The organism is Streptomyces asiaticus, assembly GCF_018138715.1.
Lineage (GTDB): Bacteria > Actinomycetota > Actinomycetes > Streptomycetales > Streptomycetaceae > Streptomyces > Streptomyces asiaticus.
In genome coordinates, this window is sequence record NZ_JAGSHX010000006.1 from 6,285,252 (window position 1) to 6,342,125 (window position 56,874).

The window sequence follows — 56,874 nt, forward strand, 5'->3', positions numbered from 1 at the left end:
GCGCGCCACGCTAGGCCAGTAGGCTTCGGCCCATGCGTGATCTTGTGAATGGCTTCGGTTATCTGATGAAGGGGCAACGCTGGGCGGCCCGGCACGGGAGATGGTGGGGGTTCGGGATGATTCCCGCCCTGATCACCCTCGTCGGCTACGCGGCGGCCCTCGTCGCCCTCTTCTTCTGGACCGATGACGTCATCGCATGGGCCACGCCCTTCGCCGACGACTGGTCCTCACCCTGGCTAGCCGTCTTCCGCGGCGCGCTCTCGATTCTCTTCGCCGCCACCTGCCTCTTCCTCGCCATCATCACGTTCACGGCGGTCACGCTGCTGGTCGGCCAGCCCTTCTACGAGTCGCTCTCCGAAGCGGTCGACCGGTCCGAGGGCGGCGCGGTGCCCGAGTCCGGGCTGTCCACCTGGGCGGAGCTGTGGATCGGGCTGCGCGAGGCCATCGCGCTGCTCATCCGCGTCACCCTCTGGAGCGTGCTCTTCTTCGCGCTCGGCTTCATCCCGGGGGTCGGCCAGACGGTGATCCCCGTCCTGGCCTTCTGCGTGACCGCCTTCTTCCTCACCGAGGAGCTGACGTCGATCGCCCTGCTGCGCCGCGGCATCCTCCTGAAGGAGCGCCGCCGCCTGCTCCGCTCCCGCCGCCTGCTCTCCCTCGGCTTCGGCGTCCCGCTGTCCGTCCTCTTCCTGATCCCGCTGGTGGCCGTCTTCCTGATGCCGGGCGCGGTCGCGGGCGCGACACTGCTCGTACGCGACCTGACGGGCGAGGACGAGGACGCGACCCCGCGCGGCGAAACGGCGGCGGGCCCGGCGGGCGCCTTCAACGGCTCGTAGCGACGGACCCCCGAGTGACGGCCTGTTTGGTTCGCCGGGGCCTTGCCCGGCGGACCAAACGGGCCGCGGGCCGGCTACCGGGCCGCGGGCATGTTGCCGTCGCGCCAGTCGTTCACACGCTTCCGGATGCTGGGGACCATGGGGAGCGCGTCAACCTCTGCGGGGTCGAACCAGCGGACGTCGGTGGACTCCTCGGAGACCGCCAGTTGCCCAGTCACGGGACGTGCCACGAAGCAGACGGAGAACTCTTGGCGCACCTCGCCATCGTCGTAGGCAAAGACGTGACGAGGGTTGGTGTAGGTGCCGACGATGCCGACGATCTCAACATCGACCCCGGTCTCTTCGCGCGTCTCCCGAATCGCGCAGTCCGGCAACGACTCACCGATGTGCATGGCACCACCGGGAAGCGCCCACATGTCGTTGTCCCGCCGGCGCTGAAGCAGGATGCGCCCGGCATCGTCAACGACGACGGTGGAAGCAGCAGGAACCAGGCTGTTCGCGGCCGGGGCACTCGGGTCGTCCTCGTAGTCCCGCCTACCCATCATCTTCCCCTTCCCATACCGGTCTGCCTCGTCTCCACAGTTCCTCAACGTGGGAAGCGAAGCGATCAAACATGCCGTCGTCCTGGCAACGGCGCAGGTGCAGCGTGGGGGCATCGTGTCCCACGCGATGAGTCAGCAAAGGCGTAACGATCATGTCGTCATCGAAGCGGAAGACGGATAGATACGCGTGCCCCTCGCTGTACCTCACATCGATGCCCGGCTGGCTTCTGATCTTCTCCAGTTCGGCCGGCGTCACGCGGATGCGCGTGGACAGCGTGAGCGCGACGTCTTCATCCTGCTCCCGCGACCGCGTGAGATCACTGTCAGGGTCACCGAGCAGGAAGCGCACTCGGCATCCTTGGACGGCCTTGCGCCGCAGCGCGGTACCGAACCGGGCTTGTTCGAGCCATAGGAAGTAGTTGGTGTAGCCCGCAAAGGTCAGCTCTCGCTCAGCCTTGGTGATCAGCGAGCGCCATAGAGAGGCCGGCGAAACGTGGCGTTCGCTGGGGTCGTACGCGATGACCCTCGGCTCCACGGCTCGCGTGCATCTTTTCGAGGCCCGACGGCTGACCGTCGGGCCTCAGGAACTCACCCCTGCCGAACGGGACTTCAAGCTTTCGTGGTGGTCGATGGGCGACGCGATCGACGCCGTCGCGCAGGGCCGCTTTCTGCTTCCGGCCGGGCCCTTGGCTCTGCTGCTCGCTGAGCGCGAGGCCCGGGACGTCAACGGGTCGTAGTGGCGACCACGGTGAGGATCGAGCGGACCTGGGCGGTGATGGCCTCGCGGTTGTGGACGAAGTCCGGGTCGGTGACCTGGCCCGTGCCGGGGTCGGTGTTGCCCGGGCCGAACTGGAGGACCGGGGTGTGGAGATGGCCGCCCGGGGCCTTCAGACCGACCGCGTCGCGCAGCAGGGTGGCGCGGTAGGCGATCTCGTTGGAGAGGTAGTCGCCGCCACTGCCCGCGCGGGCCGTCGAGCCGGGGGTCGGGCCGTCCGGGCGGACCACGGGGGTGGTGCCGCCCGCCGGGATCTCGGTGACCTCGGTGTGGTCGTAGACGGGGACCGGGCCGGTGTTCGCCGCGACGATCCGCTCGTAGGGGAGGGTCGTGGTCGTCCACTGCGGCTGCGGGCGCGGGGTCGGCACATCGGCCGGGATCGGTACGGTCTCGGTCCGGGAGATGTTCGCGTTGTCGGGGTAGCCGCCCCGCCAGGCGCCGTTGGTGCGCTCGACGTCGAACCGGCCCACCCGGCCCTGGCTCACCGTCATGAACGCGTCCACCCGGCGCGGGCCCGTCCGGAAGGCGGGCAGCAGCGTCCGCTCGACCGTGCCGTTCGCGAAGTCCGCCCAGCGGACCGGGAAGACGGCCGTCTCGACGCGGGCCGGGCCGCTGTCCGTACGGATCGTCGTCCCGTCCAGCGCGAGCGCCGCCGCGCCGGAGGGGTTGGAGCGGCGGACATCGGCGTCCAGCTGGAACGGGTCGAAGCCGGTGACCACGATGCGCTTGATGTGCTGACCGGCCTTGTCGGCGGGCAGGTTCAGCGAGTCCTGCCCGCGTGAGGTGCGCTCCAGCGTGTCGAGGAGCGCGGCGCGGCGGGCGTCGCTGAGCGGGAAGCCCGGCCGCCACTGGCCGAGCGCGCGGGTCATCCCGAGCCGCCCCCAGTACAGCGGCCGGTCGTCGTCCCGGCTGAGGTCCCCGCCCGCGGGCCCCCGGCCCTGTACGCGGTCCACGGCGCGCTTCCACAGCTGCCCGCCTTCGCGTGCGATCACCCGCTCGGCCTCGGCGGCCGAGTGCGTCCCCGACAGGGCGCGGGCGAAGTCCGGTGCCACGTCGTCGAACCCGCTGCGGCGCAGGATCTCCTGGGGCGCGGCCTTGTCGAGCCGCTGCTCCTCGATGGTGGGGGCGGCGGTGGTGGTGTCGGCCGCGGCCGTCGCCGGCACGGCGAGGGCCAGGGGAGCGGTGGCGAGCAGGGCGGCGCCGAGCAGGGCGAGCCGGGGGCGTATCGATCTCATGCGGGGGTCCTCTCGGGTGAGGGGTGATGGTTGACGTGGCCGGGGGGCTGGGAGCCGGGGGGCCGGGGAAACGACAACCCCTCCCGTCCCGTGCTCTTGAGCACGGGACGGGAGGGGAACCGATGAGCTATGGGGCCGCGCGCGGCGGAGCCGCTCAGCGTGTGGAGAACGAGTGCACCGTCGTCGACCGGTACGTCTGCCCCGGCCGCAGCACCGTCGAGGGGAACGACGGCTGGTTCGGCGAGTCCGGGAAGTGCTGGGTCTCCAGGGCGAAGGCGTCGCCCTGCCGGTACACCCGTCCCGATGTGCCCGCGAAGGTGCCGGTGAGGAAGTTGCCGGTGTAGAACTGCACACCGGGCTCGGTCGTGGCGATCCGCATCACCCGGCCGGACTCCGGCTCGGTCACCGTCAGGAAGTGCTCCGGACGGCTGGTGATGCCCTTGTCCAGCACGAAGTTGTGGTCGATCCCCTGCCCGTAGAGCACCTGCTGGTGCGCCTCCCGGATGTCCCGGCCGATCTCCTTGGCGCGGCGGAAGTCGAACGGGGTCCCGGCCACCTTGGCGAGCTCGCCGGTGGGGATGAGGGTCTTGTCGACCGGGGTGTAGCGGCTGGCGGCGATCTCCAGACGGTGGTCGTAGATGGAGCCGCTGCCCTCCCCGGCCAAGTTGTAGTACGTGTGGTTGGTGAGGTTCACGACCGTCGCCTTGTCGGTCGTGGCCTCGTAGTCGATGCGGAAGTCGCCCGCCGCCGTGAGCGTGTAGTCCACGCGCACGGTGAGCGTGCCGGGGTAGCCCATCTCGCCGTCGGGGCTCACCCGGCGGAGGGTGAGCCCCACGTCCGCGCCCTTGCGGAACGGCTCCACGGACCAGACGTGCTTGTCGAAGCCCTTGTCGCCGCCGTGCAGGCTGTTCGGCCCGTCGTTGATCGGCAGCTGGTACTTCTTGCCGTCCAGCGTGAAGGTGCCGCGTGCGATGCGGTTGCCGTAGCGGCCGATGAGGGCGCCGAAGTACGGGCTGTCCGCCACATAGGAGTCCAGGTCGTCGAAGCCGAGCGACACATTGGCGCGGCGGCCGTGGCGGTCGGGGATCTCCAGGGCCTGCACGATGCCGCCGTAGCTGAGCACGCGCAGCCGGGTGCGGCTGTTCTCGATCGTCCAGCGGTCGACCTCGGTGCCGTCCGCCAGCGTGCCGAAGTGCTCCTTCACCGCGCCTCCCTTGCCCGCGGAGTCCCCTCCGCCAGCTGCGTGGGCGGTGCCGGTCGTGACGGCCGAGGCCGCCAGTCCGGCCGCCGCCGCCGTGATCACCGTGCGTCTGCTCGTGGTCATATGCGGCTCCATAAGGCTAGATCCATGAGGGACAGCTGATGGGTTACGACCCGACCTTGCGCTTGTTCCAGACATCGAAGCCGACCGCGGCCAGCAGCACCAGACCCTTGATCACCTGCTGGTAGTCGGTACCGATGCCGACCAGCGACATACCGTTGTTGAGCACGCCGAGCACCAGACCACCGATGATCGCGCCGAGCACCGTGCCCACACCGCCGCTGGCCGAGGCGCCGCCGATGAACGCGGCGGCGATGGCCTCGAGCTCGAAGTTGAGGCCCGCACTGGGGGTGGCGGAGCCCAGCCGGGCGGCGAAGACCAGACCGGCGAGGGCGGCGAGCACACCCATGTTGACGAAGACCAGGAAGGTGACGCGCTTGTCCCGGACACCCGACAGCTTGGCCGCCGGCTGGTTGCCGCCGAGGGCGTACACATGCCGCCCCACCACGGTGTTGCGCATCACAAAGCTGAACACGACGAAGAGCACGGCCAGGATCAGCAGCCCGTACGGCGCCCCGTGCCAGCTGGACAGCGTCATGGTGAACGCCATCACCGCGGCCACGATCGCGGCGCACTTGACGAAGAACAGCCCCAGCGGCACCACGTCCAGCTCATAGGCCGTCCGCTGCTGCCGGGCGCGCCACTCCTGCCAGACGGCGGCGGCGCAGACCACGAGGCCGATCACCATCGTGGGGTTGTGGTACTCGGTGTACGGGCCCATCTCCGGGATGAAGCCGGTGCTCATCTTCTCGAAGCCGTCGGGGAACGGCGACAGGGACTGACCGTCCAGCAGGATCTGGGTGCCGCCGCGGAAGGCCAGCATTCCGGCCAGGGTGACGATGAAGGACGGGATGCCTATGTAGGCGATCCAGAAGCCCTGCCAGGCCCCGGCCACCGCGCCGAGCAGCAGACAGAGGACGACCGCGAGGGGCCACGGCATATCGTGTTTGATCATCATGACACCGGCGGCCGCGCCGATGAAGGCGACCAGCGAGCCGACCGACAGATCGATATGCCCCGCGATGATCACGATCATCATGCCGATCGCGAGGATGAGGATGTAGCCGTTCTGCTGCACCAGGTTGGTGACGTTCAGCGGCCGCAGCAGGATGTCGTCCGACCAGATCTGGAAGATGACGATGATCAGGGCGAGCGCGACCAGCATTCCGTACTGCCGCATATTGGACCGCAGGCCCTGCAACAGCAGCGTCCCGACGCTGGGCGAGCCCTCGGCCGGCGGTGGGGCCGGGCTCTCGGTCTTCTGGGTGGCCGTGCTCATCCTTCGTCTCCTCTGTCCCTCGTCATGTGGCGCATCAGAACTTCCTGCGTCGCCTCGGCCCGGGGAACCTCCCCGGTCAGCCGCCCGGCCGCCATCGTGTAGATCCGGTCGCACATCCCCAGCAGCTCGCCCAGCTCGGAGGAGATGAAGATGACGGCCTTGCCCTGGGCCGCCAGATCGTTGATGACCGTGTAGATCTCGTACTTGGCCCCGACGTCGATGCCACGGGTGGGCTCGTCGAGGATGAGCACTTCGGGACCCGCGAAGATCCACTTGCTGAGGACGACCTTCTGCTGGTTGCCGCCGCTGAGCCGGCCGACCCGCTCGAAGACCGTGGGCGCCTTGATGTTCATCGTGGTGCGGAACCGCTCGGCGACCCGTGACTCCTCGTGCTCGTTGACCACGCCGCGGCGCGCCACCTTGGTCAGCGAGGAGAGCGAGACATTGCGGCTGATGGTGTCGTCGAGGTTGAGCCCGTAGTGCTTGCGGTCCTCGGTGACATACGCGATGCCGTGGTCGATCGCCTCCGGCACGGTGCGGGTACGGACCTCCTGGCCGTCCCGGAACACCCGGCCGCCCGCATAGCGCCCGTACGCCCGCCCGAAGACGCTCATGGCGAGCTCGGTGCGGCCGGCGCCCATCAGCCCGGCGATGCCGACGATCTCCCCGCGCCGTACGTTGAGCGACACCCCGTCCACGACCTTGCGCTGCTGGTCGATGGGGTGGTGGACGGTCCAGTCCTCGACGGCCAGGGCCACCTCGGAGGAGTCCTCGCCCTCGTACGGGGTGCGGTCGGGGAAGCGGTGGTCGAGGTCGCGGCCGACCATGCCGCGGATGATGCGGTCCTCGGAGATCTCGGGGCTGGCCTCGGGGGTCTCCCGGACGGTCAGGGTTTCGATGCTCTGGCCGTCGCGCAGGATGGTGACGGAGTCGGCGACCCGGCGGATCTCATTGAGCTTGTGGGAGATCAGAATGCAGGAAATGCCCTGCGCCTTGAATTCCAGCAGCAGATCCAGGAGCTTTCCGCTGTCCTCGTCGTTCAGCGCCGCGGTCGGCTCGTCCAGGATGAGCAGCTTCACCTCCTTGGAGAGCGCCTTGGCGATTTCCACCAGCTGCTGTTTGCCCACGCCGATATCGGTGACGCGGGTCTGCGGCGAATCCGTCAGACCGACCCGCTTGAGCAGCGCGGTGGCGTGTCTGAGGGTTTCGTTCCAGCTGATCAGGCCGCGCCGGGAGTGCTCATTGCCGAGGAAGATGTTCTCGGCGATGGACAGATAGGGGATCAGCGCCAGTTCCTGATGGATGATGACGATGCCGCGCTGCTCGCTCGCGCGGATGTCCTTGAAGGCGCACGCCTCGCCGTCGAAGAGGATCTCGCCCTCGTAGCTGCCGTGCGGATGGACCCCGCTGACCACCTTCATCAGGGTGGACTTTCCCGCGCCGTTCTCCCCGCAGAGGGCGTGGATCTCGCCCTGGCGGATCTGGAGATTGACATCGGAGAGCGCCTTGACACCGGGGAACGTCTTGGTGATGGAACGCAATTCGAGAATGGTGCTCATAGCCCGGTACCGCCCTACTTCAGCTGCGACGCGGTGTAGTAACCCTGGTCGACCAGCACCTGGGTGTTGGACTTGTCGACGCTGACCGGGTTGAGCAGGAAGGTCGGCACGACCTTCTCACCGTTGTCGTACGACTTGGTGTCGTTGACCGGGGGCTTGCCGCCGGTCAGCTCCGCCTTGGCCATCTGCACGGTGGCCTTCGCCAGCTTGCGGGTGTCCTTGTAGATCGTCTGCCGCTGCTGGCCCCGGAGGATGGACTTCACGGAGGCCAGCTCGGCGTCCTGCCCGGTCACCACGGGGTACGGCTTGGACTTCGTGCCGTAGCCGACGCCCTTGAGCGCGGAGAGGATGCCGATGGACATGCCGTCGTACGGGGAGAGCACGGCGTCGACGTCGCGGCTGCTGTACGCCTTGTTGAGCAGGTCCTCCATGCGGTCCTGGGCGGCGCTGCCACTCCACTTCTCGGTGTAGAGCTGGTTGAGCTTGGTCTGCTTGGAGCGGACGACCAGCTCACCCTTGTCCATGTACGGCTTGAGCACCTTCATCGCGCCGTTGAAGAAGTACCGGGTGTTGTTGTCGTCCGACGACCCGGCGAACAGCTCGATGGAGAACGGGCCCTTACGGCCCTTGGACAGCCCCAGCTTGTCGACGATGTACTGGCCCTGGAGCCTGCCGACCTTGTCGTTGTCGAAGGTGGCGTAGTAGTCGACGTTCTTCGTGCCCAGGATCAGCCGGTCGTAGGAGATCACCGGAATGTTGGCCTCATGGGCCTGCTTCACCACATCGGAGATCGCACCGCCGTTGATCGGCGCGATCACCAGCAGCCGATGGCCCTTGGTGATCATGTTCTCGATCTGGGACACCTGGGTACGGACGTCGTCCTCGCCGTACTGGAGGTCCGTCTTGTAGCCCGCGGCCTGGAACTGCTTGGCCATGTTCCGGCCGTCGGCGATCCACCGCTCGGAGGACTTCGTCGGCATCGCGATGCCGATCGTGCCTCCCTTTTCCTTGCTCTTGTACCGGCTGCCGCCGACCGCCTCCTGGCCACAGGCCGTGGCGGTCAGCGAGAGCGCGAGGAGGCCGGCGCCTATCGCCGCGGCTCGTGCTCCTCTTACCGTGCGCATGGTGTTGGGGTCCTTCCCTGGGGCGTCGTTGCTTCAGGAACTGGGGAGGTCCGCGTCGGCGGTGAAACGCCGCAGCGGACCCGGCAGCCGGGAGCCGAGCGGGGACATCCCGCCGTCCGCGCCCAGCCGGGTGAGCAGGTCGAGCACGAGCCGCCCACGGCGCACCCGCTCACGGGCGCTGCCCAGCGCCACGTCGCGCAGCTGGGCGCCGTACGGGTAGATCCCCGGGGATTTGCTGAGCCCGAACTTCAGATAGATGGGGGCGCCGCGCCGGATCAGCTCCGCCGCGTCATAGAGCCGCACATAGCCGCCGAGGTCGTCCGGGGCCTCGACGTAGAAGTCCATCGGGGCGCGGGAGACCCGGCGGATCTCGGTGAGGTGCTCCAGCGTCAGGTCCGAGGGGATGTTGATGGAGTCGGCCCCGAGCTGCTCGTACACCGCGAACGAGGCCGGGTTGACCGGGCCGACCAGCGCGGACAGCTTGAAGGTGGTGTCCGCGGGCAGCTCGCCGCGCGCCCGCAACCGGTTGAGCAGCCACAGCACGCCCTCGTCGGCCACCAGCAGGCACTTCACGCCCAGCGAGACCGCGCGCAGCGCGTCCTCCACACAACCGGCCACCGCGTCATGGCCACGGGCGCGCAGCCCCCCGCCGCCGGAGTCGGAGCGGGTGGCGGCGCCGATGTCCCAGGTGCCGCGGGGGCCGGTGAACAGGCACAGCTCGGCGTTCCGCTCGGCGCAGGACTCCACCATCTCGGTGATCTCGGCATCGGTGAGCATCCAGACGCCGCTGCCCTGGCTGATCCGGTGGATCGGCACATCCAGCCGCCCGGCCTCCTTGAACACGGTGGCCAGCGCCTCCGGGCCCTCGACGGAGGGGATCTCGGTGCGCCAGGTGCCGCCGTCGGGGAAGGTGTGCGCGGAGGTGTCGGCGGGGTCGGGGGCGGGCGCGGCGTGGCCGAGCGACGCGAGGGCCGCGTCGGCGGGGCGGCGGGGGCCGGAAGAGGCGGGTGAGGCGGCGGTCACGGTGCTCCCTGTGGAGTGATGGCCGGTGGTTCGGCGTCCGGCTGGTGCTGCCCAGGACATCGTTGTCCGGGTGGGGCTGGGGTGATGACTAGAGACGGTCGGGAGGGCTGGTGGGACGACTGGAGTCGGGCCCCCAAGGCTGGTGGGACGACTGGAGTCGGGGGCGGGAGGCTTGACACGGCGCGGTTTGGCACAGCGAGGTCTCACTTACGCCCTAGTCGAGGCCCTGCGGACGCAGCAGCACCTTGCCGACGGCCGGATCACCGCTGCCGACCAGCTCGATCGCCGAGGCGAAGTCGGTCAGCGGCAGCTCATGGGTGATCAGCGGCCGCAGGCTCAGCAGCCCCGCGTCGAAGACCCGTACGGCGTGTGACCAGGCGGCGGGCGGGGCCCCGAAGACGGTCTGCACCTCGGTCTGGCGGACCACCAGATCGGTGGGGTCAAGGCCCTCCGCGCCCGCCGCCGGGATGCCGGTGAGCACCAGCCGGCCGCCCCGGCGCAGCAGGGAGGCGGAGGTACGGGCGGCGGAGGCGGAGCCGGCGGTCTCGATCACCACGTCATAGCCCGAGAGCTGGTCGGACAGCTGGTCCCGGGTGCGGAACTCGGTACCGCCGAAGGACAGCGACAGCTGCTCCCGGTCCGGGCGGGTGCCCACCACCAGCAGCCGCGCGGGGGAGACGGCGGCGAGGAACTGCACGGCGATCATGCCGAGCGTGCCGGTGCCGACCACCGCGACCCGCTCACCGGGCTGGGCCCCGGCCTTGAGCGCGGCGGCGGCGATGCACGCGGCGGGCTCCAGCAGGGCGGCCGCGCCCAGGTCGGCGTCGTCGGACAGCGGGTGCAGCAGCCGGGCCGGCAGGGCCAGGGTGTCGGCCATCGCCCCGGGCTGGGTGAAGCCGGTCTCCTCGTACCCGGCCGTGCACAAGGTGGTGTCCCCGGCGTGACAGCGGTCGCACACCTGGCAGTTGCGGAATCCCTCGCCGACGACCTTACGGCCGACGAGCGCCTCCGGGACGCCCGCGCCGACCGCCTCGACCGTCCCGGACCACTCATGGCCGGGGATGACGGGGTAGCGGACGTACCCCTCGGGCCGGTTGCCCTGGTACAGCTCGCGGTCGCTGCCGCAGATCCCGGAGGCGTGCACCCGCACCCGCGCGTCACCGGGGGCGGGCGCGGCCGCTTCGGCGGCGGTGCCGGTCTCGACGAGACGGAACGCGCCGGGGGCGTCGAGGACGAGCGCGGTCACTGCCGTCCGCCCTTCGGGTCCCGCTTCTCCCAGCCCTCGGCCCACAGGTCGAAGTGGGCCTGCTGCTGGGGGAATTCGGCCGCCGCTTCGATGTCCAGCTCCACGCCGAGACCGGGCTCGTGGGAGAGCTGGAAGTAGCCGTCCACGACCTGCGGGGCGCCCTTGACCACCTTCTTGATCTCCGCGTCGGCGAAGTCGTTGAAGTGCTCGAGGATCTTGAAGTTCGGGGTGCAGCCCGCGAGCTGGAGCGACGCGGCGGTCAGCACCGAGCCGCCCACGTTGTGCGGGGCGATCAGGACGTAGTGGGTCTCGGCCGTGGCGGCCAGCTTGCGGGCCTCGCCGATGCCGCCGATGTGGCCGACGTCGGGCTGGATGATGTCGGCGGCCTGCGACTCGAAGAGCTCGCGGAACTCGATCCGGTCGTGGATGCGCTCGCCCGTGGCGATCGGCAGCCGGGTCTTCTCCGCGACCTTCGCGAGCGCCTTGAGGTTCTCCGGCGGCACCGGCTCCTCCAGCCACGACGGGTGGAAGCGCTCCAGCTCGCCCGCGATCCTTACGGCCGTCGCCGGGCTGAACCGCCCGTGCATCTCCACCAGCAGCTCGGTCTCCGGGCCGATCGCGTCCCGTACGGCCTCCACGAGGGAGAGCGAGTGCAGGGTCTCGGCGTGGTCCAGCTCGAAGTGGCCGGTGCCGAAGGGGTCCAGCTTCAGCGCCCGGTAGCCGCGCTCGACCACCGTGGAGGCCGCCTTGTGGAACGCCTCGGGCGTGCGCTCCACGGTGTACCAGCCGTTGGCGTAGGCCTTGACCCGGTCCGTCACCTTTCCGCCGAGCAGCTGCCAGACGGGCACCCCGAGCGCCTTGCCCTTGATGTCCCAGCAGGCCATCTCCACACAGGCGATGCCGGACATCACGATCTCGCCCGCCCGGCCGTAGTCGCCGTACTTCATCCGCCGGACCAGGTCCTCCACGGCGAACGGATCCGACCCGGCCAGGTGATTGGTCTCGGCCTCACGCAGATAGCCCAGCAGCGCATCGGTCCGCCCGAGCATGCGGGTCTCGCCGACGCCGGTGATCCCCTCATCCGTATGGACCTGCACATAGGTGAGATTGCGCCAGGGGGTGCCGACGACATGCGTACTGATACCGGTGATGCGCACAGCAATCGACCCTTCACGGTGTTCGATATTTCGTCACTCGTTCGAAATGTTGACGTGACGGTAGTAAGCGCCCGTCAGAGGTGTCAATGGTTGTGCGTCGAATGACGTTCGAACGTGACAACCCATCATGACCGATCAAGAACCATCATGACCGATCATCTCGCTGGACGACATGCCTGCCGGAATGTTCGTTGGAGACGCCGTGCGACGGGGCTCAGTCTCTGGTGTGCGAGAGCGAACGGGCCGGGGTGACCTCTTGTACGTGGAGGACGGCGTCGCACCAGTCCGCGAGTGATCCGCCGGAGAGGTGGTGGGCGGCGTCGTCGGCGGGGTCGTAGCGCGGGCCGAGCAGGCGTGTTCTGGTCGGCGTGGCGAGCCAGGCCCGCACGGGAGCCGGGCTGTCGGCGCGCGGGTCCAGGAGATAGGCGTCCAGCGCGGTGCCTCCCAGGATCGCGTCAGCGAACTCCGCGGGCGGCGCCGGTACCGGATGGGGGGCCATGCCGTGATGGAAGGTGAGGCCGATGGACACGTGACCGGCTCCGAAACGCTCGCGGAGGTAACTGCCCGCGTTACGGTGCGTCATCGGCGGGGAGGGGGGCGAGACGGTCCGCGGAGTTCCGTTGACGGTGTGCGCGAGGCCGCCCCAGTAGACGATCCTGTCCGCGGTGTTCTCGTGCCACCGGATCGTGTCCTCGGCCAGACCCAGCTCAATGCGGGCGAGGCCGTCGGGCAGGGAGAGCTGGGCCAGATGCTCCTGGGCGGTGGGGGCGGTGTCGACGAATCGGACCGGGTCGCCGGGGTGGCGCCGGTTGAAGGAGCGCATCCAGCGGACGACGCCGAGGATCTCCTCGGTCCGCCAGAACGGCCGGGCCCTGGCCAGCAGCGCCCGGGGGTCGCCCGCCCCGGTGCCGATGTACTCGTCGAGGCCGATGCTCGACGGGTTGTCCCCTTCAAGCGCGAGCGAACGGAACCCCCGTTCCTCGACCAGCAGCCGGACGATCCGGTGCGAGAGGGCGCTGAGTTCATGGGTCTGACGGGTCGAGGCCCCGATGGCCACGACCTTCGCGTCGCGCACGATGTCGAGCAGCGGCAGGAGATCGGTCAGCGGAGCCTCGGGATCCAGCGTGGTGAGGCGATGAGCGTGCTCCTCGATCCATCGAGTCACCATCTCGGCCATGGCCGGGCCTCCTTGATCGGAGTTGGTTGGTTTCGGAGTGCGCCCCGGTGGTGGCCGACGCGGCGAGAGCAGGCTCGGACATGAACCAAGGTTGAGGTCAAGCCAAGGGGCGACGGCGGCTACGAACCGCTTCGCTGCGCCTTCACCAGGACCTCGCCCGCCATTGTCCGGTCGTACAGAACCGAACGCCCCGCCCGGCGCCTGCGGACCAGGCGGGCCTCGCGCAGGACGCGCAGATGGCGGCCGATCGAGCCCAGGGTCTGGCCGGTGAGGGCCACCAGGTGGGTGGTGCTCTTCGGGGTGTCGAGGAGGAGCAGAACGCTCGCGCGGGCCGGGCCGAGCAGGCGGGCGAGGGGGTCGGTGGCCGGTCGCGGGTCGGACCCGGCGAGGGCGCCGGAGCAGGGGTAGACCACGGCGTAGCGGTGCGGCGCGTCCCAGGAGACCCATCCGGTGGCGGGTGTGACGGGGACGAAGAGCAGCTGGGCGCCGTGGACCGCGCGGGGCGGGTTGTCGTGGGCGTTGATCTGGAGCCGGCTGCCGCCCAGCCAGCGCATCCCCGGCCGCATACCGTCCAGGACGGCCGCCCAGCCGCCCTGGCTCACCTGGCCGGTGCGCGCCACCACATCGGCCTCGATGATCCGGCGGCGGCGCGGCCAGGTGGGCCGTACGGCCTCCGTCCACACCCACTCCAGCAGCTCCGCGAGGAGCCCCGGCAGATCGTCGCGGCGCAGCGCGGGCGGGAGCGGGGTGCGGCCCAGGGAGACCGTGAGGTCGGAGCGGGCGGCGGCGGGGTCCGTCGTACGGATCCGGGCCAGCTCCTCCTCGAACGACGGCTCGCCCTCGCCGGGCGGCGCCTGGGTGAGGAAGTCCGCGAGCCAGGTCCGGCCGAGCGCGGCCCGTACGAGCAGCGCGGTCACCGGGTCGTCGGCCAACCGCGCCCGGTAGGCGGGCAGATGGGCGTCGAGCCAGGCCCGCTCGCCCGGGTGCGCGGCGGTCGCCCGCTCCAGGGTGATCAGGGCGGCGGTGGTCTCGGCCAGGGCGGAGCGGACGAACCGGCCGCCCGCGAGCGTGTCCGCGTCCACCAGCCACAGCCCCATCCGGCCACCCCCGCCGCCACCCGTGGTCGCGCGTCGTTCCGCGTCGTTTCGTGTCGTTCCGCGTCGTCGCGCGTCGTTTCGCGTCCGCGCGAAACATTAACGCCGCCGCGCGGCGACTCCCGAGCCTGAAGGCCATGCGCACCTTTTCGGAAGTGTTCCGGGTCCCGGAGTTCACCCCGCTGTTCCTGGTCTCCGCCACACAGGTGGCCGCCTCGACGGCGAGCGGCCTCGCCCTCGGCACCCTGGTCTACGCCGCGACCGGCTCACCGCTGCTCTCCGCGCTCAGCATGTTCGGCCCCTCGCTCGCCCAGGTGGCGGGCGCGCTGGCGCTGCTGTCGGCGGCCGACCGGCTGCCGCCGCGCGCCGCGCTGTCCGGGCTGTCGGCGCTCTTCGCCCTGGGGACCGCCGCGCTGGCCCTCCCCGGGCTGCCCGTGGCGGCCGTCCTCGCCATCGTGTTCGGGCTGGGTGCGGCGGCCTCCCTCGGTGGTGCCGTCCGCTACGGGCTGCTCACCGAGATCCTGCCCAAGGACGGCTATCTGCTGGGCCGTTCGGTGCTCAACATGTCGGGCGGCACCATGCAGATCGGCGGATACGCGGCCGGTGGCCTCCTCGTGACCGCCCTCTCGGCGCGCGGCACCCTGCTCACCGCCGCCGCGCTGTACGCGCTGGCCGGGGCCACCGCCCGGTTCGGCCTGAGCGGGCGTCCGGCGCGGGCCGCCGGACGGCCCTCGGTCGCCGAGACCTGGCGGGTCAACGCCCGGCTGTGGTCCTCCGCGCCCCGCCGCCATGTCTACTACGCCCTCTGGGTGCCCAACGGGCTGATCGTCGGCTGTGAGTCCCTCTTCGTGCCCTACGCGCCCCGGCACGCCGGGCTGCTCTTCGCTGTCGGCTCCCTCGGCATGCTGACGGGGGACCTCCTCACCGGGCGGCTGCTGCCGCCGCACCGGCGGGAGCGGCTCGCGGCGCCCCTGCGGCTGCTGCTCGCCGCGCCGTATCTGGTCTTCGCCCTGCACCCGCCGCTGCCGCTCGCGCCGGCCGCCGTCGCCCTCGCCTCGATCGGCTTCTCGGCCACGCTGGCGCTCCAGCAGCGGCTGATGACCCTGACGCCGGACGAGATGAGCGGCCAGGCCCTGGGGCTGCACTCCTCCGGCATGCTCACCATGCAGGGCGTGTCCGCCGCCCTCGCGGGCGCGCTGGCCCAGCGCACCTCACCAGCGGTGGCGATGGCCACGCTGGCGGCGGTCTCCGTGGCCGTCACCCTGGCCCTGGCCCCGGGTTTGCGGGGCGATCCGGCGGCGGCACGCCCGCGCCAAGTGGCCTCGCCCGAGGGGACGGCCGAGGGGGCGGTCCGGGAGTGAGCACCGTAAGGGCGCGGTGAGCACCCTAAGGGTGCGGGCGAGCACCGTAAGGGCGTTGGCGAGCACCGTAAGGGCGTCACCGGGGCATCCGGTCGCGGGGCCGTGGGGTCAACCGGGCGCCCGGCGGCCACCCGTTGGGCGGTGCCGGACACGCCGCACGGGGGTGAGGTTCCCCCGGACGGGTTCGGACGCCCGGTAGCTGTACGGGCAACTGAACTCCCGCCCCTGGAGGTACGTCCATGCGCAACCGCCGCCGCGCCCTCGGCGCCCTTACCGTTCTTCTCATGGCGGCGCCGGCCGCCCACGCCGCGCCCGCCGCGCACGACTGGCCCGACCGGCCGCGTCTGCCCCTGCCCTGGACCGACGATCTGACCATCGACCGCACCGGGGACGTCGCCCCGGACGGATCCGTCGCGCTGTACGGCAGCTACCGCTGCGTCCGGGAAGGGACGGAGTACACGCGGGCGACCGTGCTCGTCACCCTCACCCAGGGCCGGGAGCGCCATGGCCTCGGCGGCTATGCCGCGGTCTGCGACGGCCTGCGGCACCGCTGGCTGATCGACGCGGTGGACGTGGGGCGGTACGAACCGGGACCGGCGGACGCCGAGGTCACCCTGCTGAGGTTCGACGCCGGTGACTCCTTCGTGCCGATGCCGAGGAACGCGGCCGGGATCGAGCGGAGGGTCAGGCTGGTGGGCGGCGACCACTGAGTCACCGTCACGAGACGGCCGCCCGTACGGCCGTCACCCGTTGGCCGCTTCGTCTCCCTGCCCCAGCAGGGAGACGAAGGCCCGGAAGAGCACGGGCATGTCCACCGCGTCCCGGTCGTGCAGCCACTGGAACTGGAGCCCGTCCATCACCGCCACCAGCAGCGGCGCGGCGGCCTCCGGGGTGAGCCCGCCGGGGAGCCGGTCGCCGAACTCGCCGCGCAGGATGGCCGCCATGTCGGCGCGCACCTTGTCATAGCGCTGGGTGAAGAAGCCGCGCGCGGGGTGGTCGTCGGTGACGCTCTCGCCGAGGAGCGCGGAGAAGGTCTGGACGACCCCGGGGCGCATCGCGTTGTAGTCCACCAGCGAGGCCAGCAGGTCCAGCGGCCATATGTGCCCTCCGTCGCGCCGCGCGGAGCCGGTGTCCCACTGGTCGCGCTCCTCGAGCACGGCGATGAGGAGCGAGTCCTTGGTGGGGAAGTAGTGGAGCAGCCCCTGTTGGGTGAGGCCCACCCGCTCGGCGACCGCGCCGAGGGTCGCGCCCCGGTAGCCGCGCTCGGCGATCACTTCGAGCGCGCGGCGGACGATCTCCGCCCGTCGTTCCTCACCACGTCTGGTACCGCGCTCGGTCGCCCTCTCCATGCTCGTACCGTAGAGCATGTTTGATAACGAGTCGATAACGGTACCTACCTGCTGACAGGTACTCGGGTCCACGATGGCCCCGGACGAGGACCGGACGGGACCCGCACCGGGAGGGGCGAGCGATGGCGGACGCGATCGGCGAGGGCGGCGAGGGCAATGAGGGGGGCACGGCCGAGGCCGTGGAGAAGGCCCTCGGCCTGCTGGATCTGGACACCAAGGCGCGGCTGCTGTCCGGGCAGGACATGTGGAGCCTGCCCGCCGTACCGGAGATCGGGCTGAGCTCCCTGGTGATGTCGGACGGCCCGATCGGCGTCCGCGGCGTCCACTGGACCGCGGACGACCCCTCCATCGCCCTGCCCAGCCCCACCGCGCTCGCCGCGACCTGGGACCCGGAGCTCGCCCGGCGGGCGGGGCGGCTGCTCGCGCAGGAGGCGCGGCGCAAGGGCGTCCATGTGCTGCTCGCGCCCACGGTCAATCTGCACCGCTCCCCGCTGGGCGGCCGCCACTTCGAGGCGTACAGCGAGGATCCGTATCTCACCGGCGAGATCGGCACCGGCTATGTGACGGGTGTGCAGGACGGCGGGGTGGGCACCACCGTCAAGCACTTCGTGGCCAACGACGCCGAGACCGAGCGCTTCACCGTCGACAACCAGATCGCCGCGCGGGCGCTGCGCGAGCTGTATCTCGCGCCCTTCGAAGCCATCGTCAAGAACGCCCGCCCCTGGGGCGTCATGGCCGCCTACAACGGGGTCAACGGCTCGACCATGACCGAGCACCGCGAGCTCCAGCAGGGCGTGCTGCGTGGCGAATGGGGCTTCGACGGCTTCATCGTCTCCGACTGGTTGGCGGCCCGTGACACCGTGCGGGGGCTCAAGGGCGGGCTGGATGTCGCGATGCCCGGCCCGCGGACCGTCTACGGCGAGGCGCTGGCCGCCGCGGTGCGCGACGGCCGGGTGAGCGAGGCGGAGCTGGACGAGGCGGTGCGGCGGCTGCTCACCCTGGCCGCCAGGGTCGGCGTCCTGGACGGCGCGGCCCCCGCCGTCGCCCCCGCCGGCCGGCCCGGCCCGATCGACGGGGACGCGCTGGCCCGTGAGATCGCCCGGCGGTCCTTCGTGCTGCTGCGGAACGAGGGCGCGGGCGGCCGGGAAGCCGTGCTGCCCCTCGACCCCGGCGCCCCCGGCGGGGTGCGGTCGCTGGCCCTGATCGGCGCCGCGGCGCGCGACGCCCGGGTGCTGGGCGGTGGCTCGGCGGTGGTCTTCCCCGACCATGTGGTCTCACCGCTCGACGGGCTGCGGGCCGCCCTCCCGCCGGGCGTCGAGCTCAGTTACGCCGTGGGCGCCGACCCCACCGATGAACTCACCCCCGCCGCCCAGGGGTTCGAGCTGCGCGCCGTTATCCGGGCCGCCGACGGGCGGGTGCTCGGCGAGTCCCGGCTGGCCAGTGGGCAGGTGCAGTGGATCAGCGACTTCCCCGAGGGCGTGAGCTTCGAGGAGCTGCACACCGTCGAGACCGTCGGCACCTTCACCCCGCGCGAGAGCGGCGCCCACTCCTTCGGCACCAGGGGGCTGGGCGGCCTCCGGCTGGCCGTGGGCGGCAAGGTGCTCTTCGAGGGGGAGGAGCACCCGGCGGACGTCGGCGACCCCTTCGAGGCGTTCATGGGCTCGCCGGTGCCCCGGGGCCAGGTGGAGCTCACGGCGGGCGAACCGGTGGAGGTCAGCCTCATCTGCGCGGTGGCCCGGCCCGAGGACGCCCTTCTGGACGCCGTCTGCTTCAGCCTGCTGCACCGGGCCCCGGAGCGGGACGCCGAGGAGCTGATCCAGGAGGCCGCCGCCGCGGCCTCGGCGGCCGAGGCGGCCGTGGTGGTGGTCGCCACCACCGAGCGGGTCGAGAGCGAGGGGTTCGACCGCGGGCATCTGCGGCTGCCGGGCCGTCAGGACGAGCTGGTGCGCCGGGTCGCCGCCACCGGCACCCCCACCGTGGTGGTGGTCAACGCGGGCTCACCGGTCGAGATGGCCTGGCGGGACGAGGTCGCCGCGGTGCTGCTGAGCTGGTTCCCGGGCCAGGAGGCGGGGGCCGCGCTCGCCGACGTCCTGCTGGGCGCGGAGGAGCCCGGCGGCCGCCTGCCCACGACCTGGCCCCAGCGGCTCGAGGACGCCCCGGTCAGTACGGTCACGCCCAGCGAGGGCCGACTGGTCTACGACGAGGGTGTGTTCATCGGCTACCGCGCGTGGGAGCGGCGGGAGGGGATCGCTCCGGCGTACTGGTTCGGGCATGGCCTCGGCTACACGGACTGGGCGTACGAGGCGCTGGACTTCACGCCCGCGGGGCGGGACGGCGAGGCGCTGGGCACGGTGACCGTGCGGGTCCGCAATACGGGTGCCAGGGCAGGCCGTGAGGTCGTCCAGCTCTACCTCACCGTGCCGGAGAACGACGGGGTGGAGCGGCCGGTGCGCCGCCTCGTGGGCTTCGCATCGGTGGGCGCGGCCCCGGGGGAGACGGCCGAGGTGACCATCCCCGTACCCCGCCGGGCGGCGGAGATCTGGGACGCGACGAAGGGCGCCTGGCGCCTGATCCCGGGCACCTACGCGGCAGAGGCGGGCCGCAGCGTCGCCGACCGCCGCCTGTCGGCCTCGGTGCCCGTGCAGCCGACAGCCTGAGCTACGCCGTCCGGCGCGCGGCGAGGCTGCTCGCGTCCGCCAGCCAGAGGGGCCCGACGAATCGCGACGCCTGCGGCAGGCTGTTCCCCTCCCCGCCCCTCCCCGAACCCGGGGCTCTGCCCCAGACCCCGAGGGGCGGGGGGCTGCGCCCCAGACCCCGGGGGCCAGGGGTCAGGGCGCGGTGATGCGGCGGTAGGCCATATTGGCCAGTTGTGCCTGGCCCGCCTTGCTGGGGTGGAACCAGTCCCACTTGCTCAGCTCATGCGTGGTGAAGCGGTATTCGTGCACCGCCGGGTCGAACCGGCACAGCACATCCCGCCCGCACACGTCCTTCAGCACCTTGTTGTACTCCGTCACCCGGTCCGCCACCCGCTGTCGGCGGTCGTTGGAGGCCGCGTCCAGGTCCTGGGAGTCCTTCAGCATCGACGGGCAGATGCCCAGCTTCCAGATCTGCCGGCCGAAGACGTTCTTCCGCCCCTCCGACCACAGCCGCTTCAGGTCCGGCACGCTGGCCACGTACACCTGCGTCTTCGGCAGATCGCGGCGCAGCCGGGTGAGCGCCGAGGTGAAGGTGGTGCGGAACTGCTCGGCGGAGGTCATGTCGTCCACCGAGTCCCGGCACGCGTCATTGGCGCCGATCATCACGGTGATCAGCTTCGGCTTGCGGGCCGCGGCCGCCTCGATCTGGCCGGGGAGGTCGGCCACGACCGCGCCGGTCTTGGCGAAGTTCCAGGCGTGGGTCCCCGCGTCGGCGGTGGCGGAGGGCAGCAGCCGCTGGGCGAGGCTCCGCACATCGGTGCCGGTGGACCACGACACCTCGGGGCAGTCGGAGAGCACCGAACAGGCGTCGAAGCCGCGGGTGATGGAGTCGCCCAGGGAGGCGATCGAGGTCGGCCGGGTGTTCCAGACGATGGACCGCTTGGCGCCGGGCGTCTTCCCGGCGCGGGTCGGCCCGTGCCGGGAGGGGTCGTCCGAGCTGCCGAAACAGCCCGCGGAGCTCAGCACGGCGGCGGTGGTGAACAGCACCATGCCCGTGCGTCCAGCGGTGCGCCCGGCGGTGCGCAAGGACGGGCGCACGATCGTACGCGTGGTCGAGGAAGCGGCCGCCGATCGCTTCCGGCGTGTCGCGCTGACCCGCATGGCTGTTCCCCCTCCGGCTGTTGGGTGATATCTGTCCGGACCGACGGTACGTCACTCCTCCGGCTGACTCGCACGGTACGTTTTTCTTGTGCCAGATGAGCGTCGTCCCGGCGACATGGCGCGCTATGCGGTACCAACACATTACGCCCCGTCACATCCTGTCCACTTTCTAGAGAATTCTGCACGATAAATTTCACTGAAGGTGACGTCGAGACTGGTGTGGGGCTGATCACTAGGGCAGAATGTGATCCGATGTCCCGGGCGGGACCAGTACGGGCGCGAGGCCGCTGGGGAAGGCGCACCTCGAACCGCACAGGAGGCACCCGTGACGACCCGTGGAGTTCTGTATGTGCACTCCGCTCCGCGCGCGCTGTGCCCGCACGTCGAATGGGCCATCGCGGGCGTCCTCGGCGTGCGGGTCACTCTCGACTGGATCAAGCAGCCGGCGGCGAACGGCACCTGGCGTGCCGAGTTCTCCTGGCAGGGCGAGGTCGGCACGGCCTCCAAACTGGCCTCCGCGCTCCGCGGCTGGCATCTGCTGCGCTTCGAGGTGACCGCCGAGCCCTGCGCCACCGCCGAGGGTGAGCGCTACAGCTCCACCCCCGAGCTCGGCATCTTCCACGCCGTCACCGGAATGCACGGCGACATCCTGATCCCCGAGGACCGGCTGCGCGCCGCCCTCGCCCGCTCCGCCCGCGGCGAGGGCGACCTCGAGGCGGAGATCGCCAAGCTGCTCGGCAAGCCCTGGGACGACGAGCTGGAGCCGTTCCGCTACGCGGGTGAGGGCGCCCCGGTCCGCTGGCTGCACCAGGTCGTCTGAGCGCCTGACGCGCCGCCATCCCTTTGGCCGGGAGCCCGCTTCGGGTTTTAGCGTGGCGGCATGACCGAACAACACCCGGCAACGTCCGTCGCGGTCCTCGGCACCGGCATCATGGGCTCCGGAATGGCCCGTAACCTCGCCCGCTCCGGGCTCGAGGTCCGTGCGTGGAACCGCACCCGATCCAAGGCCGAGCCGCTCGGCGAGGACGGCGTACGCGTCACCGACACCCCGGCCGAGGCCGTGGACGGCGCGGATGTCATCCTGACCATCCTCTACGACGGCGCCGCGGCGCTCGAGACGATGCGGCGGGCCGCCCCCGCGCTGCGCCCCGGAACCGCGTGGGCCCAGGCCACCACGGCGGGTCTCGAGGCGCTGGAATCGCTCGCCGCGTTCGCCCGCGAGAAGGACCTCGTCCTCATCGACTCGCCCGTGCTCGGCACCAAGCAGCCCGCGGAGAGCGGACAGCTGCTGGTGCTGGCCGCCGGGCCCAACCCCGTCCGCCCGGTGGTCTGGCCGGTTTTCGACGCCATCGGCAGCCGTACGGTGTGGGTCGGCGACACCGCGGAGAGCGCCGCCGCCACCCGGCTCAAGCTGGTGCTCAACAGCTGGGTCCTCAACGTCACCCACGCCACCGCGGAGGCGGCCGCCCTCGCCAAGGGGCTGGGCGTGGAGTGGCAGGGCTTCCTGGACGCGGTCGAGGGCGGCCCGCTGGACAACGGCTATATGCGGGTCAAGTCGGCCCAGGTGCTCCGGGGCGACCTCGAGCCCAGCTTCGCCACCAAGACCGCGGAGAAGGACGCCCGGCTGATCGTGGAGGCCGGGGAGCGCGCCGGAGTGCGGCTGGACCTGGCGGCCGCCGGCGCGGAGCGGTTCCGCCGCGCGATCGAGGCGGGCCACGGCGACGAGGACATGGTGGCCTCGTACTTCGCCAGCTTCGACGGCGAAGCCCCCTGAAGCAACGGCGAAGCCCCTGAAGCGGAAGCGGCCCTGATACACCGGTGGCCCGCCCCCGGCCGGAGCCGGAGGCGGGCCGCACCCGCGTATCAGAGCGTCAGACCACCGATGTGGTCAGACCGTGCGGAAGGCGAGCACCACATTGTGGCCGCCGAAGCCGAACGAGTCGTTCAGCGCCACGATCGGGCCCTCGGCCGGGAGCGCCCGCGCCTCGCCGGTCACGACGTCCGCGTCCGCCTCCGGGTCCAGCGAGCCGATGTTGATCGTCGGCGGGGCCAGCCGGTGGTACAGCGCGAGCACGCTGGCCACCGTCTCCACACCGCCCGCGCCGCCGAGCAGATGGCCCGTCATGGACTTGGTGCCGGAGACCGCCATGTGGTCCACGTCGTCGCCGAACACCTTGCGCAGCGCCTTGATCTCCGCCAGGTCGCCCTGCGGGGTCGAGGTCGCGTGCGCGTTGACGTGCGCGATCTCGGCACCGCTGATACCGGTGTTCTCCACCAGGTTCTGCAGCGCGTTCCCGATGCCGTTGCCGGACGGCTCCGGCTGGGTGATGTGGTGGGCGTCGGCCGAGATGCCCTGGCCGATGGCCTGCGCGTACACCCGGGCCCCGCGTGCCGCGGCGTGCTCCGCCGACTCCAGGACGATGGCGCCCGAGCCCTCGCCCATCACGAAGCCGTTGCGGTCGACGTCGAACGGGCGCGAGGCGCCCTGCGGGTCGTCGTTGTTCTTGGACATCGCCATCATGTTGCCGAAGGCGACCATGGGCAGCGGGTGGATGGCCGCCTCGGTGCCGCCCGCGACGACCACATCGGCGCGGCCGGTGCGGATCATCTCGATGGCGTAGCCGATGGCCTCGGCGCCGGAGGCGCACGCGCTCACCGGGGTGTGCGCGCCCGCACGGGCGTTGAGGTCGATGCTGACGTTCGCCGCCGGGCTGTTGGGCATCAGCATCGGCACGGTGTGCGGGGAGACCTTGCGGACGCCCTTCTCGCGCAGCACGTCGTACTGGTCGAGCAGGGTGGTGACCCCGCCGATACCGGAGGCCACGACCGCGCCCAGCCGGTCGGGGTCGATCGAGGAGTCCTCGCCCGCCTTGGCGGTGAAGCCCGCGTCCGCCCATGCCTCACGAGCCGCGAGCAGCGCGAACTGCGCGGAACGGTCGAGCTTGCGGGCCTGCGGACGCGGAATGATCGTGCCCGGCTCCACCGCGATCTTCGCGGCGATGCGGACCGGCAACTCGGCCGCCCATTCCTCCTCCAGGAGGCGGACGCCGGACCGGCCGGCCAGCATGGCCTCCCAGGTCGACGGGGCGTCGCCACCCAGCGGCGTCGTGGCACCAACACCGGTGACGACCACGGTGCGATTGGTCGAGTTCACAGGAATTCCTACTCCACGTGTAGAAGGTGCTGGACCTGCCACCGCACGGGCGGCGACGACCGGTCTTGATATGGGCTCAGCCCTGGTGCTTGAGGATGTAGTCGACGGCGTCGCCGACGGTCTTGAGGTTCTTGACGTCGTCGTCCGGGATCTTCACGTCGAAGCGCTCCTCGGCGGCGACGACCACCTCGACCATGGACAGCGAGTCGACGTCCAGGTCGTCGGTGAAGGACTTGTCCAGCAGGACGTCCTCGGTCGGGATACCGGCGATCTCGTTGACGATCTCGGCGAGACCCTCGAGGATCTCTTCCTGAGTGGCGGCCATTGCGGCGCTCCTTCTTCGGTGTGTTGCGGTGGTGGCGCAGCGTCCGACTTCTGCGGAGCTGCGTGGATATGGACTATGGAGCCTAAGGGAGGGTAACGACCGTCGCTGCGTAGACGAGACCCGCTCCGAATCCGATGACGAGCGCGGTGTCGCCGCTCTTCGCCTGCCCCGTCGCCAACAGCCGCTCCATGGCGAGCGGAATGGAGGCGGCCGAGGTGTTGCCGGTGGTCTCCACATCACGGGCGACCGTGACGTGCTCCGGCAGCTTGAGGGTTTTGATCATCGAGTCGATGATCCGCATGTTGGCCTGGTGGGGGATGAACGCGTCGAGCTCGTCCGCGCTGACCCCGGCCTCGTCCAGGGCCTGCTGGGCGACCTTCGCCATCTCGTAGACGGCCCAGCGGAAGACGGCCTGCCCCTCCTGGCGCAGCGCCGGGTAGCGCACGTCGGCGGCGTTCTGCTCGCGGTAGACGTCCCAGGGCAGCGTCTGGGTGATGGTGTCGGACTTGTCGCCCTCCGAGCCCCAGACGGTCGGGCCGATCGCGGGCTCCTTGGAGGGGCCGACCACCACGGCGCCGGCGCCGTCGCCGAACAGGAAGGCCGTCGCCCGGTCCTCCAGATCGGTCAGGTCCGAAAGCCGCTCGACCCCGATGACCAGCACATGCTCCGCGGTGCCGTCGGTGATCATGCCCTTGGCGAGGGTCAGCCCGTAGCCGAAGCCCGCGCAGCCCGCCGAGATGTCGAACGCGGCCGGCTTGCCGGCGCCCAGCAGATGCGCGATCTCGGTGGCGACCGCCGGGGTCTGCTTCAGGTGCGAGACCGTGGAGACGATCACGGCACCGATCTGCTCCGGCGTCAGACCGGCGTCGGCGATGGCCTTGCCTCCGGCCTCCACGGACATGGCGGCGACCGTCTCGTCCGGACCGGCCCAGTGCCGGGTGGCGATGCCCGAACGGGAGCGGATCCACTCGTCGGAGGAGTCGATGTGCTTGAGGATCTCCTCGTTCGGCACCACCCGGGTGGGACGGTAGCCACCGACGCCGAGAATGCGCGCGTACGGGGCGCCCTTGCTGGGCTTGATCTTCGCGGTCATCCTTCTCGGAGCTCCTCTTCGGCCGGGGTGTCGACGGGAACGGCGTGCTCCGCGATCAGCGCACGGGCCGTGTCGAGATCGTCCGGAGTCTTCAGCGCCACATTGGTGACGCCCGGCAGCGCGCGCTTGGCGATGCCGGTGAGCGTGCCGCCCGGGGCCACCTCGATCAGCCCGGTGACGCCCAGCTCCTGGAAGGTCTCCATGCACAGATCCCAGCGCACCGGGTTGGACACCTGGGCGACCAGCCGCTCGATCACCCCGGCCCCGGTCGTCACGACCCCGCCGTCCCGGTTGGAGACGTATCGGGTGCGCGGATCGGCCACCGGGACGCCCGCGACCAGGGCCTCGAGGGCGGCGACCGCCGGGGCCATGTGGTTGGTGTGGAACGCGCCGGCCACCTTGAGCGGTACGACTCGGCGCACCCCCTCCGGCTTGTCCTCGGCCAGCGCCGCCAGTTGCTCGGCGGTGCCCGCGGCCACGATCTGTCCGGCGCCGTTGACGTTCGCCGGGGTCAGTCCGTGCTTGGCGAGGTGGGCGACGACCTCGTCCTGCTCACCACCCAGTATGGCGGCCATTCCGGTCTCGGTGCGGCTCGCGGCCTCCGCCATGGCGAGTCCGCGGCGGCGGACCAGCACCATGGCCGCTTCGTCGGTGAGCACACCGGAGGCCGCGGCCGCGGTGATCTCGCCGACGCTGTGGCCCGCGACCGCGCCGATGCGGTTCGGCAGCTCCGCGAGACCGGTCGCGCCCTCGACGCCCTCGCCGAACAGCGCGTGGGCGGCGACCAGACCGGCGGCCACCAGCAGCGGCTGGGCCACCGCGGTGTCGCGGATCTCCTCCTCATCGGCCTTGGTGCCGTAGTGGATGAGGTCCAGACCGGAGACGGCCGACCACCAGGCCAGACGTTCGGTGACGCCGGGGAGGTCGAGCCAGGGGGTCAGGAAGCCGGGCTTTTGAGCACCCTGGCCGGGAGCGACGAGTACGAGCACTCTCACACTCTCTCTTGTGGACGGTCCGGCTCGCCCGTGAGGACAAGGACGAAGAACCGACAGGGGAATTGTGGGGGTCCGACAAACGGTCAGGGCAATATGTTCGCGTCGGCGAGACGTCCCAGGATCAGGGCTATGCGCAGAGTAAACGCCGACCTGACGTCGGAAGGTGACCATCCGGTGACGTCCGTCACACGTCGTAGCCGGTAGCGGACGGTGTTCGGGTGAACGAAGAGCATCCGGGCCGCACCCTCCAGACTGCTCGCCTGTTCAAGGTACACACTCAGTGTCTCGAGCAGCGCGGAACCGGCTTCCTCCAGCGGTCTGTAGATCTCCTCCACCAACTGCTCACGGGCGGCCGGATCCCCGGCCATCGCGCGCTCGGGCAGCAGATCGTCGGCGAGCACCGGGCGGGGCGCGTCCGGCCAGGCGGTGCACGCCTTCAGCCCGGCCGCCGCCGCCCCCGCCGAGCGGGTCGCGGCCAGCAGGTCGGATACCACGGGACCGGCCACCACCGGACCCGGGGCATACGGCCCGATCAGCGCCTTCGCCGCCTGGAGCGGATTGTCCGAGCCGCCCGCGACCACCACCAGCCGGTCGCCCAGCACCCCGGTGAGCACCTGAAGCTTGGCGTGCCGGGCGGCCCGCCGGATCGCCTCGACGGTCAGCTCGCTGTCCCCGTCCGGGGCGGTGCCCAGCACCACGCACACATGTTCGGGTGAGTTCCAGCCCAGGGCGGCGGCGCGGGACAGCGCACCCTCGTCCGCCTCGCCGGACAGCACCGCGTTGACCACCAGCGACTCCAGCCGGGCGTCCCAGGCGCCGCGCGCCTCGGCGGCCTGCGCGTACACCTGGGCGGTGGCGAAGGCGATCTCCCGCGCGTACACCAGCAGCGCCTCGCGGAGCACCGACTCATCGCCCGGGGCCGCCACGTCGTCGATCGCCGACTCCATGACCTCGATGGTCGTGCGGACCATCTCCACGGTCTGCCGCAGGGTGATCGCCCGGGTCAGCTCGCGCGGGGCGGTGCCGAACACATCGGTGCTGATCGCCTGGGGTGCCTCGGGGTGGCGAAACCATTCGGTGAAGGCCGCGATGCCCGCCTGCGCCACCAGCCCGATCCAGGAGCGGTTCTCGGGCGGCATCGCCCGGTACCACGGCAGCTGCTCGTCCATGCGCGCGATGGCGTTGGCGGCGAGCTTCCCGGAGGACTTCTCCAGGCGGCGCAGGGTGGCACTGTGCGGATGCGGGGTGTTCGAGGCTGGTTCAGGCACGAGGACAAGACTGCCTTATCGGGTGATGAGCGCTGGGGGCGGGAGGCTACGCGGGGGTATACGCGGGGGTAGGGACGGGGCGGGGGCGGACGGTCAGGGGCGCACTACCGTGGACCGGGTGATGTGGATACAGCGGTCCGGTGCACGGTATCCGGGTGGGGAGGGCGTGGGCATCGAGACGCGCCACGCCTTTTCCTTCTCTGGGTACTACGACCCCGGCAATGTGCGGTTCGGCTCGCTCGTGGCCTGCAACGAGGAGCGGCTCGCGCCCGGCGCGGGCTTCGCCGAACATCCCCACCGCGATATGGAGATCGTCACCTGGGTCGTCGAGGGCGAACTCACCCATGAGGACTCCACCGGCGCGCGGACCGTCGTGCGCCCCGGCGACGTCCAGCGGCTCAGCGCCGGAAGCGGAGTGCGTCACACCGAGCGCAACGCGGGTGCCGAACCCCTCACCTTCGTCCAGATGTGGCTGATGCCGGGCCCCGGTGCCGCCACGGACCCGGCGTACGAGGTGGTGCGCGGCATCGCCGACGGCACCCCGTACGCACTGGAGCGCACCGAGGCGGTGCTGCATGTGCGGCGGCTGGTGGACGGCGAGCGCACCGCGCTGCCGGACGCGCCCTGGGTGTACGCGCACGCGGTGCGCGGCGCGGCGCGGATCGACGGCGGGACCCTCACACCCGGCGACGCGGCCCGGATCTCCGCCGCGGAGGGGCTGGAGGCGCGCGCGGAGGGGCCCGCCGAGCTGCTGATCTGGGAGATGCACGCGGAGCCGGGCTACGGCTGAGGGGCCTCGAGGGCTCCCGAGGGCTCCCGAGGGTTACAGCTCCGCCAGGACCGCGTCGGTGAACGTGGGCCAGGCCTCGATCGCCCACGGGCCGAAGGCCCGGTCGGTCAGGGCCACACAGGCGGCGCCCGCGTCCGGGTCCACCCAGAGGAACGTCCCTGACTGGCCGAAATGTCCGAAGGTGCGGGGCGAGGAGGAGGCGCCGGTCCAGTGCGGCGACTTGCCGTCGCGTATCTCGAAGCCGAGCCCCCAGTCGTTGGGCCGCTGATGTCCGTAGCCGGGCAGCACACCCGTGAGACCCGGGTGCACCACGGAGGTGGCCCCGGCCAGCGTCTCGGCCGCCAGCAGCCGTGGGGCCTGAAGCTCCGCCGCGAAGCGGACCAGGTCGTCGACGGTCGAGACGCCGTCCTTGGCGGGCGAGCCGGGCAGGTCGGTGGCGACCATGCCGAGCGGCTGGAGCACCGCCTGGCGCAGATACTCCGGGAACGGGATGTCCGTGGCCTTGGCGATGTGGTCGCCCAGCACCTCGAACCCGGCGTTGGAGTAGAGCCGGCGGTTGCCGGGCGCGGCGACCGAGCGGTGCTCGTCGAAGGCGAGCCCGGAGGTGTGCGCCAGCAGATGGCGCACCGTGGAGCCCTCGGGCCCCGCCGGCTCGTCCAGCTCCACCGCGCCCTCCTCGACGGCGACCAGCGCGGCGTAGGCGGCGAGCGGCTTGGTGACCGAGGCGAGGGGGAACCGATGTCCGGTCGGGCCGTACGATCCCGCCAGGGTGCCGTCCGCCCGCACCACGGCGGCCGCCGCCGTCGGAACCGGCCAGTTCTCGATCATCCGCAGGCTCTCCATGCCCATGAGCCTACGGGGTTGGCCGCGGGGACTTTCCCCTCCCCGCCCCTTCCCACAACCAGGGGCTCCGCCCCTGGACCCCGGGGCGGTGATCAGCTCACCGGCCGGGGTGTCGTCCGCGCTGCCTGTGACGCGGTGGCCGGTGGCCAGGGGCTCAGGGCGCGCGCGGGGCGGTTGGTGAGGACGTGAGCGCCTGCACTGGCGGGCTGATCGCGGTCGGGGCGTCGGCGCGGTGGGTCATTTGGGCGGGGCTCGTGCGCATCCGGGTTGTCCGGGCGGGGGCTGGGGCCTTGGGCCCCGGGGGTCGATGAGGCGACCGTCGCGCCGGGAACGCCTGCGTCGGCGGGCCGAGCGCGGTAGGTGCGCCGGCGCGGCGGGTGGCCGGGCGTGGCCGGGCCGTCCGGCGGGGTCTGGGGCGGAGCCCCAGTTTCGGGAAGGGGCGGGGAGGGGGAACGGCACGCGGGTGCAGGCGATGATTGGGCGGGCACCCGCACACGTCCGAGCTGCCCGGCCGGGGTCTGGGGCGGAGCTCCAGTTTCGGGGAGGGGCGGGGAGGGGAACAGCCCGCCGCGGGCGCCAAGGTTCCCCCAAATCTTCGCTTGCTTGGAGTGCACTCCAAGTCAATAGCGTTGAAGACGTCGACGAGGTGTGCGGATCCGCGACCTGCGAGAGGTGAATCGGCATGACCGTGATGGAGAGCGCCCCCGTGAAGGCGCGGAAGAACTGCGCGGGGAGAGTCGGCCACCCCCGCCCCACCGGGCAGGACCAGTACTCGATCAGTGAGGTCGTCGCCTACACCGGGCTGACGGCGCACACCCTGCGCTGGTACGAGCGGATCGGGCTGATGCCGCATGTGGACCGTACGCACACCGGCCAGCGCCGCTTCACCAACCGCGACCTGGACTGGCTCGACCTCGTCGGCAAGCTGCGGCTGACCGGGATGCCGGTCGCGGACATGGTCCGCTACGCCGAGCTGGTGCGGGAGGGCGAGCACACCTTCGCCGAGCGCGAGAAGCTGCTCACTGCGCACCGCGAGAACGTGCGGGAGCGGATCGCCGAGCTCCAGAGCACGCTCGAAGTCCTCGACTTCAAGATCGATGTCTACGCTGACGCCCGGAGGGTGTCGGAGAGGTTGGACCCCGTATGAGCGACAGCATCACCGAGACCATCGCGACCGTCGGCCTGGGGACCGGCGGACCCGAGGTCGGCGTCCAGGGCCTGGGCTGCATGGGCATGAGCTGGGCCTACGGACCGACCCACGACGAGGCGGAGGCCCGGGCCACGCTGGAGCGGGCCCTGGAGCTGGGCGTCACGCTCTTCGACACCGCCGATGTCTACGGCTTCGGGCGGAACGAGGAGTTCATCTCCCCCTTCGTCCGGGCCCACCGGGACCGGATCACCCTGGCCACCAAGTTCGCCATCGAGCGCGACGAGAGCGATCCGTACGGCCGCCAGAGGATACGCAACGACCGTCCGTACATCCGCCAGGCCGTCGAGGGCAGTCTGCGCCGCCTCGGGGTGGACCACATCGACCTGTACTACATGCACCGGCGCAACCCCGAGGTGCCGCTGGAGGAGAGCATTGGCGCCATGGCCGAGCTGGTGGCCGAGGGCAAGGTCAAGCACCTCGGGCTGAGCGAGGTCACGGCGAACGAGCTGCGCGCGGCGCACGCGGTGCACCCCATCGCGGCGGTGCAGTCGGAGTGGTCGCTGTTCAGCCGCGACATCGAGGAGAGCGTGGTGGGGGCCGCCCGCGAGCTGGGCGTCGCCCTCGTGCCGTACTCGCCGCTCGGCCGCGGCTTCCTCACCGGCTCCTTCGTCCAGGCCGAGCAGGAGCTGGGCGAGGACGACTTCCGCCGCCGTCAGCCCCGCTTCACCGGCGACAACGCGGCCGCCAACGCCGCGCTGCTGGAGCCGCTCCGGAAGATCGCCGAGGTGCGCGGGGCCACGCTCGCCCAGATCGCGCTGGCCTGGGTGCAGCAGCAGGCCCAGGTGCACGGGCTCGCCGTGGTGCCGATCCCCGGCACCCGCACCCGCGCCCGGATCGAGCAGAACACCGGCGCGACCCGGATCGAGCTGAGCGCGGACGAGCTGGCCGCGCTGGAGCCGATCGCCGGACAGGTGGCGGGTGCCCGCTACGCCGACATGAGCGCCACGAGCGCGGGCCGGGAGTAGCCTGCCGCGCCGGGCCGCGCCGGGCCGCGCCGGGGGAGGCCGCCGGTGCGCCGTGCCGTCGGGTGCCGGGTGCGACCGGTCGGATGCGCCGGGCGGCCGGCCGGGGCGTGGCGGGCGGTCACCGTGTCGATGGCGGGCGTCGGGCCGTAGCGCGGGGCGCCAGGGCTCGGAGGGTGGCCGACGGCACCCGGCACCACCGGATGCCGGGCCGGGCCGCGGTCAGCTGAGGCCCTGGCGGCAGTCCGGCCCCGTGCCCGGACCGCCGCCGTCCTCCCCCGCGCACCGCACCCCGTCGAAGTCCCCCAGCGCGATCCGCGAGAAGTTGCGCAGTGAGTCCGTCCCCGGCGCGAAGTAGCCGGTGTGCCCGTGGGCGCTCTCGGAGGAGACCACCCGGGCGCCGAAGGACGGATCGGTCGGGTCGTCGCCATGGCCCAGGCCGAGGAAGTCATAGCCGGTCACCCGGCGGATCCAGTCGGTGCGGTCGCGCGCCGCCCAGACCCGGGCCCCGGTGCGCAAGGCCTCGGCGCTGTCCGCCCGCATCCCCGGGCTGCCCAGCACCACCAGGTCGGAGACGCGGGCGCGGTCCATCGCGGAGGCGGCGAGACCGCACACCACCGAGCCGTAGCTGTGGCAGAAGACGGCGGGCGGGGCGTCGGCGGTGGCCGCGGTGGTCACGGCGAGCCCGGCCAGAAACCGGTCCAGGCGGGGTGCGCCCGCCTCGGCCAGTCGGCTGGTGGCGGCGTCCGGGCCCAGCCCGACCGGGGTGGTGTAGCCGACCCAGGCGATGACGGCGGTCGGCGTCGCGGGGGCGTCCTCGGCCATCTGCGCCCGCAGCGACCGGGCCATCCCGGCCGGGGCGCCGTACGGGTCGCCCGTGCGGTCGAAGTCTTCCAGGTCGATGTCCGAGCCGGGCACGATCACGGCCGTGCGTCGGGCGGCCGTCAAGTCCCCGTACACCTCGGCCACCTGGCCGCGCCCGCGCGGGTCGAAGGCGAGGATCTGGCGGCCGGGCTTCAGCAGCGCCGCGTACCGCTCGGCGAGCGGGCTCTTCGGGTCTGCCTTCCGCTCCTTGTGCCAGGCGGCCCGGATCGCCCGGGCGTTGGCCTCGTACCGCAGGCTCAGCGGTGCCCCGTCCAGATTGCCCACCACCTCGGGGTGCCGGATGACCAGCGCCTTCCGCTGGACCTCGGTGAGCCGGTCGAAGAACCGGGCGATCCCGGCGGGCGGGACGGCGGCCGGATCGGGCAGCTCGCGCCCGGCCCCGCCCAGCGAGTGGTCCGCCAGCCACGCTGCGGTCCCCGGCGGCGGCCCGGTGATGGCCTGCTCCTCGTGGGCCACGGTCCAGCCGGCCGTCCCCGCCATGACGGTGATGGTGAGCGCCGCGGTGATCAGGCGTCGTGCGTAGTGCCTGGTGCGTAGCGTCTGGGACATGGCGGCGTCTTTCCCTCTTCCTTCAGCGGTTCCGTCGGTGGTTCCGCGAGTGGTCGCGTCAGCGGTTCCGTGGGTGGTTCCGTCGGTGGCGGAGGGAAAGGTAGAGAGGTGTCGGGTGGCGGTACGTCACCCCCCGGTGCCAAGTGGGATGTCATACCCCAGTAGGGGGTCGAGCGAGATCGGCTGGTCCGGACAGCGGGAAGCCCCTGCCGTCCGGATGTGGGAGCGAACGACAGGGGCGAGAGAGGGGATGGACAGAGGGCTTGTGACTACTGCCAGGTGAGACGCTGTCCGTCGGATTCCACGTGCAGCATCAGCCGCTCGGCGGGTGGCCTGTCGGCCTGGTGCCACTGCCTGATCTGGTCGCTGATGGAGTCCCACAGGCGGGCTGGGCCGCCCTGGCGGACCATCCATCGCCCGTCGTCCTCGAACGCGGCTGCCCACGCCCCGGCCTCCACGTCGATGATGACGTGTTCGTCTCGGCCGTTGCGGGACAGTGCGAAGCGCTGGGCCCGTGGTGCCGCGAACTGCGCGACGAACCGCGCCGTCCAATCGTCCAGCACATCACCGCCGATGTCCGTTGGCATGGCTTCCCCCGAATTGAGATCCGGCAGAGTTCCCAGAGCCGGAGGAGTGTGGGACCGCGCGAGCATGAACGAGACTCTTCCGCCAAGGACAGGGCCGCTTGCTGTTCCGTCTTCGGCCACGGTCAGACGGACAAGCTCAGACGCGTTCATCCACCCGCAGACGGCCACGAGAATCTCACCCCCTACACGGGTCTGAGCGATCCACTCCGAGGGAACCGAATGCACTCCACATGTCGCGATCAAGCGGTCGTAGGGGCCGCTCTCCTCATGACCGGCCAATCCGTTACCGACAATCAACTCAGGCCAGTAACCGAGCCTGCCCAGGGCCGTACCCGCGCGAGCGGAGATATTCGAGTCCACCTCAACTGATGTCACGTTGTCCTCACCGGCCACCTGCGAGAGAAGTGCCGTTGAGTAACCCGTTCCAGTGCCGATCTCGAGCACCCGGGTGCCCTCATCTACGTGAAGCTCTTCGAGCATACGGACCACGAGACTCGGGAGGGTGGAAGATGAAGAGGGGCGGTGCGAGATACGTCCCTCGATTTGGCTTGGAGTGACGGAATCCGCAACCTGGGTGGTCAGCGTGTCGTCCTCGTACACGCGGCGGAGCCGTTCGGGGTGGTCCGCGAGGAACACGGGGCGGTACCAGCCCTCGTCTTCGTATTCGAACCAGCCATCGGATAGAAATGCTTCGCGGGGAACGGCCAGAATGGCGGCTTCCCATTCTGGACTTCGCAATGCTCCGGATTCGGTAAGTTGCCGCGCGAGAGCCGCCCGCAGCCCCTCAGAGGAAAAGTCGTCGGTCATGCGTTATTCTCTCCGTTCTCCAACAGGTCCACGATAGCTGTCGTGATGGGAAGTCCCGCCGCATCTTCGAGCCACGCCCATTGTCCATTCGCGTTGCATTCGAGGAACCACCATCTTTCGTCTGTGGTTACCGCGAAATCGAATGCCCCGAAGTTGAGCCCGAAATGAGCGAGGAACCGAACCAGTGTGCGCCGCATGTCGTCCGGGCACTGGATCGGTTCGTACGTCAGGTTCCGGTACTCGGTGCGCCAGTCGATCACACCAGGTGGGGAAGTAATCCGTGCGCAGAAAATCCGTTCACCAACAACAACCGCTCGTACATCGAAAACCTTGGGAACCTGAGCCTGGAACAGATGCGCGCAATGACGTACCGCGTCGTCCACCTTGCCGGGATCAACGGAGGATGCCCAAATCCCGGCAGGCTCCCTATCGATGTCATAGGCGCCCGCATGCATCGAGCGAGCGGATGCTTCCCAGGTCTGCCGTTCGCTCGCCTACGTGGAGCTGCCCACCCCAACCGTCCGGACTCAACCGGGCTGTAAGAACACAGGAGTCAGGAAAATCGCCACCGGGATCGAATCGTAGAACGGGCACCCGGCGTCGGTTTAACTCCGTGATGACCAAATCTGCGGTGGGGTCCTCGTATTCGGTGGCGACCAGCACCGGGTACCCGTTCATCTCTTACGACTGCCCTTCGTCCTGCTCGGCGTCGTGGCCGGCGTCAGAGTCCATCTTGCCGTCTTTGGACACCTGTGTGGGCGGGTAGGTGTTGACGGATGTCCCGTGTTTGCCGAGTTCCACAGGGGTCGGCGCGCCGTCACTGCCCACCCAACGGCCCGTCTGTGTTTGCGGGTCAATTCCCGCGTACCGCCATGGGGAAGGCTCCCCATTCCGCAGCGGTGCCATGCGGCTCATGCCCCACGGAATCGGCACTGCCGACTCCGCAGTGCCAGAGTTACTGGCCAATGTCCCTCCAAGCTCGTTGGTGCCGGTACTTGGAGCCCATCCCACCACAACAGCGGGAGAGCTGCGTCTCTCTTCGGCCAGTGTGCATATGCCGAATGGAGGAGCCCCCCGTCATCGATTGAAGACGTGGGGCCGGAGCGGGGAGTAAATCGGTGTGTACGCGCCTTACCTGTTGCCTCTAATTCGACCAGGGAGTCGGAATCGTCATCTTTGACGGGCGGCTGACCAGATCGCGGCAACACATCTCGATGGGATACACGCCGTTCAGCGCGAGGCACAGCGACGCGTGGTGTAACTCCGCCTCAGCCAGCGTGAGCTCCAGTTGGTAGAGGGCTCTGCCCAAAGCAGGCCGTGAGAGCCAGAGTTTCAGCGCCACGCCCCTTTCTGTGCGGACAAAGCGCTCTGCGGGATCGAACTCAATCCCATACGAGTCATAGTCGGGGATGTCCATCTCTTGCTCCTCGCTCACCTCCTTCACCACCTAGGCTTGTAAATCTGCTCTTGACAGTTCGGGCAGTGCGTCGCCCCCGGCGGAAATGGACCCTCATGCAGGCACGTCTTCGGCTCTTCGGACGACTTCGGCGACTTAGGGGGCTCAGGGAGCTTCGAAGGCTTCAACTTCCTCACTGCCCACCCCCTTTCGAATAGCGGCGGTAATTCGACGTGCGTCGTCAGCCTTAAGGCGGGCAACCGTCGCATCGCTCACCCGATCGTCACTCACCCGACCACACCCCCCGTGTGCGGGCGCACCACACGACGCACGCGAGCGCACCCGCCCACCATGGGCACTGGCGGGGGCATGGGCACCAACGGAGGCATGTGCACCGAGCTGGGCACCCGGGGCAACACCAGTGTGGGCCGGTCCAACGGCCGATACGGGGGCAGCGGATCGCCGCACCGATGCCTACCGCAGCCCCGTCGCAGAGGGCCACGTACCGCCTTCCAAAGCCTTGAGATACGTTGGCTCACGCCAGCGCTCCCTTCCGAGCCTGGTCACGCCCCCGGACCGCTCGCAGCGCGGTCGCGGGGGTCTTGCGTGGCTTCCAGTTGTCGACTTCGCCCCGTAGTGGGGCGTGTCGACACTTGCGCGGAACATCGGTTGAGTCCATCCCACGGGCCTATAGGGCGGCCCTATATTTGAGACATGGGAGACGATCCCGGGGCCCTCTGGTCCCATCCGCAATTAGCGGCAGCCGTCCTCAGCGAAGATTGGGGCGCTGTCTTTCGCGCGTATCGGAAGCTCACCGGCCTCAGCCAATCGAGGCTCGGGGAACGCGTCGGCCTGGTCCAGCCTGATGTGTCGGATATCGAACGCGGGCGTCGTCGTGTGACCTCCGTAGAGGTTCGACAACGCATCGTGGAGGGGCTGGGTATACCCTCCCGTCTCCAAGCGGCAGCCGCCCCAATGGCGACTGGCAAAGCCCCCGTTGCGAGCCTGACGCTATCCGGCCCCGCTCCCGACGAAGACCTATTGGCCCGTGTGACGAGCGTGGTTGACTCCGCTCACCGCGTGGACGCTGCCACCCTGGATTGGCTCGATGGGTTGCTTGCCGCACACCGCCGAGCCGAAGACCGAATTGGGGCCCGGCCGCTTGTCGACGTGATGCGCCAGCAACTCCGCACAGTCGTCGACATGTACTCAGGCGCACGCGGCCCGTTGGTTGATCGCGTCGTACGGCTCGCCTCCGAACACGCGCAATTCCTCGCGTGGATGGCACAGGACCAGGACGATACGGCGACCGCGTTGGCATGGTACGACCGTTCACACGAATGGGCGCTGGAAGCCGGAGACGCCAACATGGCCGCCACGACGCTCAACATGAAGGCGCACATGGCCTGGTCCAAAGGCCGCGCCACCCGGTGCGTACGCCTTGCCGAGGCTGCCCGCTGGTCTGCCTCGGGCACATCGCTCGGCGTGCAGGGCATGGCTGCTCAGATGGCTGCCAGAGGATACGCGCTCAACGGTGAGGCAGACGACGCCCGCCGTCTGCTCGACGAAGCGCAACGGCTCATCGGCCGGGCGTCCGAGCACCCCGAGGACGAGCCCGTGTGGATGTACTTCTACGGCGAGACATGGTTCACCCTGCAACGCGGCATGGCGGCCATGCACCTGCGCAACTGGCGAGTGGCTGTCGATCACATCGCGGTCGGGCTCGATGCGCTGCCAGACGAATACCGGCGCGACAAGACCTGGTTCCGCGCCTGCCTCGCGCACGCGCTCGCCGGGGCGGGCGAATCGGCCCAAGCCGCTTCCGTCGCAATGGCAAGCGTCCCCGACGCCGCCGCAGTCGGCCGCCCACACTCGTGGAACGAGTTGCACACCACAGTCGCCATGCTGCTGCGCCGAGGAGCGAAGGAAGGGCGACAGCTCGTCGCGGCGCTCCGCGAGTACGACTGAGGAAGGAGCAGCGCCACGAACGGCTGAATGATTCAGCGGTTGCAACAGGTCCGAGGGTCCCAGCCCCATGCCCCAGTACGGGGTGCCCGCCCGGCCGGGGTCACTGACCGGGTGTCACCAGGCCCGACTCATAGGCGAAGATCACCGCCTGGGCGCGGTCGCGCAGCCCCAGTTTCGCCAGCACCCGGCCGATGTGGGTCTTCACCGTCTGTTCCGCGAGCACCAGCGACTCGGCGATCTCCTGGTTGGACAGGCCACGGGCGATCAGCTCGAGCACCTCGGTCTCCCGCGGCGTCAGCCCGCTGCGCCGCAGGGCCGGGCCGTCGCGGCGCGGGGCGGGGCGCTGGCGGGCGAAGTCGGCGATCAGCCGGCGGGTTACGGACGGGGCGAGCAGCGCCTCGCCCGCCGCCACCACCCGGACCGCGGAGATCAGATCGGCCGGTGGGGCGTCCTTCAGCAGAAAGCCGCTGGCCCCGGCGCGCAGCGCCTCGTAGACGTAGTCGTCCACGTCGAAGGTGGTGAGCATCAGGACCTTGGGCCGGTGGGTGACCCCGCGCGGCGGGTCCAGCAGCTGCCGGGCCGCCTCGAGCCCGTCCATCTCGGGCATCCGCACGTCCATCAGCACCACATCGGGGTGGCTGCGGCGGCTGACCTGCACGCCCTCCCGCCCGTCCGGCGCCTCGCCGACGACGTCGATATCGCTCTGCGCGGCGAGCAGGGCGGCGAACCCCGCCCGCACCATCGCCTGGTCGTCGACGATGATCACCTTGATGGTCATGACGGGCTCGTCTCTTCGAGGTCTACCAGGGGGAGGCGGGCCGCGACGCGGAAGCCGCCGTCGGGCAGCGGGCCGGTGTCGAGCATGCCGCCGACGAGCCGTACCCGCTCGACCATGCCGACGAGGCCGTGGCCGGTGCCGCTGGTCTCCAGGGGCTTGGTGGGCGCGCTGTCGGGCGGGCCGTTGACCACCAGCAGGGTCAGCGCCGAGCCGCCCTCCGCCGAGATGGCCACCCGGGTGGCGGCGCCCGGCGCGTGCCGCACCACATTGGCCAGCGCCTCCTGCACGATGCGGTACGCGGACAGCCCCACCGCCTGCGGCAGCGGTTCGAGCTCGGCCACGTCGTCCGCGATGGTGAGCGTGGTCGGTATGCCGGCCCGTACGGTCGCCTCGACCAGCTGGGGCACCTGCCGCAGCCCCGGCTGCGGCGCCCGCTCCCCGCGGGTCCCCTCGCTGCGCAACACGCCCAGCAGCCGCCGCATTTCGGCGAGGGACTCGCGGGCGGTGGCGGCGATGGTGGAGAACTCCCGCTCCGCCTCGGACGGCAGCCCGCCGATCCGGTACGGGGCGCTGTCCGCCTGGACGGTGATCACCGACATGTGGTGGGCCACCACGTCGTGCAGCTCGCGGGCGATCCGGGTGCGCTCCTCCAGCAGGGTGCGGTGGGCCCGTTCGGCCTCGCTGATCGTCTCCTGCTCGGCCAGTCGCCGCTGGGCGTCCCCGCGCTCGCGCAGCGCCCCGGCGACGAGCAGCACCACGCCGCTGAGCACGAACAGCACCACATTGCTGCCGTTGCTCTTGTCCGGGAAGGCCATGCCGAGCGCCAGTCCGGCGGTGCCGGTGACCAGCCACACCGCCACCAGGGTGCGGCGCGGTTCGCGCAGCGCGAGGGCGAGCAGCAGGAAGAGATAGCCGATGATGGCGCCCGGCAGCCAGGGCCATACCCGGTTCTCCAGGTGGTCCGCGGTGCCGAGCACCACCAGGGCGCAGACCAGGTCGGCGAGGAAGACGATCCACCACGCCTGGAGGGGGCGGGTGACGGACAGCAGCAGCGGGGTGCCCTGGACGATCCCGAGCAGCGTGGCGACGCCGCCGCCCACCCCGTAGTCATGGGAGAGCAGCTGGGCGGTGGTGGGGACCAGGATCGTGGTGAGGATCATCGCCACGCCGTACGGCACCCTGCGCAGCCAGTTCCTGGGCGACTGGGCGAACAGCGGCGTCGCCGGATAGCTGGGGGTCACCAGGGCCCGGGCGAGGCCGCCCGCCTGCCGCCGGGCGGCCTTGGGCAGGCTCTCGTGCGCGGTGGAGGAGGCGCCGGCCGATGAGGGGCCGGCCGGTGAGGCGCCGGCGGCCTCGCCGGCCGCTGCGGAGGAGGGACCGGACACTTACAGCTCCGCCAGCAGCTCGGCCTTCTTCGCGCTGAACTCGTCGTCGGTCAGCAGCCCTGCCGTGTGCAGCTCGCCCAGATGACGGATGCGCTCGGCGATGTCGGCGGGGTCGCGGCGCGGGGCGGCGGCCCGGTTCGGGGCCGGGGCGCCCTCGGCGCACGGCACGGGGGAGGAGGCCCGTATGGCCTCCAGGACGGCCGCGGCGAACGGCAGCGACTGGTGGACGAGGCCGTAGCCCATCCCGAAGACGACGGCCGCCGGGTCCCGGTCGGGGCGGTCGGCGGGTTGGTCCTCGGTGGAGCGCCGCAGCAGCCGCAGATAGCCGTGGCCACCGCCCTTGGGAGTGACCTTGCCGGTGCCGTTCCTGGCCGTGCCGTCCTTGGCGGAACCCGCTTTGGCGGAACCCGCTTTGGCGGCACCGGCCTTGGCGGGGCCCTCCTTGGGGACGGTGCCCGCCGAGCCGCGGCTCTCCGGCGAACGCCACTCCACACCGGTGAGTTCGTCGATCCGGAAACGCTGGTCCCCGACCTTCCACTTCTCCGAGGAGGCGCCGGTCCAGAACCAGCGGAAGGAGATGGCCTTCCCGTCGAAGGACGCCTTGCCGTCGTACGCCTTGAAGGACAGCGGCGCCGGGGGCACGCTCACCAGATGCGCCTCGGCCGCGGTGTCCGCGTGGGGGCCGAGGGATTCGCGTATCCGCTCGGCGTAGTAGTCGGCGAGGGTCTCCCGCTCGGCCGGCAGCACCAGGCGGTACGGGTCGTACGCGTCCTTGAGCTGGCCGTCGGCGGCGTCCATCAAGGGGTCGGCGCCCGGTCTTGGCACGGCGCGCAGCACCACCGTGCCCCGTTTGCCCACAGCGAGCTCCACCCCGGACAGCGCCTCGAAGGGGATGCGGCGTTCGCCGAGCGCCTGGAGCAGCTTCGGCGTGCGGATCCCCCGTTCGAAGCGGATGAGCATGGAGTCGGCGTCGAACTCCCAGACGGTCTGAAAACCGGCCAGCACATCACCCATGCGGCTCATCGTATGCGGCGGTGGCCCGCCCGTCCCCCTTTGAGGCTACGCGCGTCACTAGAGTTTCCGGTGTTTATGCCGGGTGTCAGCGTAGCCCCGCGGTGCAGTCGTCGCCGTCGCCGCAGCTCACGGACTGGACAGCACCGATTCCCACCCGCGCGAAGTTGTCCAGGCTGGTCGTGCCCGGTTCGAAGTATCCGGCGTGTCCATCCGCCCCGTCCGCGGCCAGCACCCGGGCGCCGAAGCCGGGGGAGACCGGGTCCGCGCCGTGGCCGAGCCCGCCGAACTCCAGATGCGGAATGTCCTCGATCCAGTCGCCCGAGTCGCGCATCGCCCACACCCGGGCGCCGGTGCCCAGATCGGAGACATGACTGGCGCGCATCCCGGGGCTGCCGGCCACCGCGATATCGGTGACCTTGGGCGGCAGATCGCGGGCGGCGACCCCGCACACCACCGAGCCGTAGCTGTGGCACATCAGCGAGACCCGGGAGAGCGCGGGCAGCGCGTTGACCAGCGCGCGCAGCCGCACCGCGCCCTGGGCGGCCAGCTTGCCGGTGGCCGCGTCCATGCCGATCCCGGCCGGGGTGGTGTAGTCGGCCCAGGCGATGACGGCGGTCTTGGTGTCCGGGGCGTCGGCCCGCTCGTTGTCGTAGAGCGCGCGGGCCATTCCGACCGTGGCGGTGTACGGGCGCCCGGTCTTCTGGAACGTCAGGATGTCGGTGTCCACGCCCGGCACCACGATGGAGACCCGGTTGGCGTGGGCGAGGTCGCCGAAGACCTCGGCGGCCCGCCCGGCGCCCGAGGGGTCGAAGGAGAGGATCTGCCGCCCGGCGCTCAGCAGGTCCTCGTAGCGGTGCATCCGGCGTGTCGCGTCCGAGCGGCCCATCGGGGTGAGCCGCGGGTCGTGGATCCGCTTGCGCTCCTCCGCGCGCGCCTTGAACAGGGCGACGCGGTTGGCGCGGTAGCGCAGGGCCACCGGCGCGCCGTTGAGATTGCCCACGGCGAGCGGATAGCGCCGCACCACCCGGTCCGTCTGGACCTTGGTGAGCGAGTCGAACCAGCGGCCGAGGGTGCGTGGCGAGCCGTACGGATCGGGCAGGGCGCGGCCGCCGAGCGTTCCGTGGCGCCAGGCGTCCATTGACGCGGAGAGCGCGTCCGGGGCTCCTCTGTGGCTCCGTACGGCCGTCCACCCGGTGGTGGCGAGGAGGACGAAGACCACCGCCAGCGCGAGCAGGGCGCGCCAGGCGGTGGAACCGGGAGAGGGGGAGCCGAGCTCCGAAAAGGAAGTCACCGCGGGACACCCTAGGAGAAGCGCGGCGCCGCGTGCCAAATCCCGTGATTCATATCACGTTTGAAAGCGGGAATGCTTGGGAGCTATGCCGGAATTGATGCTATTTATCCCATTTCTCGGCGAGGGTGGGACCCACGTAATCAAGATGGAAGGCGGTGAGGTCTCGCAATGTGACGACGCTGTCCTCCTCCCCCTCCGTCCACAGCTTCCCGGCCACTCGGATCACCCCGCCGAACATCGCGACCACCAGCCGCGGCCGCGGATCGGCGTCGATGTCCAGCCCCTCGCGGCGGGCGATCTCGCGCGCCAGCCGCTCCTCCATCTCCGCGGTGCGGCGCAGATGGACCGCGAGCAGGCTCGGCGTGGACTCGATCACCCGGTACATCCGCATATGGAGCTCGGGTGGCACCAGTTGCTCGATGGCCTCCCCGATGGTCCCCCAGGCGTCGAGGATCGCGCCGCGCAGCGCGGCCAGCGGCGCCTCGCCCGCGGGACGCCCGCACAGGGCGGCGAAGAAGTGGCACTCGGCCGACTCCTGGCTCGCGAAGGCGACCTCCTCCTTGTTGGCGAAGTACCGGAAGAAGGTGCGCTGGGAGACCTCGACCGCCTCGGCGATCTCGTCGACCGTCGTCCGCTCGTATCCCTGACAGGTGAACAACTCCAGCGCGGAGCGCACCAGGGCGCTTCGCGTCCGCCGCTTCTTGCGCTCGCGCAGCCCGGCCGGTGGTGGCGTCGTCGTGCCCGCCACTGACTCGTCCGTTGTCACCTATCGGCTCGCTTTCTACCGGTGTGGGGCCGTGTCGCGGCTGCTCAGGATACCTGTGACAAAAACGTCAGTTACCGGCGGATGAATCGGTTTGTCAATTGTCAGACGCTGACATTAGCCTCCGGTCATGACCTCTTCGACCACCGTCGCCGAACCGGCGCCGGAACCTCCCATAGCCGTTCCCCCGAAGGGGCTTCGGGGTCATCCATGGCTGACGCTTCTCACCGTCGCCCTCGGCGTGACGATGGTCGCCCTCGACGGCACGATCGTCGCCATCGCCAACCCGGCCATCCAGAAGGACCTCGGCGCCTCGCTCGCCGATGTGCAGTGGATCACCAATGGCTATCTGCTGGCCCTCGCCGTCGCGCTGATCACGGCGGGCAAGCTCGGTGACCGCTTCGGCCACCGGCAGACCTTCCTCATCGGCGTCGTCGGCTTCGCCATCTCCTCGGCCGCCATCGGCTTCTCCGGCGAGGTGTCGCTCGTCGTGGCGTTCCGGGTGCTACAGGGCCTGTGCGGCGCGCTGCTGATGCCCGCGGCGCTCGGGCTGCTGCGCGCCACCTTCCCCGCCGAGAAGCTCAACATGGCCATCGGCATCTGGGGCGCGGTGATCGGCGCCTCCACCGCCGCCGGGCCCATCGTCGGCGGGCTCCTTGTCGAGCACGTCAACTGGCAGTCGGTCTTCTTCATCAACGCGCCCGTCGGCGTGCTCGCCGTGGTCCTCGGTCTGCTGCTCCTGGTGGACCACCGCGCCGAGAAGGCCCCGCGGTCCTTCGACATCCCCGGCATCGTGCTGCTGTCCGGTGCGATGTTCTGCCTCATCTGGGCACTCATCAACGCCGCCGACTGGCACTGGACCGACCAGCGCACGCTGCTCTTCCTGGGCCTGGCGGCGGTCTGCTTCGCCGTCTTCGTCTTCTGGGAGAACCGGACGGCGGAGCCGCTGCTGCCGCTCAGCATGTTCCGCTCGGTGCCGCTGAGCGCGGGCACCGTGCTGATGCTGCTGATGGCCTTCGGCTTCATGGGCGGGCTGTTCTTCGTCACCTTCTACCTCCAGAACGTGCACGGGATGAGCCCCGTCGACAGCGGGCTGCACCTGCTGCCGCTCACCGCGATGATGATCGTCGCCTCGCCGCTGGCCGGTGCGCTGATCACCAAGTTCGGACCGCGGACGCCGCTGGTCGGCGCCATGGCGATCACCGCCGTCGCGATGTTCGGCCTCTCCCAACTGGACGCGGACAGCGGCGGCCTCGAGATGGCCGTGTGGTTCGCCCTGCTCGGCCTCGGCCTCGGGCCGGTCATGGTCGGCGCCACCGAGGTCATCGTCGGCAACGCCCCGATCCAGCACGCCGGTGTGGCCGGCGGCCTCCAGCAGGCCGCGATGCAGGTCGGCGGCAGTCTCGGCACGGCCGTCCTGGGCGCGGTCATGGCGGGCCGGGTGGACAGCGCGCTGCCGGAGAAGTGGGCGGACGCCGGGCTGCCGCCGATGCCCGAGGGCGCGGAGTCCAAGGCGTCGGACGCCGTCGAGGTCGGTATCGCCCCCGTTCCCAAGGGCACTCCGCCGGAGGTCGCGGGCAAGATCACGGCCGTCGCGCATGACACCTTCGTGTCAGGGATGGGGCTCGCCTTCACGGTGGCCGCCATCGTCTCGGTGGTCGCGGCGCTGGTCGCGGCCTTCACCAAGCGCGGTGAGAACGCGGACGCGTCCGGGGGCGCCGTCCACATCTGACCCCTCGCGGTCAACCCCCTATCAGGGTGGACCTTGATCGACCCCATGGTGGCGAACGGGAGCCGGCGGACAGTCTGGCTCCCGTTCTGTTCTTTCCACACGGGGAGCGAAATCGTTATGCGCAAGATCATTACGGCCGCCGTCTCGGCGCTGGCCCTCACCGCCACCCTGGCCCCGGCCGCGGCGGCGGCCCGCCCCGCCGCCCCGCCACGGCTGGGGAACTGCGCCGCCGGGCAGCTGTGCCTGTGGCGGAGCGGCGGCTTCACGGGGGCGCGCCAGACCCATGAACTGGCCGACGTGGACATCGAAAGCTGCGTCCCCCTGCCGCCCGGCACCACCGCCGCGTCCCTGGCGAACCGCACGGGACGCCCGGTGACGGCCTATCAGAGCCGCGAATGCGCCGAGACGGCGGAGTTCCACACCTACCCCACCGGCACCTGGTCCCCCGAAACCCCGTACCAGGTCCGCGCCTTCAAAATCTGGGAACGCTGACCGGCGGTCCGGGCCCCGCATTGGAACCCGCCGCTTGGGTGCGGGGCCGGGATGTTCCCCAACCCGCCCCTTCCCGAACCAGGGGCACCGCCCCTGGACCCCGGACGCCCTCCGGGCATGTCTTCGAGCGTCCGTCGGACGGCAGCGGGTGGCCCCGCCGCCGTCCGTGGGGCGCCACGTTGCGGCGCGGCTCCGCCGCCATCGGGACCGGCCGAAGTGCCGGGTTCGGCGTCTGAGCCGAAGCGCCAAGCCCGACGCCCCGGGCCTGACGCCGGGGGTCCGGGGGCCCGGGGTCTGACGTCCGGGGGTCCGGCGTCCGGGGGTCTGGGGCCGACGCCACGGTTCCGGGGGTCCGGGAGCGTTCGGGGCCTGGAGGTCCGGGGATCCGGGGTCTGACGTCCGGGGGTTCGGGGGTCCGGGCGCGTATCCGGGTCCGGGGGCCTGGGGTCTGACGTCCGGGGGTTCGGGGGTCCGGGCGCGTATCCGGGTCCGGGGGCCCGGGGTCTGACGTCCGGGGTCCGGCGTCCGGGGGTCTGGGGCCGACGCCACGGTTCCGGGGGTCCGGGCGCGTTCGGGGCCTGGAGATCCGGGGATCCGGGGTTCGACGTCCGGGGTCCGGGGGTTTGGGGGTCCGGGCGCGTTCGGGGCCTGGAGGTCCGGGAGTCCGGGTCCGACGTCCGGGGGTTCGGGGGTCCGGGCGCGTATCCGGGTCCGGGGGCCCGGGGTCTGACGTCCGGGGTCCGGCGTCCGGGGGTCTGGGGCCGACGCCACGGTTCCGGGGGTCCGGGCGCGTTCGGGGCCTGGAGGTCCGGGGGCCCGGGTCTGACGTCCGGGGTCCGGGGGGTCTGGGAGCGTATCCGGGTCCGGGGGCCCGGGGGTCCGGGAGTCCGAGTCCGACGCTCGGGGACCGACGTCCGGGGGCCGGGACCGTATCCGGGCCTGGCGTTCCGGGAGTCCGGGGCCGGAGGGCCGGGGCGGAGCCCCTGGACCCCGGTGGCGGGAGGGCGGGGGCGGCGCCCCTGCCCTCAAATACCCCTGGCGCCTGGGGCGCAGCCCCAGGCGCCAGGGCATCGGGGCACACGACGACGCGGGGCGGGCTGGACACCTCCAGCCCGCCCCGCGTCACGGCTTGCGGCCGTCGTAGACGGCTACGCGTCGCCGCCTGCCGGGCCCGGGTCGGCGGCGGATACGTCCAGGAGCTGGTAGCGGTCGATCGCCTGCTTGAGGGCAGAGCGGTCGACCTTGCCGTCGCGGGCGAGCTCCGTCAGGACGCCGAGCACGATCGACTCGGCGTCGATGTGGAAGAAGCGCCGCGCCGCGCCGCGGGTGTCGGCGAAGCCGAAGCCGTCCGCGCCCAGCGACTGGTACGTGCCGGGCACCCAGCGCGCGATCTGGTCGGGAACCGCACGCATCCAGTCGGAGACGGCCACCTTCGGGCCCTCCGCGTCGGCGAGCTTGCGGGTGACGTACGGGACCCGCTGCTCCTCCTCCGGGTGGAGCAGATTGTGCTCCTCCACCTCGATGGCGTCCCGGCGCAGCTCGTTCCAGGACGTGGCCGACCAGACGTCCGCCTTGACGTTCCAGTCCTCGGCCAGGATGCGCTGGGCCTCCACGGCCCACGGCACCGCCACACCGGAGGCGAGGATCTGCGCCGGTACGGAGCCCTTCTCGCCCTGCCGGTAGCGGTAGAGGCCCTTGAGGATGCCCTCGCGGTCCACGTTCTCGGGCTCGGCCGGGTGCTGGATCGGCTCGTTGTAGACGGTGAGGTAGTAGAAGACGTCCTCACTGTTCTCGCCGTACATCCGGCGCAGACCGTCCTGGACGATATGGGCGATCTCGAAGCCGAACGCCGGGTCGTACGCGACGACCGCCGGGTTGGTCGAGGCCAGCAGCTGGGAGTGGCCGTCCGCGTGCTGGAGACCCTCACCGGTCAGGGTCGTACGACCGGCGGTCGCGCCCAGCACGAAGCCGCGCGCCAGCTGGTCGGCCATCTGCCAGAACTGGTCACCGGTGCGCTGGAACCCGAACATCGAGTAGAAGACGTAGACCGGGATCAGCGGTTCGCCGTGCGTGGCGTACGCGGAGCCCGCCGCGATCAGCGAGGCCGTACAGCCCGCCTCGGAGATGCCGTCGTGCAGCATCTGCCCGGTCGGCGACTCCTTGTAGGCCAGCAGCAGCTCACGGTCGACCGACTCGTACATCTGGCCCAGCGGCGAGTAGATCTTCGCCGAGGGGAAGAGCGAGTCCATACCGAAGGTGCGGTACTCGTCGGGCGCGATCGGCACGAACCGCTTGCCGATCTCCTTGTCCCGCATCAGGTCCTTCAGCAGCCGCACGAACGCCATGGTGGTGGCGATCTGCTGCTGACCGGTCCCCTTCTTCAGCGTGGCGTAGGTCTTGTCGCCCGGCAGCTGAAGCGGCTTCGCGCGCACGACACGGGTCGGCGCGTAGCCGCCCAGCGCCTTGCGGCGGTCGTGCATGTACTGGATCTCCTCCGAGTCCCGGCCCGGGTGGTAGTACGGCGGGAGGCCGGACTCCAGCTCCTTGTCCGGGATCGGCAGGTGCAGCCGGTCGCGGAAGCGCTTGAGGTCGTCGACCGTCAGCTTCTTCATCTGGTGGGTCGCGTTGCGGCCCTCGAAGTTCGGGCCGAGGGTCCAGCCCTTGACGGTCTGCGCGAGGATCACCGTCGGCTGGCCCTTGTGGGCCTTTGCCGCCGAGTACGCCGCGTAGATCTTCTTGTGGTCGTGACCGCCGCGGCCCAGGTGCAGGATCTGGTCGTCGGTCATGCCCTCGACCATTTTGCGCAGCCGCTGGTCGTCACCGAAGAAGTGGTCGCGGATATAGGCGCCGGTCTCGGTCGCGTACGTCTGGAACTGACCGTCCGGCGTCGTGTTCAGCCGGTTGACCAGGATGCCGTCGCGGTCCTGCGCCAGCAGCGGGTCCCAGGTGCGGTCCCAGACCAGCTTGATCACGTTCCAGCCGGCGCCGCGGAACTGCGACTCCAGCTCCTGGATGATCTTGCCGTTGCCACGCACCGGGCCGTCGAGCCGCTGGAGGTTGCAGTTGACCACGAAGGTCAGGTTGTCCAGGCCCTCACGGGCGGCCAGGGAGAGCTGGCCGAGCGACTCCGGCTCGTCCATCTCGCCGTCGCCCAGGAACGCCCAGACGTGGGAGTTGGAGGTGTCGGCGATGCCGCGTGCCTCCATATAGCGGTTCATCCGCGCCTGGAAGATCGCGCCGAGCGGACCCAGGCCCATGGAGACCGTCGGGAACTCCCAGAAGTCCGGCATCGACCGCGGGTGCGGGTAGCTGGACAGCGCGTGACCGAGCTTGGACTTCTCCTGACGGAATCCGTCCAGGTGGTCCTCGCTGAGCCGGTCGAGCAGGAAGGCGCGGGCGTAGATGCCGGGCGAGGCGTGGCCCTGGAAGAAGATCTGGTCGCCGCTGTCGTGGTCCTTGCCGCGGAAGAAGTGGTTGAAGCCCACGTCGTACAGCGAGGCGGACGAGGCGAAGGTGGCGATGTGGCCACCGACCCCGATGCCCGGGCGCTGCGCCCGGGAGACCATCACCGCCGCGTTCCAGCGGGTCGCGTTGAGGACCTTGCGCTCGATCTCCTCGTTGCCGGGGAAGAACGGCTCGTCCTTGGTGGCGATGGTGTTGACGTAGTCCGTGCTGCGCATCTCGGGCACGGCGACGCGCTTCGCGCGGGCGCGCTCGATCAGGCGAAGCATCAGGTAGCGGGCACGTTCCCGGCCTCGCTCATCGACGGCTGCGTCGAGCGAGTCGAGCCATTCCTGGGTCTCTTCGGGATCGAAGTCCGGGACCTGGCTGGGAAGGCCGCCAATGATGATCGGGTTGCGATCGGATCCGGAAGCCACGCTATTCCTTCGCTTTTCGGTCGTGCGATGCACGGACATGGATTCGTGCTCTGCTGCTGTCGCGCCGCTCTCCATCGTGTACCGCGGGTACGGGATACGTCACCTCTACCGAGTGGTAACCATCACCAGGCGAGCCGGGGCGCTCCGGCGGCCGTCTCGCGTGCGACGGCCGAATCGCAACCTTACGCCCACGACCGGGGTCGTCTGCGTACGACCGTTCGGCACGGGAGCGGCGTAGGGTAGCTAGACACACACGTAAGCCGGACATCCTCGGGCAATCCGGGCGACCGCGCGCCGTTGCGTGTCGTTCCTCCATGATGGGAGTTGCGGCGACACGTCAACGTTTGGGCGGGATCGCTGGCCGGGTACTTGCGCGATCCGCCCGGCCCGTGTGGACTACGCCCAAGCCCTCGCGTACGCGCGCGGGACGCACAGACTCGAAGAGTGAATGAAAGATGACAGGAGGCAATCCGTGAGCGCGACCGCGGACCACGCGGAGGAGCGGACCAACCCTGCCGCGAGGCTGGGTTTTCAGCCCGAACAGGTGGTCCAGGAGATCGGCTACGACGACGATGTCGACCAGGAGCTCCGCGAGGCCATCGAGGAGATCACCGGCCAGGAGCTCGTCGACGAGGAGTACGACGATGTGGCCGACGCCGTTGTGCTGTGGTTCCGGGAGGACGACGGCGATCTGACGGACGCGCTGGTGGACGCCATCCAGATGATCGACGACGGCGCACCGGTCTGGCTGCTGACGCCCAAGACCGGCCGTGACGGCTATGTCGAGCCGAGCGACATCAATGAGGCGGCGACCACCGCCGGCCTGTCCCAGACCAAGAGCTTCAACGCGGGCAAGGACTGGACGGGCAGCCGCCTGGTCACGCCCAAAGCCGCGCGCAGCGGCAAGCGCTGAGGCCGGCGAATCCACACCCCAGAGCCCCCCTCCGTTCCCTTACGGAGGGGGGCTCTGAGCGTAGGCTGGGCCGCGCGGTACATGATCAATTCAAACCTTGATCAATTCAAAGTTCGATCATGTCGAACATGATCTTCCGAATGTGAACGAAGGGATGGCTCCCATGGCGATAGAGGTCGGCGCGAAGGCCCCTGACTTCCAGCTGAAGAACCAGCACGGCGAGTCGGTCAGGCTCTCCGACTTCCGGGGCGAGAAGAGCGTCGTGCTCCTCTTCTACCCGTTCGCCTTCACCGGCGTGTGCACCGGCGAGCTGTGCGCGCTCCGCGACGAGCTGCCGAAGTTCGTCAACGACGACGTCCAGCTGCTGGCGGTCTCCAATGACTCGCCCTTCAGCCTGCGCGTCTTCGCCGAGCAGGAGGGCCTGGAGTACCCCCTGCTGTCGGACTTCTGGCCGCACGGCGAGACCAGCCGCGCCTACGGCGTCTTCGACGAGGACAAGGGCTGTGCCGTGCGCGGCACCTTCGTGATCGACAAGGAGGGCGTGGTGCGCTGGACGGTCGTCAACGGCCTGCCCGACGCCCGGGACCTCAACGACTACGTCAAGGCCCTGGAAGCCCTGTAGCCAGGCCCGGCGAAACGCTGTGGCCAAGGCCCGGCGAAACGCTGTGGCCAAGGCCCGGCGAAACCCTATGGCCAAGGCCCGGCGAAACCCTGTGGCGGCCGGGAACCGCTCACTAGGATCGACGCGTTGATCCTGATGGGAAACCTTTGATGAAGGGGCACGCAGTGCTCCTGACGAACCTTTTTTGGGAGGACTCGTGGGAGTCAGCCTCAGCAAGGGCGGCAACGTCTCGCTGACCAAGGAAGCCCCGAACCTGACCGCGGTCGTCGTGGGTCTCGGCTGGGACGCCCGTACCACCACGGGCACGGACTTCGACCTCGACGCCAGCGCCCTGCTGACCAACGCCGAGGGCAAGGTCGGCAACGACCAGAACTTCGTCTTCTTCAACAACCTCAAGAGCCCCGACGGCTCCGTGGAGCACACCGGTGACAACCTCACCGGTGAGGGCGAGGGCGACGACGAGCAGATCAAGGTGAACCTGGCGGGTGTCCCCGCCGATGTCGCCAAGATCGTCTTCCCGGTGTCGATCTACGACGCCGAGACCCGTCAGCAGAGCTTCGGCCAGGTGCGCAACGCCTTCATCCGCGTCGTGAACCAGGCCGACGGCAATGAGCTCGCCCGCTACGACCTCTCCGAGGACGCCTCGACCGAGACCGCCATGGTCTTCGGCGAGCTGTACCGGAACGGCGCGGAGTGGAAGTTCCGCGCCATCGGCCAGGGGTACGCCTCGGGTCTGCGCGGTATCGCGCAGGACTTCGGCGTCAACGTCTGAGCGACGTCCGAGCGCCGTCGAAGGCCGCCGAGGCCGTCGACAGGGCAGTGTCATTCCGGCGCCGCACCCCCCGCGCCCCAGAGGCAGGGGTGCGGCGCCGGACGCGTATCACCCACGCAACACCCGGGGAGGAAACAGCATCATGGGCGTCACACTCGCCAAGGGGGGCAATGTCTCCCTCTCCAAAGCCGCTCCGAACCTCACACAGGTACTCATCGGCCTGGGCTGGGACGCGCGCTCCACCACCGGAGCGCCGTTCGACCTCGACGCCAGCGCCCTGCTGTGCCAGTCGGGGCGGGTGCTCGGCGATGAGTACTTCATCTTCTACAACAACCTCAAGAGCCCCGAGGGCTCCGTCGAGCACACCGGCGACAACCTCACCGGCGAGGGCGAGGGTGACGACGAGTCCCTGCTGATCGATCTGGGCAAGGTCCCGGCTGAGGTCGACAAGATCGTCTTCCCGGTCTCCATCCATGAGGCCGAGGCCAGGCGTCAGACGTTCGGGCAGGTCAGCAACGCCTTCATTCGGGTGGTGAACCAGGCGGACGGCCAGGAGCTGGCCCGCTACGACCTCTCGGAGGACGCCTCGGGCGAGACCGCGATGATCTTCGGGGAGGTCTATCGCTACGGCGGCGAATGGAAGTTCAGGGCCGTGGGGCAGGGGTACGCGTCGGGTCTGCGCGGCATCGCTCTAGACTTCGGAGTCAACGTTTCGTAAAGCCGCGTAAAGCGCGCGGGGGAGACCTTACGACGAAGGATTGGGTAGGCAGTGCTCCTCAAAACCTTTGGTTGGTCGTTCGCCATCACGGCGATCGGTCTGGCCCTGGCCGGCGTCCTCTGGGGGTGGCAGGGGCTCGCCATCGTCGGGATCCTCTCGATCCTGGAGATCTCGCTGTCATTCGACAACGCGGTCATCAACGCGGGCATTCTGCGCAAGATGAACGCCTTCTGGCAGAAGATCTTCCTGACCGTCGGCATCCTGATCGCCGTCTTCGGCATGCGGCTGGTCTTCCCGGTGATCATCGTCGCCGTCACGGCCAAGATGAGCCCCATCGAGGCCGTCGATCTGGCGATCAACGACAAGAACCAGTACGAACACCTGGTCACGGCGGCGCACCCGGCGATCGCGGCCTTCGGTGGGATCTTCCTGCTGATGATCTTCCTCGACTTCATCTTCGAGGAGCGGGACATCAGGTGGCTGGGGTGGCTGGAGAAGCCGCTCGCCAAGCTGGGCAAGCTGGACACGTTCTCGATCGTGGTCGCCCTGATCGGGCTGCTGATCGCCGCCACCACCGTGGCCACCGACGTGGCCCACGGCGGCGGTGACAAGAGCGCCACCGTCCTGCTGTCCGGCGTCGCCGGTCTGCTCACCTATCTGATCGTCGGCGGCATCTCCGGCTACTTCGAGGACAAGCTCGAAGAGGAGGAGGACGAAGACGAGGACGACGAGGCCGGTGCGGCCGAGGGCGACGAGGGCGCGAAGGCGGCCACGAACGCCCAGCTCAACGGCAGCGGCGGCCGTGGCTCCAGCGGCGCCTCCGTGGTCGGCCTGGCCGGCAAGGCCGCGTTCTTCCTCTTCCTCTACCTCGAGGTCATCGACGCGTCCTTCTCCTTCGACGGGGTCATCGGCGCCTTCGCGATCACCAACGACATCTTCGAGATGGCGCTGGGTCTGGGCATCGGCGCCATGTACATCCGGTCGCTGACCGTCTTCCTGGTCCGCAGGGGCACCCTGGACGACTACGTCTACCTGGAGCACGGCGCGCACTACGCGATCGGCGCGCTCGCCGTGATCCTGCTGGTCACGATCAAGTACGAGATCAACGAGGTCATCACCGGCCTGGTGGGCGTGGTGCTGATCGCCGCCTCGTACTGGTCCTCGGTCCGGCGCAACCGTAAGGAGGCGGCCGCCGGGGAGGATGCGGAGGCCAAGACGGAAGTCACCTCCGGAGTCTGACCGCCGGGAGTGTGACACGGCGGCGTTTGAGGAACGCTCTGAGCGGGGCGGCCGAGGTCTTCCGACCTCCCGGCCGCCCCGTGGCGGTTGAGCGGTTGGACGGGCGGCTTGTGGGGCTGTTTCCCGGGCAGCCTTCTGCCAGCGGCGAGGCAGCGAGCGACGAAGGGTGGGGGTGCGCACCATGGCGTTCTGGAACAACTGGGGACGGTCCGCATGGCGTCAGTTCGACAGCGGTGACGCGTCCGGTGTGGTCGAGCTGACCAGGCGGAACGCGTCGATCTCGCTGACCAAGCAGGGGGCCGCCACCGGCAATCTGCGCATCAACCTCTCCTGGCAGATGCGCACCTCGGACTTCAACAGCAGGGCGCGGCGCGGCTCGCTGCGCCATCCGCTTCAGATGTTCAAGCCCGAGCCGGTGCAGGCCCAGGGACCCGCGTTGGTCAATGTCGACCTCGACCTCGCGGTGATGTACGAGCTGAAGAGCGGCTCCAAGGGCGTGGTGCAGCCGCTGGGCGAGTTCTTCGGCAACCTCAACGAGCCGCCGTACATCAAGCTCAGCGGCGACGACCGGTTCGGCTCCGGGTCCGGTGAGACGGTCTACGTCAACATGGACCACAAGGACGACATCAAGCGACTGCTCGTCTTCGTCTACATCTACGACGGCACCCCCGCCTTCGACCGCACCCACGGCCTGGTCACGCTCTATCCGAGCAATGGGCCGCGGGTGGAGATCGCACTCGACGAGCGCGCCCCGCAGGCGCGCTCCTGCGCCGTCGTGCTGATCGAGAACGTCAAGGGTGAGATGGTGGTCCGCCGCGAGGTGAAGTACGTCTACGGCTTCCAGGCGGAGCTGGACCGGCTGTACGGCTGGGGCCTCCAGTGGGGCCGGGGCTACAAGTCCAAGGTGTGACCCCGGCTCGCCCTCCGGCCCCCGACCCCGGCTGTCCCTACCTGTTCTGGAACTGCGGGCCCTGCGGCGGCAGGACGAAATGGGGGTCCGGCACCTGGGCGGGGATCGGCGGCGGGGGCGGGCCCACCGGCCCCGTCGGCTGCACCTGCTGCGGATAGCCGTACGTGGCGGGCTGCGGATAGCCGTATCCCTGCTGTGGCTGTGGCTGTGGCTGTGGCTGCGGATAGCCATAGCCGGGCTGTGCCGGGGCCTGGGCGGGCGGCTGCGGATACCCCGTGCCCGGGGCCTGCGGGGGCGGGGGCGGCACCTGCGACGGCACATAGGCGTAGCCGCTGTCGCCCTGCGCGGCGGCGGGGTGCATGGGCTGGGTGCGCTGCGGATCCCAGGGGTCGGGCGACACCGGGTGCGGATAGCCGTACGCCGGGGGGTGGGCCTGGGTCGTCGCGTCGGACGGCGGCGGGGGCGGAGTGCCGGGGGCCGAAGCGGGCGCGGCGGCCGAGGGCTCAGGGGCGGGGGCCGGAGGTTCGGGAGCCGAGGGCTCGGGAGCGGCGATGGCCTCCGGCTCGGCCGTGGTGCCGTCGTCCTCCGGGCCGCCCTCGCCGTCCTCCACCGAGATCCCGTACTGCGTGGCCAGCTCGACCAGCCCCGACTCATAACCCTGCCCCAGGGCCCGGAACTTCCAGCCGTCGCCGCGCCGGTAGACCTCACCGCAGATCAGCGCGGTCTCCTTGCCGGTGTCCGGCAGCACCGCGAAGATCGCGACCGGCTCGGCGTCCGCCGGGTCCGGCGCACCGGGCGAGGCGTCGTACAGCAGCAGGCTCAGATCCCTCACCTGCCCGAAGGTGCCGCCGTCGGCGGACGCGGCGATCACCACCCGGCGGACCTCCGGCCCCAGCCCGATCAGCTCGGCCTCGATGGTGTCCGTCAGCGCGTCCTGGTTCGGCGTCTTGGGCAGATGCCGGACCAGACCCGAGGGGTGCTGCGGCTGGTTGTAGAAGACGAAGTCCTCGTCCGTGCGCACCCGGTCGTCCGGCCCCAGCAGCAGCGCCGAGGCGTCCACGTCGGGTACGTCCGTGCCGGGGGTCCAGCGCAGCACCGCGCGTATGGCCGTGGCCTCCAGCGGGATGTTCGATCCCTTCAGCATCGCCTGCGTCATGGCGGCAATCCTGCCCTCCCGGTGGGTGCGGGGACAACGCAGGGTACGCGGCGGGCGGCGGTACGGGGGTGGTACGGGGCGGCAGGGCGCGCATGCCGGACACCACGCGGACGCACATGGGTTACGTGATTTTCACGCCCTTGGGGAACTTTTGACCCATGGTCGCACGTACGATTATCGGCCAACCGTGGGTCAGCGTGACCGAGGCGGCGTACCGGCAGCGCGGGGAGTTGTATGCGGCATTTCGAACATCTGCCCGTCGAGGTGCGAGCCAACCTCTTCCACCGGGAGCCCGGTGAATTCAGCGTGGACTCGCCCGCCCGGACGCTGGCCGTCGCCCTCGGCGCCACCCTGTACTGCCCGGCGACCCGGCCCCAGCTGGCCGACGACATCGTCAAACAGGCAGGTCGTGGCGTGGTCTCCATGGTGCTGTGCCTGGAGGACTCCATCGACGACGCCGAGGTGGCGGGCGCGGAGGAGAACCTCGTACGGCAGTTCGCGGAGCTGTCCGGGCGCGGCTCGGGAATCTCGCTGCCGCTGCTCTTCATCCGGGTCCGCACCCCCGAGCAGATCGTCGATCTCGTCTCCCGGCTCGGAGCGGGCGTGCGGCTGCTGTCCGGATTCGTACTGCCGAAATTCACCGAGGAGCGTGGCCGGGCCTTCCTCGAGGCGCTGCTGTCGGCCGAAACCGCCCAGGTGGCAGAGGAGCTGGGCGGACGGCAGCTGTTCGCGATGCCGGTCCTCGAATCGCCCGAGCTGATGCACCGCGAAACGCGCACCGACACCCTCAGCGGCATCAGCCGGATTGTCGACAAGTACCGGGAGCGGGTGCTGGCGCTGCGCCTCGGAGTCACCGATCTGTGCTCGGCGTACGGGCTGCGCAGGGCGCCGGACATGACCGCCTACGACGTCCAGCTGGTCGCGTCCGTGATCGCGGACGTGGTGAACATGCTGGGCCGGGCCGATGGCACGGGCTTCACGATCACCGGGCCGGTGTGGGAGTACTTCAAACCGCATGAGCGGATGTTCAAGCCGCAGCTGCGGATCAGCCCCTTCAGCAGCGGCCGCGCCGAGTCGCTGCGCACCGCGCTGATCGAGCACCACATGGACGGGCTGCTGCGCGAGATCGAGCTGGACCGGGCCAACGGCCTCCAGGGCAAGACCTGCATCCACCCCAGCCATGTGGCCCCGGTGCACGCGCTCTCCGTGGTCAGCCACGAGGAGTTCAGCGACGCGGTGGACATCCTCGAGCCGCAGCGCTGCGGGGGCGGTGTGCTGCGCTCCTCGTACACCAACAAAATGAACGAGGTGAAGCCGCACCGGGCCTGGGCCGAGCGGACCCTGCGGCGCGCGGAGGTCTTCGGGGTGGCCCGGGAGGATGTGAGCTTCGTGGAGCTGCTGGCGGCGAGCCTGCGGACGTAGGGCGAACCGGGCCCGGCGCGGGCCGGGGACGAGGGATGAGGGACGAGGGACGAGGGACGATGGAAGCGAGGCGCAGGGCGGCGTG

Annotated in this window: 52 protein-coding genes; 20 read left to right on the forward strand and 32 right to left on the reverse strand. The window is 70.5% G+C overall.

The window, feature by feature from the left end:
• The first annotated feature begins 32 nt into the window (after positions 1-32).
• Positions 33-833 (forward strand): EI24 domain-containing protein, encoded by an 801-nt coding sequence (locus KHP12_RS34475; RefSeq protein ID WP_086882185.1) that lies wholly within the window; start codon positions 33-35, stop codon positions 831-833.
• A gap of 74 nt (positions 834-907) precedes the next feature.
• Here KHP12_RS34475 and KHP12_RS34480 read toward each other — a convergent pair whose 3' ends face one another.
• Both KHP12_RS34480 and KHP12_RS51520 read right to left on the reverse strand, forming a co-directional pair.
• Positions 908-1,375, reverse strand: a complete 468-nt coding sequence (locus KHP12_RS34480) for an NUDIX domain-containing protein (RefSeq protein ID WP_211834943.1) — start codon at positions 1,373-1,375, stop codon at positions 908-910.
• Complete coding sequence (locus KHP12_RS51520) at positions 1,368-1,910, reverse strand: DUF5919 domain-containing protein (protein ID WP_086882184.1); 543 nt, start codon at positions 1,908-1,910, stop codon at positions 1,368-1,370. Before KHP12_RS51520 ends, KHP12_RS34480 begins: the two co-directional genes overlap by 8 nt.
• A 7-nt stretch (positions 1,911-1,917) precedes the next feature.
• Between KHP12_RS51520 and KHP12_RS34490 the strand changes: the two genes are divergently transcribed.
• Positions 1,918-2,112, forward strand: coding sequence for a hypothetical protein (locus KHP12_RS34490; protein ID WP_308016968.1), 195 nt, complete (start codon positions 1,918-1,920; stop codon positions 2,110-2,112).
• Here KHP12_RS34490 and KHP12_RS34495 read toward each other — a convergent pair.
• The 10 genes from KHP12_RS34495 to KHP12_RS34540 form a co-directional block, all read right to left on the reverse strand.
• Complete coding sequence (locus KHP12_RS34495) at positions 2,099-3,385, reverse strand: pyroglutamyl-peptidase I (RefSeq protein ID WP_211834042.1); 1,287 nt, start codon at positions 3,383-3,385, stop codon at positions 2,099-2,101. The genes KHP12_RS34490 and KHP12_RS34495 overlap by 14 nt on opposite strands.
• A gap of 154 nt (positions 3,386-3,539) precedes the next feature.
• The gene (locus KHP12_RS34500) at positions 3,540-4,709 is read right to left on the reverse strand and encodes an aldose epimerase family protein (RefSeq protein ID WP_208653313.1); all 1,170 of its coding nucleotides are present in this window, start codon (positions 4,707-4,709) and stop codon (positions 3,540-3,542) included.
• 43 nt (positions 4,710-4,752) lie between these two features.
• Positions 4,753-5,985 carry a multiple monosaccharide ABC transporter permease gene (mmsB, locus tag KHP12_RS34505; protein ID WP_086886494.1) on the reverse strand — a complete coding sequence of 411 codons (1,233 nt, stop codon included), beginning with the start codon at positions 5,983-5,985 and terminating at the stop codon, positions 4,753-4,755.
• On the reverse strand, positions 5,982-7,544 hold the full coding sequence (gene mmsA / locus KHP12_RS34510; RefSeq protein ID WP_086886495.1) for a multiple monosaccharide ABC transporter ATP-binding protein: 1,563 nt from the start codon (positions 7,542-7,544) through the stop codon (positions 5,982-5,984). Before mmsA ends, mmsB begins: the two co-directional genes overlap by 4 nt.
• Positions 7,545-7,558: 14 nt before the next feature.
• Entirely contained in the window at positions 7,559-8,668 is a 1,110-nt protein-coding gene (gene chvE, locus KHP12_RS34515) for a multiple monosaccharide ABC transporter substrate-binding protein (protein ID WP_210609236.1), read from the reverse strand.
• Between the two features lie 33 nt (positions 8,669-8,701).
• Entirely contained in the window at positions 8,702-9,691 is a 990-nt protein-coding gene (locus tag KHP12_RS34520; RefSeq protein WP_210609235.1) for a hypothetical protein, read from the reverse strand.
• Between the two features lie 214 nt (positions 9,692-9,905).
• A complete protein-coding gene (locus KHP12_RS34525; RefSeq protein WP_086886277.1) occupies positions 9,906-10,937 on the reverse strand; it encodes a zinc-dependent alcohol dehydrogenase in 1,032 nt (343 codons plus the stop codon).
• Entirely contained in the window at positions 10,934-12,094 is a 1,161-nt protein-coding gene (locus KHP12_RS34530; RefSeq protein ID WP_086886276.1) for a mandelate racemase/muconate lactonizing enzyme family protein, read from the reverse strand. Before KHP12_RS34530 ends, KHP12_RS34525 begins: the two co-directional genes overlap by 4 nt.
• Positions 12,095-12,308: 214 nt before the next feature.
• Entirely contained in the window at positions 12,309-13,271 is a 963-nt protein-coding gene (locus tag KHP12_RS34535; protein ID WP_086886275.1) for an erythromycin esterase family protein, read from the reverse strand.
• A 119-nt stretch (positions 13,272-13,390) separates the two neighbouring features.
• Complete coding sequence (locus KHP12_RS34540) at positions 13,391-14,368, reverse strand: ArsR family transcriptional regulator (RefSeq protein ID WP_210609234.1); 978 nt, start codon at positions 14,366-14,368, stop codon at positions 13,391-13,393.
• Between the two features lie 134 nt (positions 14,369-14,502).
• Here KHP12_RS34540 and KHP12_RS34545 point away from each other — a divergent pair, with 134 nt between their 5' ends.
• Positions 14,503-15,726 (forward strand): MFS transporter, encoded by a 1,224-nt coding sequence (locus KHP12_RS34545; protein ID WP_210609233.1) that lies wholly within the window; start codon positions 14,503-14,505, stop codon positions 15,724-15,726.
• Between the two features lie 239 nt (positions 15,727-15,965).
• Positions 15,966-16,436: a DUF6299 family protein gene (locus tag KHP12_RS34550; protein WP_086885026.1), complete on the forward strand. Its 471-nt coding sequence runs from the start codon at positions 15,966-15,968 to the stop codon at positions 16,434-16,436.
• A 33-nt stretch (positions 16,437-16,469) separates the two neighbouring features.
• Here KHP12_RS34550 and KHP12_RS34555 read toward each other — a convergent pair whose 3' ends face one another.
• The gene (locus tag KHP12_RS34555; protein ID WP_211834043.1) at positions 16,470-17,075 is read right to left on the reverse strand and encodes a TetR/AcrR family transcriptional regulator; all 606 of its coding nucleotides are present in this window, start codon (positions 17,073-17,075) and stop codon (positions 16,470-16,472) included.
• 122 nt (positions 17,076-17,197) lie between these two features.
• Here KHP12_RS34555 and KHP12_RS34560 point away from each other — a divergent pair, with 122 nt between their 5' ends.
• Positions 17,198-19,732, forward strand: a complete 2,535-nt coding sequence (locus KHP12_RS34560) for a glycoside hydrolase family 3 protein (protein ID WP_086885027.1) — start codon at positions 17,198-17,200, stop codon at positions 19,730-19,732.
• 171 nt (positions 19,733-19,903) lie between these two features.
• Here the strand turns inward: KHP12_RS34560 and KHP12_RS34565 are convergent, their stop codons facing one another.
• A complete protein-coding gene (locus tag KHP12_RS34565; RefSeq protein ID WP_210609232.1) occupies positions 19,904-20,872 on the reverse strand; it encodes an SGNH/GDSL hydrolase family protein in 969 nt (322 codons plus the stop codon).
• Positions 20,873-21,197: 325 nt separating this feature from the next.
• On the opposite strand from KHP12_RS34565, the gene KHP12_RS34570 reads away from it, so the two are divergent.
• Both KHP12_RS34570 and KHP12_RS34575 read left to right on the forward strand, forming a co-directional pair.
• Positions 21,198-21,692, forward strand: a complete 495-nt coding sequence (locus KHP12_RS34570) for a DUF3145 domain-containing protein (protein ID WP_086882663.1) — start codon at positions 21,198-21,200, stop codon at positions 21,690-21,692.
• 60 nt (positions 21,693-21,752) lie between these two features.
• Positions 21,753-22,646 (forward strand): NAD(P)-dependent oxidoreductase, encoded by an 894-nt coding sequence (locus KHP12_RS34575; RefSeq protein WP_086882662.1) that lies wholly within the window; start codon positions 21,753-21,755, stop codon positions 22,644-22,646.
• A 114-nt stretch (positions 22,647-22,760) separates the two neighbouring features.
• Here the strand turns inward: KHP12_RS34575 and KHP12_RS34580 are convergent, their stop codons facing one another.
• The 5 genes from KHP12_RS34580 to KHP12_RS34600 form a co-directional block, all read right to left on the reverse strand.
• Positions 22,761-24,026 carry a beta-ketoacyl-[acyl-carrier-protein] synthase family protein gene (locus KHP12_RS34580; RefSeq protein WP_037959497.1) on the reverse strand — a complete coding sequence of 422 codons (1,266 nt, stop codon included), beginning with the start codon at positions 24,024-24,026 and terminating at the stop codon, positions 22,761-22,763.
• Positions 24,027-24,102: 76 nt separating this feature from the next.
• Positions 24,103-24,351, reverse strand: a complete 249-nt coding sequence (locus KHP12_RS34585; RefSeq protein ID WP_020871568.1) for an acyl carrier protein — start codon at positions 24,349-24,351, stop codon at positions 24,103-24,105.
• A gap of 82 nt (positions 24,352-24,433) precedes the next feature.
• The gene (locus tag KHP12_RS34590) at positions 24,434-25,444 is read right to left on the reverse strand and encodes a ketoacyl-ACP synthase III (protein ID WP_037959499.1); all 1,011 of its coding nucleotides are present in this window, start codon (positions 25,442-25,444) and stop codon (positions 24,434-24,436) included.
• Positions 25,441-26,433, reverse strand: coding sequence for an ACP S-malonyltransferase (locus KHP12_RS34595; RefSeq protein WP_086882661.1), 993 nt, complete (start codon positions 26,431-26,433; stop codon positions 25,441-25,443). Before KHP12_RS34595 ends, KHP12_RS34590 begins: the two co-directional genes overlap by 4 nt.
• An 89-nt stretch (positions 26,434-26,522) precedes the next feature.
• On the reverse strand, positions 26,523-27,707 hold the full coding sequence (locus tag KHP12_RS34600; protein ID WP_020871571.1) for a PucR family transcriptional regulator: 1,185 nt from the start codon (positions 27,705-27,707) through the stop codon (positions 26,523-26,525).
• 121 nt (positions 27,708-27,828) lie between these two features.
• Between KHP12_RS34600 and KHP12_RS34605 the strand changes: the two genes are divergently transcribed.
• Positions 27,829-28,497, forward strand: a complete 669-nt coding sequence (locus KHP12_RS34605) for a pirin family protein (protein ID WP_086886521.1) — start codon at positions 27,829-27,831, stop codon at positions 28,495-28,497.
• A 33-nt stretch (positions 28,498-28,530) separates the two neighbouring features.
• Here KHP12_RS34605 and KHP12_RS34610 read toward each other — a convergent pair whose 3' ends face one another.
• The gene (locus KHP12_RS34610) at positions 28,531-29,340 is read right to left on the reverse strand and encodes a serine hydrolase domain-containing protein (protein ID WP_086886522.1); all 810 of its coding nucleotides are present in this window, start codon (positions 29,338-29,340) and stop codon (positions 28,531-28,533) included.
• A gap of 682 nt (positions 29,341-30,022) precedes the next feature.
• Between KHP12_RS34610 and KHP12_RS34615 the strand changes: the two genes are divergently transcribed.
• Positions 30,023-30,487, forward strand: a complete 465-nt coding sequence (locus KHP12_RS34615) for a MerR family transcriptional regulator (RefSeq protein ID WP_086884197.1) — start codon at positions 30,023-30,025, stop codon at positions 30,485-30,487.
• Complete coding sequence (locus KHP12_RS34620; protein ID WP_086884196.1) at positions 30,484-31,515, forward strand: aldo/keto reductase; 1,032 nt, start codon at positions 30,484-30,486, stop codon at positions 31,513-31,515. Before KHP12_RS34615 ends, KHP12_RS34620 begins: the two co-directional genes overlap by 4 nt.
• Before the next feature lie 219 nt (positions 31,516-31,734).
• Here KHP12_RS34620 and KHP12_RS34625 read toward each other — a convergent pair whose 3' ends face one another.
• The 5 genes from KHP12_RS34625 to KHP12_RS34645 form a co-directional block, all read right to left on the reverse strand.
• Positions 31,735-32,946: an alpha/beta hydrolase gene (locus KHP12_RS34625; RefSeq protein WP_086884195.1), complete on the reverse strand. Its 1,212-nt coding sequence runs from the start codon at positions 32,944-32,946 to the stop codon at positions 31,735-31,737.
• A 269-nt stretch (positions 32,947-33,215) separates the two neighbouring features.
• Positions 33,216-34,340, reverse strand: a complete 1,125-nt coding sequence (tgmC, locus tag KHP12_RS34630) for an ATP-grasp peptide maturase system methyltransferase (protein WP_086884194.1) — start codon at positions 34,338-34,340, stop codon at positions 33,216-33,218.
• Entirely contained in the window at positions 34,337-34,795 is a 459-nt protein-coding gene (locus KHP12_RS34635) for an MvdC/MvdD family ATP grasp protein (protein WP_308016969.1), read from the reverse strand. The genes tgmC and KHP12_RS34635 overlap by 4 nt, the downstream gene beginning before the upstream one ends.
• Positions 34,796-35,021: 226 nt before the next feature.
• Positions 35,022-35,255, reverse strand: coding sequence for a putative ATP-grasp-modified RiPP (tgmA, locus tag KHP12_RS34640; protein WP_086884198.1), 234 nt, complete (start codon positions 35,253-35,255; stop codon positions 35,022-35,024).
• Positions 35,256-35,484: 229 nt separating this feature from the next.
• Positions 35,485-35,757, reverse strand: coding sequence for a hypothetical protein (locus KHP12_RS34645; RefSeq protein ID WP_143678280.1), 273 nt, complete (start codon positions 35,755-35,757; stop codon positions 35,485-35,487).
• 693 nt (positions 35,758-36,450) lie between these two features.
• Between KHP12_RS34645 and KHP12_RS34650 the strand changes: the two genes are divergently transcribed.
• Positions 36,451-37,704 (forward strand): NsdA family TPR-like regulatory protein, encoded by a 1,254-nt coding sequence (locus tag KHP12_RS34650; RefSeq protein ID WP_086884192.1) that lies wholly within the window; start codon positions 36,451-36,453, stop codon positions 37,702-37,704.
• A 100-nt stretch (positions 37,705-37,804) separates the two neighbouring features.
• Here KHP12_RS34650 and KHP12_RS34655 read toward each other — a convergent pair whose 3' ends face one another.
• From KHP12_RS34655 to KHP12_RS34675, 5 genes are all read right to left on the reverse strand, one after another.
• Positions 37,805-38,482 carry a response regulator gene (locus KHP12_RS34655; protein WP_037959518.1) on the reverse strand — a complete coding sequence of 226 codons (678 nt, stop codon included), beginning with the start codon at positions 38,480-38,482 and terminating at the stop codon, positions 37,805-37,807.
• Complete coding sequence (locus KHP12_RS34660) at positions 38,479-39,867, reverse strand: sensor histidine kinase (RefSeq protein WP_086884191.1); 1,389 nt, start codon at positions 39,865-39,867, stop codon at positions 38,479-38,481. The genes KHP12_RS34655 and KHP12_RS34660 overlap by 4 nt, the downstream gene beginning before the upstream one ends.
• Positions 39,868-40,881 carry a DUF4429 domain-containing protein gene (locus KHP12_RS34665; RefSeq protein WP_086884190.1) on the reverse strand — a complete coding sequence of 338 codons (1,014 nt, stop codon included), beginning with the start codon at positions 40,879-40,881 and terminating at the stop codon, positions 39,868-39,870.
• 85 nt (positions 40,882-40,966) lie between these two features.
• Complete coding sequence (locus KHP12_RS34670; RefSeq protein WP_086884189.1) at positions 40,967-42,172, reverse strand: alpha/beta hydrolase; 1,206 nt, start codon at positions 42,170-42,172, stop codon at positions 40,967-40,969.
• A gap of 100 nt (positions 42,173-42,272) precedes the next feature.
• Positions 42,273-42,938 (reverse strand): TetR family transcriptional regulator, encoded by a 666-nt coding sequence (locus KHP12_RS34675; RefSeq protein WP_086884188.1) that lies wholly within the window; start codon positions 42,936-42,938, stop codon positions 42,273-42,275.
• Between the two features lie 127 nt (positions 42,939-43,065).
• On the opposite strand from KHP12_RS34675, the gene KHP12_RS34680 reads away from it, so the two are divergent.
• Entirely contained in the window at positions 43,066-44,667 is a 1,602-nt protein-coding gene (locus tag KHP12_RS34680) for an MFS transporter (protein ID WP_086884187.1), read from the forward strand.
• A gap of 117 nt (positions 44,668-44,784) precedes the next feature.
• Positions 44,785-45,159 (forward strand): peptidase inhibitor family I36 protein, encoded by a 375-nt coding sequence (locus tag KHP12_RS34685; RefSeq protein WP_037959533.1) that lies wholly within the window; start codon positions 44,785-44,787, stop codon positions 45,157-45,159.
• Between the two features lie 1,148 nt (positions 45,160-46,307).
• Here the strand turns inward: KHP12_RS34685 and aceE are convergent.
• A complete protein-coding gene (gene aceE / locus KHP12_RS34690; RefSeq protein ID WP_210609231.1) occupies positions 46,308-49,037 on the reverse strand; it encodes a pyruvate dehydrogenase (acetyl-transferring), homodimeric type in 2,730 nt (909 codons plus the stop codon).
• A gap of 472 nt (positions 49,038-49,509) precedes the next feature.
• On the opposite strand from aceE, the gene KHP12_RS34695 reads away from it, so the two are divergent.
• The 6 genes from KHP12_RS34695 to KHP12_RS34720 all read left to right on the forward strand — a co-directional run bounded on the left by KHP12_RS34695 (position 49,510) and on the right by KHP12_RS34720 (position 54,211).
• Positions 49,510-49,950 (forward strand): DUF3052 domain-containing protein, encoded by a 441-nt coding sequence (locus tag KHP12_RS34695; protein WP_009718270.1) that lies wholly within the window; start codon positions 49,510-49,512, stop codon positions 49,948-49,950.
• Positions 49,951-50,113: 163 nt separating this feature from the next.
• Positions 50,114-50,572, forward strand: coding sequence for a peroxiredoxin (locus KHP12_RS34700; protein WP_037962226.1), 459 nt, complete (start codon positions 50,114-50,116; stop codon positions 50,570-50,572).
• 196 nt (positions 50,573-50,768) lie between these two features.
• Positions 50,769-51,344: a TerD family protein gene (locus KHP12_RS34705; RefSeq protein WP_037962225.1), complete on the forward strand. Its 576-nt coding sequence runs from the start codon at positions 50,769-50,771 to the stop codon at positions 51,342-51,344.
• Between the two features lie 142 nt (positions 51,345-51,486).
• Positions 51,487-52,062, forward strand: coding sequence for a TerD family protein (locus tag KHP12_RS34710; protein WP_037962224.1), 576 nt, complete (start codon positions 51,487-51,489; stop codon positions 52,060-52,062).
• A 51-nt stretch (positions 52,063-52,113) separates the two neighbouring features.
• Positions 52,114-53,301 carry a DUF475 domain-containing protein gene (locus KHP12_RS34715; protein WP_211834044.1) on the forward strand — a complete coding sequence of 396 codons (1,188 nt, stop codon included), beginning with the start codon at positions 52,114-52,116 and terminating at the stop codon, positions 53,299-53,301.
• A gap of 181 nt (positions 53,302-53,482) precedes the next feature.
• The gene (locus tag KHP12_RS34720) at positions 53,483-54,211 is read left to right on the forward strand and encodes a TerD family protein (protein ID WP_037962235.1); all 729 of its coding nucleotides are present in this window, start codon (positions 53,483-53,485) and stop codon (positions 54,209-54,211) included.
• 37 nt (positions 54,212-54,248) lie between these two features.
• Here KHP12_RS34720 and KHP12_RS34725 read toward each other — a convergent pair whose 3' ends face one another.
• Positions 54,249-55,367 carry a TerD family protein gene (locus tag KHP12_RS34725; protein WP_211834045.1) on the reverse strand — a complete coding sequence of 373 codons (1,119 nt, stop codon included), beginning with the start codon at positions 55,365-55,367 and terminating at the stop codon, positions 54,249-54,251.
• 234 nt (positions 55,368-55,601) lie between these two features.
• Between KHP12_RS34725 and KHP12_RS34730 the strand changes: the two genes are divergently transcribed.
• Complete coding sequence (locus KHP12_RS34730; RefSeq protein ID WP_210609229.1) at positions 55,602-56,789, forward strand: HpcH/HpaI aldolase/citrate lyase family protein; 1,188 nt, start codon at positions 55,602-55,604, stop codon at positions 56,787-56,789.
• Positions 56,790-56,874: the final 85 nt, after the last annotated feature.

Coding starts and splice junctions, on each gene's coding strand:
- KHP12_RS34475 (WP_086882185.1), top strand. CDS start 33: ATGCGTGATCTTGTGAATGGCTTCGGTTATCTGATGAAGGGGCAACGC.
- KHP12_RS34480 (WP_211834943.1), bottom strand. CDS start 1,375: ATGGGTAGGCGGGACTACGAGGACGACCCGAGTGCCCCGGCCGCGAAC.
- KHP12_RS34495 (WP_211834042.1), bottom strand. CDS start 3,385: ATGAGATCGATACGCCCCCGGCTCGCCCTGCTCGGCGCCGCCCTGCTC.
- KHP12_RS34500 (WP_208653313.1), bottom strand. CDS start 4,709: ATGACCACGAGCAGACGCACGGTGATCACGGCGGCGGCGGCCGGACTG.
- mmsB (WP_086886494.1), bottom strand. CDS start 5,985: ATGAGCACGGCCACCCAGAAGACCGAGAGCCCGGCCCCACCGCCGGCC.
- mmsA (WP_086886495.1), bottom strand. CDS start 7,544: ATGAGCACCATTCTCGAATTGCGTTCCATCACCAAGACGTTCCCCGGT.
- chvE (WP_210609236.1), bottom strand. CDS start 8,668: ATGCGCACGGTAAGAGGAGCACGAGCCGCGGCGATAGGCGCCGGCCTC.
- KHP12_RS34535 (WP_086886275.1), bottom strand. CDS start 13,271: ATGGCCGAGATGGTGACTCGATGGATCGAGGAGCACGCTCATCGCCTC.
- KHP12_RS34540 (WP_210609234.1), bottom strand. CDS start 14,368: ATGGGGCTGTGGCTGGTGGACGCGGACACGCTCGCGGGCGGCCGGTTC.
- KHP12_RS34545 (WP_210609233.1), top strand. CDS start 14,503: ATGCGCACCTTTTCGGAAGTGTTCCGGGTCCCGGAGTTCACCCCGCTG.
- KHP12_RS34550 (WP_086885026.1), top strand. CDS start 15,966: ATGCGCAACCGCCGCCGCGCCCTCGGCGCCCTTACCGTTCTTCTCATG.
- KHP12_RS34555 (WP_211834043.1), bottom strand. CDS start 17,075: ATGGAGAGGGCGACCGAGCGCGGTACCAGACGTGGTGAGGAACGACGG.
- KHP12_RS34560 (WP_086885027.1), top strand. CDS start 17,198: ATGGCGGACGCGATCGGCGAGGGCGGCGAGGGCAATGAGGGGGGCACG.
- KHP12_RS34565 (WP_210609232.1), bottom strand. CDS start 20,872: ATGCGGGTCAGCGCGACACGCCGGAAGCGATCGGCGGCCGCTTCCTCG.
- KHP12_RS34575 (WP_086882662.1), top strand. CDS start 21,753: ATGACCGAACAACACCCGGCAACGTCCGTCGCGGTCCTCGGCACCGGC.
- KHP12_RS34585 (WP_020871568.1), bottom strand. CDS start 24,351: ATGGCCGCCACTCAGGAAGAGATCCTCGAGGGTCTCGCCGAGATCGTC.
- KHP12_RS34590 (WP_037959499.1), bottom strand. CDS start 25,444: ATGACCGCGAAGATCAAGCCCAGCAAGGGCGCCCCGTACGCGCGCATT.
- KHP12_RS34605 (WP_086886521.1), top strand. CDS start 27,829: ATGTGGATACAGCGGTCCGGTGCACGGTATCCGGGTGGGGAGGGCGTG.
- KHP12_RS34610 (WP_086886522.1), bottom strand. CDS start 29,340: ATGGAGAGCCTGCGGATGATCGAGAACTGGCCGGTTCCGACGGCGGCG.
- KHP12_RS34615 (WP_086884197.1), top strand. CDS start 30,023: ATGACCGTGATGGAGAGCGCCCCCGTGAAGGCGCGGAAGAACTGCGCG.
- KHP12_RS34620 (WP_086884196.1), top strand. CDS start 30,484: ATGAGCGACAGCATCACCGAGACCATCGCGACCGTCGGCCTGGGGACC.
- KHP12_RS34625 (WP_086884195.1), bottom strand. CDS start 32,946: ATGTCCCAGACGCTACGCACCAGGCACTACGCACGACGCCTGATCACC.
- tgmC (WP_086884194.1), bottom strand. CDS start 34,340: ATGACCGACGACTTTTCCTCTGAGGGGCTGCGGGCGGCTCTCGCGCGG.
- KHP12_RS34635 (WP_308016969.1), bottom strand. CDS start 34,795: ATGCATGCGGGCGCCTATGACATCGATAGGGAGCCTGCCGGGATTTGG.
- tgmA (WP_086884198.1), bottom strand. CDS start 35,255: ATGAGCCGCATGGCACCGCTGCGGAATGGGGAGCCTTCCCCATGGCGG.
- KHP12_RS34645 (WP_143678280.1), bottom strand. CDS start 35,757: ATGGACATCCCCGACTATGACTCGTATGGGATTGAGTTCGATCCCGCA.
- KHP12_RS34650 (WP_086884192.1), top strand. CDS start 36,451: ATGGGAGACGATCCCGGGGCCCTCTGGTCCCATCCGCAATTAGCGGCA.
- KHP12_RS34655 (WP_037959518.1), bottom strand. CDS start 38,482: ATGACCATCAAGGTGATCATCGTCGACGACCAGGCGATGGTGCGGGCG.
- KHP12_RS34665 (WP_086884190.1), bottom strand. CDS start 40,881: ATGGGTGATGTGCTGGCCGGTTTTCAGACCGTCTGGGAGTTCGACGCC.
- KHP12_RS34680 (WP_086884187.1), top strand. CDS start 43,066: ATGACCTCTTCGACCACCGTCGCCGAACCGGCGCCGGAACCTCCCATA.
- KHP12_RS34685 (WP_037959533.1), top strand. CDS start 44,785: ATGCGCAAGATCATTACGGCCGCCGTCTCGGCGCTGGCCCTCACCGCC.
- KHP12_RS34700 (WP_037962226.1), top strand. CDS start 50,114: ATGGCGATAGAGGTCGGCGCGAAGGCCCCTGACTTCCAGCTGAAGAAC.
- KHP12_RS34710 (WP_037962224.1), top strand. CDS start 51,487: ATGGGCGTCACACTCGCCAAGGGGGGCAATGTCTCCCTCTCCAAAGCC.
- KHP12_RS34720 (WP_037962235.1), top strand. CDS start 53,483: ATGGCGTTCTGGAACAACTGGGGACGGTCCGCATGGCGTCAGTTCGAC.
- KHP12_RS34725 (WP_211834045.1), bottom strand. CDS start 55,367: ATGACGCAGGCGATGCTGAAGGGATCGAACATCCCGCTGGAGGCCACG.
- KHP12_RS34730 (WP_210609229.1), top strand. CDS start 55,602: ATGCGGCATTTCGAACATCTGCCCGTCGAGGTGCGAGCCAACCTCTTC.